Source organism: Mesorhizobium sp. BAC0120 (assembly GCF_033542235.1).
Lineage (GTDB): Bacteria > Pseudomonadota > Alphaproteobacteria > Rhizobiales > Rhizobiaceae > JAWRCU01.
Genome location: NZ_JAWRCU010000009.1, coordinates 171,094 through 227,032 on the forward strand (window position 1 = coordinate 171,094; position 55,939 = coordinate 227,032).

The window sequence follows — 55,939 nt, forward strand, 5'->3', positions numbered from 1 at the left end:
CCGGTGAAGGTGCCTTGATCGAAGACGTCCTGATAGACGTCCGAGACCGCGAACACATAAGGGTCAAGACCGCGATGGGCCGAGAATATGCGCTGGAAGAAGGACGCCTCGTCGCCGGTCGTCAGCGAAGCCGTGACGCGCGGCTGCAATATGCCATAACCGCGGAGGATCCGGCCTGCCTTCTCGTCGATGCGCGGCCGGTTGAGCGGGTGGACGAGCTTGCCGACCAGCTTGATCACCGCGTCGCGCGTCATGCGCGTGTCGGCGTCGAGCGTCATCACATGGATGACATCGTTCGGCAGCTCGGTGTCGGATGGCAGGAACGTCGTGTCGGCGTCGTTGCGGAGCAGCATGTTGAGCTCATGCAGCTTGCCGCGCTTGCGCTCCCAGCCCATCCAGCAGCCTTCGGACTCGTTGTAGAGCCGGCGCCGGTGCAGGAGGTGGAAACGGACGCCCTCGACCATCGGATGCCGTTCGTTGAGCCGCTGAACTTCGGCTCGCGCATATTCCAGCACTTCCAGGTCGTGGGCCGACTGCTCGACCGGGCTGTCCGGCCAATCGGAGAGGAGGGCGAAGTAGATGTCGCCGCCCATATTGGCCAGGAAGTGCACTTCCAGATTGCGGAGGCTTTCGTCGACGTCGTCGCGCGAGCCGATCAGAGCCGGCACCACCACCAGAGTGCGCGCGCTCGCCGGCACTCCCTCCTTGTACTCGTAGCCGATCAGCTGGGAAGGCTTGAGCGCAAGCAGCACGATCTTGCTGAACATGCTCATGCCTGCTTCGAACGCCGGAAGCGCCGACAGGATGAGGATCAACGTGATCCAACCGTCCGACAGGCCGATATTGTCGAGCGCTTTCCCTGTGAATGCCAGCAAAAGCGCTGCCAGGATGAGCACCGGCACGAAAATGCCGACCCAGTTGGTCTTGCGGTAGGCACGCCAAAGCTTTGTCAGGAAGGGGATCCGGTAGCCGATCGCCGCCTCCAGCTCGCCCAAGCGATCGCCCGCCAGGAAGAAGCCGATGTCGGCAGTATCGGAACCTTCGGCAGCCGCCTGCTTGGAAAGCGCGATGGCGCGCTCGGCAACACCGAATTCGGTAAGCTCGGAACCCTTCGCCAGTTCTTCGATCTTGGTGCGGTACCGGTCGCGCGACGAGAAATCGAGGTCCGAGAACCTGACTTCCTTGCGCAGCAGCTCGTCGACCTTGCTGATCTCCTCGAACCAGACCGTCCATTCGACATCATTGATGAGCCTCAGCCCGCGCACGATGTTGGCCATGGTCACATTGCCGGACGACAGCGTCTGGTGCTCGGCGAAGATGGTCGCCTCGGCATGGGTGCCGTGACGCTCGAGCTCGTCTTCGAGCCACATCAGCGCTCGGCCCGCACTCTGCGAGCCGTCGCGCAGGCGGTGCAGGAGCTGGGTGGCGAAGGTGGTGTCCAGCGCATGCGCGGCATAGCCGGCGAGCATGGCGGGGGTGCCTTCATTGCCGCCTTCGATCGCGAGCTTGTCGGCAAGCGTGTTGGCGAGCAGTCGCATGTCGCGCGAGCGGTTGACCCTGTCCGCGATCCGCCTGAGGTTCTCGATCAGCACGAACCGCAAAAGCGATGGCAGTGCCCAGAGCTCGCCGATTTTCAGTGGATCGACCGACTGGTAGCCTTCGACGACTGCCTCGAACATCGCCGCCGAGACCGAGCTGTCGGAATGCGCGACATAGGCCCAGGCTATCGCGAGCGCCCGCGGGATGGGCGCCTCTCCGCCGAACGATTCCGCGGGCAGCTCCTTGTAGAAGCGTCGCGGCAGATCGCGCTTGACCTGGAAGACGGTCTCTTCGATCAGATAGTAGTTGTCGAGCAGCCATTGCGCGGCCGGCGTGACCACCTCGCCCCGGGCCTGCGCCTCGTTCATCGTCCGGTAGACTTGCAGGATCTTCTTGCCGTTCTCGCGGATGCGGCGCTGGAAATCGAAGGCCGTGTAGCAAGGGACGGCGGACTTCTTGCGGGCGAGGTCCTCGCCGAGCTTCCTGAGGTTGGCTTCGTGATAGAAGGTTGAGCGGATCGGCGCAGCGTTGACAGGCAAGGGCTTGACTGCGCCCTTGAGCAAGGACGGGTCGGTCTGGATATTCATAAATCAATTTTCCGTAGGCGTCCCCCCGGCGCCGCAGCGCCAGGACAAGACTAAACCGTTTCGACGACGTTTGGTTGCGTCACAGGGGCACAGCCAAGCTGACAGGATGTTAGCGCGGCGCGACGACCAAATCGACATTCTTGGCATTATTGCGGCGATCCTCGCGTCTGGGTTGGGTTTCCTGCTCCTTCGAGAAGGGAAATCCAAGCTTGTTCCGCGTCGTAGGGCACGAAACGCCCGACATTTGCGGTGCCGGGCCGGATGGCAGTCTCCTCGAATGGCCACTCAGGCCCAAGACTGGGTGCCGCGGCGCGAAGGGGTGCCATACCTGCGTTATATAGATGATATCGCGCATTCATGTGACCGTGGATGAATTTGTCATATTTCGTCCGGCAGATGGGCGCCTCCCTGGCCGGGCCCGCTCAATTCTGGGCCGGCGTTACGGTGTTGTGCATGATGAGTGCCACGAGGGCGCCTGACGCGAAGGTCAGCGCGGCGACAGTTGCGATGGCCCAGGCGAGGCCGAAGAGGTCGGCGATGATCCCGGCGCAAAGCGCGCCGATTGCATAGCCGAGGTCGCGCCAGAAGCGGTAGACACTGAGCGCGCGCGCCCGCCAGGACGGATGAGAGGCATCGGAGACTGCCGCGATCAGGCTCGGATAGACCATGGCGGTACCCAGCCCCAGCAGCAGGCTTGCCAGGAACCACCAGCCAAAATTCGCGGTGGCGGCAGTGAGGAAGAGTGCCGCGGCCTGCACCCACATGCCGGCGACGATCAAGCCTTTGCGGCCCCAACGGTCGCTGAGCGGCCCCGTGACGATCTGAAGCACGCCCCAGGTCGCGGGATAGATCGCCTTCAGCATGCCGATGCGCTCGACGGCGAGCCCGTGGGCAGCGAAGAAGAGCGGGAATATGCCCCAGCTCATGCCGTCATTTAGGTTGTTGACGAGCCCAGCCTGCGAGGCTGCGAACAGGTTGCGGTCACGCCAGCTGGTCAGCGCGAAAACGTCCCGGAAGCCGAGCTTCGATGCCTCCCTCGGATGGCTGGCCAGTTCCAGCCGCAGGTGCTCGCGCGTGTCGCGCACCAGCAGGACCGACAAGGTGGTCCCAATGATCGCGTAGGCGACCCCGAGATAGATCGGCACCGGACGCAGGCCGTACCGGGCTGCAAGATAGCCGGTCAGGAAGGCCGTGACCCCGACCGCGACATAGCCGGCGAACTCGTTCAGGCCGACAGCGAGGCCGCGTGCTTTCGGGCCAACCAGGTCGATCTTCATGATGACGGTCATCGACCAGGCCAGCCCTTGGCTGATCCCGAGCAGCCCGTTGGCGGCGACCACCCATGCCCAGCTCGGCGCCCACACGATCATGAACGGCACCGGTAGAGCCGCAAGCCAGCCGAGCACAAGCACGCGCTTGCGGCCCCATTTGTCGGCGAGCTGGCCGGAGACGAGATTGGCGAGCGCCTTCACCACGCCGAAGCTGACGATGAAGGACACCACGAGCGTCGTCGAGGTGATGCCGAACTCCTCGGAGCCGATAAGCGGGACCACAGTGCGCTCGATGCCGACCATGCCTCCGACGAAGGCATTGATCAGCACCAGGAGCGCGAACTGGCGCCAATTTGCCTTGAGGCCGAGGGCGACGGTCGAAAGACCTGTCGAGGTCATGCGGCGGTTCCAGCATTGCCCGAGCTTGACAAGCCGGCTCAGGCTCATTCAATCATTCAATTGAGTGAGCTATTGTCGCCTGGGAGCGCAATGTCAATTCGCAATCCGAAGCAGGCTCTCTACGCGGAATTCGCTGCCGTCGCCAAGGCGCTCGGACATCCGCATCGGCTCGAGCTCATCGAGCAACTGGCGCAGGGAGCGCGCAGTGTCGAAGCCCTGTCGGCAAAGCTCGGCCTGCCGGTCGCCAACACATCGCAGCACCTGCAGAGCTTGCGGCGCGCGGGCCTCGTCGCTGCCGAGCGCGACGGTAAGTTCGTGATCTATCGGCTTGCCGGCGACACGGTGCTTGCGCTCTTCGCCGCGCTGCGGACCGTGGGCGAGAGCAATGTCGCGGAAGTCGACCGCATCCTGCGCACCTATTTCAACAAGCGCGACGACATGGAGCCGGTCACGCGCGAGGAGCTTGCGTCACTGATGCGCGACGACCTCGTTAAGGTCATAGACGTCAGGCCGGCGGACGAGTTCGCGCTCGGTCATGTGCCGGGAGCGATCAACGTCCCGCTCGCCGACCTCGATGCGCAGCTTTCAAGCTTCGAGCTCGATCGGGAGATCGTTGCCTACTGCCGAGGGCCTTGGTGCGTCCTGTCCTTTGAGGCTGTTGCTGCGCTCCGCAAGCGCGGCCTGAGGGCGAGGCGCCTCGAGGACGGCATGCCGGAATGGCGGGCAGCGGGATTGCCGGTCGAAGCCTCCGCCTAGCTGCCGTTCACCGCTCCGCCTGCAGGAACGGCTCCAGCTCGGCGCCGTCGAGCCCTGCTTCGGCGGCTATACGCCTGGCAAGCTCCACCGCCGCCGGGCGCGGCCGCCCTTCGGGCCGGTCGAGCCAGTAGGAAACGGGATTGAGCACCGTTCGCTCGTCGACCGCAACCAGCCTCCCTGCCTCCATATCGCCTTCGGTCAGCGGGGGCCTAGCAAGCGCGATGCCGAGCCCGTTCGCCGCCGCGTCGAGCACCAGATTGTAGTCTTCGAAGCGGCGATCCTGCGACCGCGGCCTGTAGTCGACGCCGTGCGCGCCGAGCCAGCTCCGCCAGCCTGACGCATCGGAATCGTGGATAAGCGGAAATTTGAGCATCCTCTCCGGTGGGCCGCTGCCGATCTTCTTCGCGAGCTCCGGCGAGGCGACTGGAAAGATCTGCTCTTCGAAAAGCCGCACCGAGATGCGGCCGGGAATGCCGCCGCGCCCACAACGCACCGAGAGATCGATGCCCTCCTCGCCGATATCGTTCTGGCGCAGGTCCACCTCGAGCACGATGCGCAGCGCAGGCTCGCCCGCTTCCAGCCTGGCGAGCCGGGGGATCAGCCACAACCCGCAGATCGAGGGGATGGTGGCGAGCCTAACCACTGCCGCGCCGCGCGGCTCGGTCCAGCGGTCGGTATTGTCGGCGATCAGCGCGATGGCTTCGGTCGCCCGCAGGAATAGCCGGTTTCCCTCGATCGTCAGCGACACGCCGCGCGCGCCCCGCTCGAACACCTTGAAACCGAGCCAGTCTTCGAGCTTGGCAATCTGCCGGCTGACGGCGCCGTGCGTCAGGTTCAGCCTTTCGGCTGCCGCTGTGAAGCTGCCCGTGCGCGCTGCGACCTCGAAGGCATGGAGCGTATCGAGCGGGGGCAGGCTTCGCGAGCTGTGATCCATACTCACAGCTGATCCTTGAAACGTTCGTTTGTCAATCAGCTCGCGCCGACGCTAGTTCGGATCATGGATAATCGAGAAGGGGCCGCCATGTCCGCAGTCGCAATCAATACCTCAGTTCCTCGGCTTGACGCCGGAACCGTTGCTGCGGTTCTGGTAACGATCATTGCCTGGGCTTCCGCCTTTCCCGGGATCCGTGTCGGCCTTACCGCCTTCGGCCCTGCGGAGCTTGGCGCAATCCGCTTCGGCGTCGCGGCAATCCCGGCGATCGTCTTCCTGCTCCACACCCGGCCGCAAATGCCGACCTGGTCGGAAGCCTGGCGCTTCGCGTATGGCGGCGTGGTCTTCGTGGCGTTCTACACGACTTTGCTCAACTTTGGCGAACTGACAGTTTCAGCAGGCGCCGCGAGCTTCATCATCAATGTCGCTCCGATCTTCACCGCTTTCATGGCGATGCTGTTCCTCGGCGAACGCTTTTCGCGCCTCGCATGGCTGGGCACGTTCGTCTCGTTTGCCGGCATCGGATTGATCGCGCTCGGCGAAGGCGAAGGGATCAAGGTCGATCAGGGCGCGCTGCTGATCCTCGGCGCCGCATTCTGTACCGCTTCGACGACCATCGTCCAGAAGCCGCTGTTTCGCCGCCACAAGCCGCTGACTGTTTCGGCGGCCAACATGGTGATCGGCGCGCTGGCGCTGTCCTGGGCCTTGCCCTCCGGCATTGCCCAGGCGTCGAGCGCCAGTTTCGAGGCGCTGGTCTCGGTGATCTATCTCGGGATCGTCCCGAGCTTTGTCGCCTACGGGAGCTGGGCAGTCGCGCTCTCCAGGCTTCCCGCTTCCCGCGCCACCAACTTCCTGTATTGCGTGCCGCCGACTGCAACGCTTATGGGTTTCCTCTGGCTTGGCGAGGTTCCCGGCGTCGCCGGTATCATTGGCGGCCTGATGGCGCTGGGCGGAGTGGTGCTCGTCAATCTCAAGCGCTGATTTAGATCAGCCGATCTCCCTAACGATTTGCCGGGCTGCGCAGGCGAGCTGCGCGGCCCTTCTTCATTTTGCCCTTTCTTCATTTGACTTGACAGGCAACCAAAAGGTTGCATATTGAAGCGCATGAGCATGGACGAAGTCTTCAAGGCGCTCGCCGACCCGACGCGCCGGCAATTGTTGGACAGGCTCTATGCCAAGAACGGTCAGACGCTGAATGCGCTCTGCGAAGAGATGGAGATGACGCGCCAGGCGGTGAGCAAACACCTGGCGATCCTCGAGGAAGCGAACCTCGTCATTACGCTGCGCAGGGGCCGCGAGAAAGAGCACTACCTCAACGCAGCGCCGATCGCCGAGATCGCCGAGCGCTGGATTGGCAAGTTCGAACGCGGGCGCATCGAGGCGCTCGCCGACCTGAAAAGAAGGCTGGAAGGAACAAGCGATGAGCAAGGCTAGCTTCGTCTACGTGAACTACATCCGCACCACACCGGAGAAATTGTGGGAAGCCCTGACCGATCCCGAGTTCAACCGGGAATACTGGATGGGTGCTACCTTGGAGACGGATTGGAAGAAGGGCTCGTCGTGGAAGCTTGTCTTCTCGGATGGCCGCGTCGCCGACGCAGGTGAAATTCTCGAGATCGAGCCGCAGAAACGCATCGTGCTCAGATGGCGCAACGAATTCATGCCGGAGTTCAAGGCCGATGGCTATACACGCTGCACACTGGAGATGGAGCGCGTCGACGAGATGATGAAGCTCACCGTCCTGCATGAGGCCGAGGCGGAAGGCCCGCACAAGCTCATCGAGGAGGGCGTCTCGCGAGGCTGGCCGCGTATTCTCTCGAGCCTGAAGACCCTGCTCGAAACCGGCGCAGCACTGCCAGGCAGGAAAACTGCTCCCGGGAGTTGAGCTCACGCCTTCTCCAGAAGGAAAATTTCTCGGCCCGTGTCGAAATCAGCCGGGTCCAAACGTCTATGAGACGTGTGCCAACGGATTGATCCTACCGCATTGAGGAGGCGGACATGAACCAATCGAACTATCGCTGGGTGATCGTTGCCGCGGGGTGCTTGCTCGGCTGCGTGGCATTCGGCTCCATGTTCTCGCTTCCGGTCTTCCTGCTGCCGATCTCGAAGGATACGGGCTGGTCGGTCGCCGGAATTTCGAGCGCCATGACCATCGCGTTCCTCGCCATGGCCTTTGCCAGCATGGCCTGGGGGACGATTGCCGACCGCATCGGCCCGCGCCCGGTGGTGCTGATCGGATCGGCTGGTCTTGCCTTGAGCTTGGCGCTGGCAAGCCGCATGACGTCGCTGCTCGAATTCCAGCTCGTCTTCGGGCTAATCGTCGGCACCGCCGCCGCGGCGATCGTCGTCCCGCTCATGGCCAGCGTGACCGGCTGGTTCGATACCCACCGCAGCCTCGCAGTCTCGATCGTCTCGGCCGGCATAGGCATGGCACCGATGACCATGTCGCCCTTCGCCGCATGGCTCGTATCGGGTCACGACTGGCGGACATCCATGTTGATTATCGCCGGTCTTGCCGCGGTGCTCATGATCCCGGTGGCGTTCCTGGTGCGTCGCCCGCCGGCGCTCGAACATCCGAACGCTGGCGCTGCGGCAAGCGGTGAACCCGAGATGACGCTCTCCCAGGCGATCCGCTCGCCCCAGTTCGTCATCCTGCTCCTCACCAACTTCTTCTGCTGCGCCACCCATTCGGGCCCGATCTTCCATACCGTGAGCTATGCCATCACCTGCGGCATCCCGATGATTGCCGCGGTCACGATCTACAGCGTCGAGGGGCTGGCCGGCATGGCTGGGCGCATTGCCTTCGGCATTCTTGGCGACAAGCTCGGAGCGAAACGCGTGCTCGTCGCGGGCCTCCTGGCTCAGGCCTTTGGCGCACTGGCTTACGTCTTCGCCGGCCAGCTCACAGCCTTCTACGCGGCCGCGGCGGTGTTCGGCTTCATCTATGCCGGCGTGATGCCGCTCTATGCGGTGCTCGCGCGCGAGAATTTTCCGCTGCGCATGATGGGCACGGTTATTGGCGGCACGGCGATGGCCGGCAGCCTCGGCATGGCGGCCGGCCCGCTCGCCGGGGGGCTGATTTACGATACGTTCGCAAGCTACACTTGGCTCTATGTCGGGTCCTGGGCAATGGGCATCGGCGCATTCCTGATCGCCATGATGTTCCGCCCCTTCCCGAAGGATCGCCCGCAGGCCGAGCCCGTCCCGGCCTGATCGCGACTGGCAATTCACACCGGCACCGGAGAGGCCGCTCGCATCCGGCGGGCGCCTCACAGCCCGGTAGCGGAGAGAAATCATGGCGATGAGGGAAATCTGGCACGAGGTAATGATCGAGGCCGCCCCGAGCGCCATTTACGAGGCGCTCACCGACGTTCGAAAGCTCGGGCAATGGTGGATCCCGGACACGCGCGGCCGGTCCGGCCAGGGAGAGATGCTGGAGTTCTGGTTCAGCGAGGATGCCTGCCAACTCATGCAGGTGAGTGCTCTCGAGCCCGACCGTCTGGTGCGTTGGCGAGCGACCGACAGCGACTTGTCCGACTGGGCCGGCACCGAGGTCGAATTCCGCATCCTCCCGAATTTCGGCCGCACCCGCGTCCATTTCCGCCACTCGGGATACAGCGATAGTACGGAAGGTTTTCCCTACTACTCGATGAGCTGGGCCGTCTTCCTGGTGAGCCTCAAGGAGCTCCTGGAGAAAGGCAAGGGGCGTCCGTTTCCGAACGATTGGATCGGACAGTAACTGCCGCCGCATTGTCAGGAGGATGCCTCGTCCGCCGTCGATGGACTTGCGAAGACCGCGGCGTCGATTGATTTTGCGCGGCAGATACTTGCGCCGAAACCGTCGGAGACTCATGCCGGAAAAAATCTCGCTCAAGCTCGCCCGCCGCATCGCCATTGCGGCGCAAGGCCTTGCCGAGCCGCGGCCCGCGGGCCCGGCCGACCGCCGCCACCTGAAGAAGGTGCTTGCCCGCAACGGGCTTCTGCAGATGGATTCCGTAAACGTGCTCGTTCGGGCGCACTACATGCCCATGTTCTCCCGGCTTGGCGCTTATCCGCTCGACCTGATCGACGGCACGGCCAAGGGCAGGAAGCGCCTGCTCTTCGAATATTGGGCGCACGAGGCCTCGCTGCTGCCGGTCGAGTCCTGGCCGCTGATGCGCTGGCGCATGGAGCGGGCCGCGCGCGGCGAGCGCATCTACAAGGGGGTCGCCAGGTTCGGCCGCGACAACGCCGATTATGTCGATCGGGTCTATCGCGAGGTCGTCGAGCGCGGCCCGCTTGCCGCCTCGGATTTCGACGGCGAGCGCGGCAACGGCGGCTGGTGGGGCTGGAGCAACGCCAAGGCGGCGCTCGAATGGCTGTTCTGGGCGGGAAGGATTACGGCCGCCGAGCGGCGGCCGAGCTTCGAGCGGGTCTACGACCTGCCGGAACGCGCGCTGCCCGCCGCAGTCGTCGGCGCGCCGGATGTGCCGGAAGCCGATGCCCATCGCGAATTGCTGCGCATCTCGGCCCGCGCGCTCGGTGTCGCGACTGCTACCGACCTTCGCGACTATTTTCGCCTTGCACCCGAGGACGTGAAGCCCCGTCTTCCCGAACTGGTCGAGAGCGGCGAACTGCTGCCTGTCGAGGTCGAGGGCTGGGCTCAGCAGGCATGGCTTCATCGCGACGCACGGCTGCCGCGTGGCGTGCACGCCGCCGCGCTGCTCTCGCCCTTCGACCCGCTGGTCTGGGAGCGCTCGCGCACGGAGCGCCTGTTCGGCTTTCGCTACCGCATCGAGATCTACACGCCCGCCCACAAGCGCGTTCATGGCTACTACGTGCTGCCGTTTCTCTATGGCGACAGGTTGGCCGCCCGCGTCGATCTCAAGGCAGATCGCAAGCAAGGCGTGCTCAAGGTCCAATCCGCATTCGCCGAACCAGGTGCTCCGCCCGAAACGGCCGAAGCGCTCATGCGGGAAATCACCGGCATGGCCGGCTGGCTGGGGCTCGAGCGCGTGGAAGTTGCCCACTCCGGTGATCTCGCGCCGGCCCTCAACGAGCTGTCGGCAGCCCCGGCATAGCCGCGCTTTTGAATGTCTACAAGAACTGTAGACATTTCTTGACATGCTGAAAAAATCCGTCATCATCGCGTGATCTGGGCTATTTGGCGGCGCCGGGTGGTACAAGATGGAGGAAACGATGCCGGAGACGACGGTATCCGCAGTTTCCCGCATCCTGCGTTTGTTGGCGCTGGACTCTTCGGTCGACGAAAGGCCGTCTCGCGAAGGCGAGGAGGACCGGTCTCAGACCGCTGCAGAGATCGAGCGGAAGCTCGCCCAGCACGACGAGGCTTTTTTCTGGACATGGCAATATCCTGGCCAGTGGTGAGCCCTGGCCGGCGCCGCGCCTGGTCGAAGTTGGCGTAGAGTGTGATTGCGTATTGGATGGTGGGATTTTTAGGGTGGGGGGAACGGAGGAAAGAGCATGACACAATTGCTGCCGCCCCTGCATGAAGGCCACGCGCCCATTTTCATGCATCTTGCTTTCCAGGATGCCCTTGAGGCTTTCGAATCCTGGAAGGCCGGTGAACAGGAGCCGCGGGTCGATTGCGACGGCAGGCCGACCGCGGTCAGTGCCGTGTTCGGCCGGATGCGCACCTGCACGGACATCATGCCAATCCGCGTGCTCGACGAGGTTCAGGCCCTCGTCGACGATCCAGCCCTTGCCGCGCTGGAGGGGACCTCGGCGACTTATGCCGAAGCGGCCCGCATTCTTCGTGCCCATTGCGTGGAGCGCCTGAAGGCAGGCTGACAAGCAAACAAAGAATAGAGCGGCGTGGGTTCCTGGCTGAACGCGCGCCTCTTCAGCTCCGCTTGACTGCATCCCTCTCTCTGGTCCCTGATCTCACCAGGAGGGATTCGCCATGCGGCCACGCGGCACGCTTGTTCTCGACATAGGAAGCACCAACACTAAGCTCATGCTGTTCGACGGTGACGGGCGGCCGCTTCGCGAGCGCCGCGCCGAGAGTCGTCATCTGGCTGGTCCGCCCTATCGGAGCCTCGACCCGGAGCCGGCGTTAGCAATCCTGGCCGAGACCTTGCCGGAATTCGACCGAACGCTGCCGGTAGATGCGATCGTGCCTTGTGCGCATGGTTCCGCCCTTGCGCTGCTTGACGGGGCCGGCGAACTAGCGCTTCCGGTCATGGACTACCTCGCTGAGCCGCCGCCCGGGATCGTCGACGCCTACCGCAGGATCGCACCGCCCTTTTCCGAGGTGTTCTGCCCGCTCAATCCGATGGCGCTCACGCTGGGCCTGCAACTCTTCTGGCAGGAGACGGCGTTTCCTGAAGCCTTTGCGCAGGTCCGCACCATCCTGCCCTGGGGGCAGTACTTCGCCTTCCGCCTGACCGGTCGCGCCGTTGCCGGCTATACCGAGCTTGGCGCCCAGACCCAGCTCGTCGACGTCACCGCGAACGGTTGCTCGTCGCTCTCGCGCGAGCGTGGCTGGGACCGGCTTCTTGCGCCGCAGGCGCCGCCCTTCGAAACGGTCGGCACGCTGAAGCCCGAGTTTCGGATCTCGCAGCTTTCCGGGCGCGCCGAAGTGAAGGCCGGCATTCACGACTCGAATGCCAACTATCTGCGCTATCTCGCCGCCGGCCTCGGCAGCTTTACCCTGCTTTCGACCGGTACCTGGATCATCATCTTCGATACCAGGTCGGATTTTCGGCATCTTGACCCCGCGCGGGACACCGCGACCAACATCGACGCATTCGGACGGCCAGTCGCTTGCAGCCGCTTCATGGGTGGGCATGAGATAGCTGCGATCGAGGCCGGAGCGCCGCAAGCTGCAGCCACGAGCGCAGATCTCGCAAATCTCGTGCGCCGCCGAACCTTCGCGCTGCCTTCTTTCACCGATTCGGGCGGCCCCATGCCCGGCACGGGCGGGAAGGGAAGGATCATCGGCCCGCAGCCTCGGACGGCCGGCGAACGCGCTGCCCTCGGCGCGCTCTACTGCGCGCTGATGACGGACCAGTCGCTCGACGCGGTCGGCTCCGAGAGCGAGATCGTCATCGATGGACCGTTTGGCGAAAATGCGCTGTTCTGCGCAGCACTTGCCGGCTTGCGTGCGCCGCAGCGCGTCTTCCGCTCGGACCTGCGCGACGGCACTGCCGCCGGCGCGGCACTGGTCGCCCACATGTCGGGCAAACACGACCTGCCGCGCCTGAAAGTTGATCTTGCGCCGGTGGACGCGTTCCCCGACGTCGATTTGCCAGCCTATAGGACGGAATGGCTGTCGCGTTCTTCCGACTTCTCGTGCTAACCGAAGCTCCCATGAACAAGAGCATCAGCAAATCCGAACTCGCGCTCCGCCAGGCTATCATCGACAAGTGCCGCTGGATGAATGGCGCGGGCCTCAATCAGGGTACTTCAGGCAACATCTCTGCGCGTTTCGGCGACCGCCTGCTGATCACGCCGAGCGCTATCCCTTACGAGGCGATAGAACCCGAGATGATCGCCGCCATGCCGATCGAGGGCGACTATGGCAGCTTCGAGGGGCCGCTCAACCCGTCGAGCGAATGGCGCTTCCATCTCGACATCATGCGCGCGCGGCCGGAGATCGGCGCGATCGTTCACACCCACTCGACCTACGCCACCATTATCGCCATCACGCGCCGCGAGATCCCGGCTTGCCACTATATGGTCGCCGCCTTCGGAGGGTCGAACATTCGCTGTGCACCCTATGCCCGCTATGGAACACCCGAACTCTCCGCTTACGCCGTCGAAGCGCTCAGGGATCGAATGGGCTGTCTGCTCGGCAGCCATGGCATGATCGCGCTCGGCGATACGCTGGATAAGGCGATGTGGCACGCGGTCGAGTTGGAGACGCTCGCCAAGCAATATTATCATTCGCTGCTGATCGGCGGCCCCGTCATCCTGAGCGACGAACAGATCGCCGAGACCGCGGCGGCCATGAAGAGCTACGGCTACGGCGCGCATCGGAAAGAGGACGCCAAGCCTCGTGGTCGGGGCGCTGGGAAGCTGTCGGGCTAGGCTTATCCAGGGCAGCGACTCGGCGCTATGTACGTTCGTCGCTTGATCGCGCCTATTTCGGCAATCTCGCGTTCTGTCGCGCACCCCTGTAGTCGAATGGGTATTTGACGCCCTGGGACGCTGCCGAAAGCAGCGTCAGAGAACAGGGGGAAAATCCAATACTGAATAAATCTGTATTCTTGTTGCGTCCATATATAAATGCCATTGATGGTTGCGTCACCAGACTGCAATGCAACCGAACAGGCCGACCGTCCAAACCCTCATGAAAGCCCGCGCGATATCGTTATTTGCAGTGGTGCTGTTTGTCCTTTTCTCCGGGGCTGCAGGCTACGCCTATGATCATGCCGACTTGCAGCGTGCCAGCGAAGAGCTTGGAATCTCGCTCCCGGATGAGGTTCTGGAAGGCCCTGGCGTCGCCAAACAGCTCGGCGCGTTGTCCCGTGAGCGCTGCGACCAGCAAGCCGCTTATTCGCTGAGCAAGGAGCTGGAAGAGGAAAGCTATCGTCGCGAGGCGGCGGAAAGCCTGGTCAGGTTTTCGGACAACTGCGGCGGCTATGCAAACGGGATAAGGCGCGCCATCAACCTTCTGCTCGACGTCTCCGACTATTCCCGCTCCATTGAGCTCGCCAACAGGCTCATCGAGATGGAGCCCAACGGCGACAACGGCTATTTCCTCCGCGCCGTCGCATATGAGGGCGACAACCAGTGTGAAAAGGCGATTGCCGACTATTCTTCGGCAATCGAGCTGTTCGGCAACAAGGACAGTATCTCCAGCGTCGGCTACGAAAGCATGTCGAGATGCTATGAGCAGCTCGGTCAATATTGCGATGCGATGGTGCCGATCAAAAGCTGGGTGGCGCTAGATCCGGGCTCTCACGAAAACGATCAGACGAGGAGCATCCTCCGGCGGTTGAGCAGCAAGGGCGGGTGCGCTGAGGAGACCACGGGAAAGAAGGAAGAGACGATCCGCCGCAAGGCCGGCAACGTGATCAAGGTCGATGCATCGATCAACGGCGTGAAGGGGACCTTCGTGATCGATACGGGCGCCACTTTCGTGACCGTCAAGAAGCGCTCTGCGGAGAAAGCCGGCTTGAAGGCTGCCGGCCAACGCATCAAGCTCAACACGGCAAACGGAACGGTCGACGGCTATCTCACCAGGGCCGATTCCGTGAAGCTGCGCTCCCTGGAAGCGGAAAGGGTGCAGCTGGTCGTTCAGGTCGATGACGACGCCAATTATGGCGATGGAACCGACGGCCTGCTCGGCATGAGTTTCCTGTCCCGCTTCGATGTGGCCATGGATTCCAAGGCTCTGCGCATCCGACCGAAAAAGTCGAAATAAGTCGCTCGACCTGCTCAATGCACGGCGGAAGCGCCGATGTGCCTGAGCTTGTCCGGATTTCGCATGACGTAGATCGCAGCGATCTGGCCGTTCTCGATCTTGAGCGCGGTGGTCTGCAGCGTATCGCCGGCCTCAACCGTCACGAAGCCCGGCAGACCGTTGATGTGACCGTAACGCACGAGCTGCGACCTGTTCTCGGCAAAGAGTCGCGCCAGCGCGGCATGCAGCTGCATCACGTTGTCGAAGCCGATGACCGGCTCTCTGGCAGCCGGCTTCTTGCCGCCGCCGTCGGAATGCACGACTACGTCGGCCGCGAGCAGCGACCGCAGCCTGTCCATGTCGCCGTGGCGCGAAGCTGCAAAGAAGGCAGCCGCGATCTCCAGCCCGCGCTCCTTGGGCATCTCAAAGCGCGGCCGCGCCGCCCGCACATGGCTGCGCGCGCGGCTGGCGAGCTGCCGGCAAGCGGCCGGCTCGCGGCCGATCGTCTCGGCGATCTCGTCGAAGCCGACGCCGAACACGTCGTGCAGCAGGAAGGCCGCGCGCTCCAGCGGCGACAGTCGCTCCAGCGCCAGCATCAGTGGCAGTGTGACGTCGTCGATCTCCTCTTCCTCGTCTTCGACGACCGGTTCTGGCAGCCACTCGCCGACATAGGTCTCGCGCCGTCGCCGTGCGGATTTCAGGAGGTCGAGGCAAAGCCGCGTCACGACGCGACGCAGGAAGCCCTCTGGCTCCCGAACCGTCTCGCGGTCGGTGGCAAGCCAGCGCAGGAATGCGTCCTGCACGACATCTTCGGCATCGGCTACCGAGCCCAGCATGCGATAGGCGATGCGGGTGAGTTTCGGACGCAGCGGATCGAACGAAGCGGCTGCGTCCAACTGCGACGTCGCTGCCATCAGGCCGCCTTGCGGGTCGGGACAGCCGAATCGCTCATGCGGAAGCCGACATTGAGCCGGTTGAAGCTGTTGATCGCGAGAACCATGAAGGTCAGGATTGCCAGCTCCTTCTCCGTGAATTCGGCCTTGGCAGCTTCGTAGACATCGTCCGGAACACCCGCCGGCGAAAGCCGGGTCAGTACCTCCGTCCAGCCGAGCGCCGCACGCTCGCGTGCACTATAGAGCGTCGAATCGCGCCACGCATCGAGGAGATAGATACGCCGTTCGGTCTCGCCCTCCTGGCGGGCGGCGTCCGTATGCATCGTGAGACAGACGGCGCAGCCATTGATCTGCGAGGCTCTGATCTTCACCAGTTCCAGCAGACTCGGCTCCACACCGGCTTTCTCGACGCTGCTTCCGAAGTCGATCAGTAGCTTCGCCAGTTCGGGCGTCGTCGTGTAGGGGTTCATTCTCTCGTCCATGATCATTCCTCTTGTCCGGGTCACTCCCGCAGACAGGACGAAATGAGCAGGCCGGATGTGACATGGGGGCGGATTTTTTTCGTCGGCGAAATGCGTCAGAGGGAGGGGAGGCGCGACCGCTTGTTCAACCGGGTTGATTGCCGACAGTTTGGACCGGCATGATTCCCGATAGTATTTAAGTTGCAGCAGGTTTGCCCGGTTCGCGGGGGGGCCCGTACGGAGCGAAGCGGGTGAACCTACCGCGGCGATCGATGATGCCGATGTCGTGCCGGCTGAAGCGCACGCTGAGGGGCGATGGCGAAGATCAAATTCCGCAACGTCGCCATGCGATTTGGCGAGGTCGAGGAGGTGAAAATCGGCTTCACGCCTGAGAATTCGCTCGACTTCGATACGGCACGCCAGAAGCGGATCGCCGGTGCGCGTGCTCGCCCGCCGGCTTGAGCGATCAGCTAGAGCTTTCCGGCTCTGCCGCCCCGAAAGAGACACTATTTGAGCAGAATATCCCACTTGGTCCGACGCGTGACACACACCGGCCATAACGCGCCTTACTTTGAAGTGGCGCTGCCTCTCGATCGGACCATCTATACCAAAACGTTGGAGCACGTCGCCAAGACCAAAGGAGAAGTTCTATGGTAACTTTGGTTGCTGATCCTCACCCCAAAGCAAAAGCGGCAGTATTCGAACAGACGAACCTGGTCTCCGATGGGCTTGTCAAGGCACCGGTGATCGACCCCAACCTCATCAATCCTTGGGGGGTCTCGTTTAAACCTACGGGACCTTTTTGGGTGTCGGATAATGGTCAAGGCGTCGCGACGATCTATGACGGGAAAGGGCACCCGCAGACGATTGCCGGACACACAGCGATCACGATTGCCGTGCCTCCAGGACAAACAACTCCGGCGAGCCCGACCGGGCAGGTGTTCAATAGCACAGGACACGGATTTGCTATCTCCAGCGGAGGCAAGACGGCATCGTCGGTCTTCATCTTTGCAACCGAAGACGGCACGATTTCGGGCTGGAACCCAGCCGTGAACAGCGGCAGCTCCGTATTGGCCGTCGACAACTCCGAGGGTGGCAAAGGGGCCGTCTACAAGGGTCTTGCGATTGCCAAGACCGAAGATGGCACCTTGCTTTTTGCTGCCAACTTCCGAAGCGGGAACGTCGACGTCTTCGACTCGAAATTCAAACATGTGCGAAGCTTCACCGATCCTGGTGTCCCGAAGGGCTATGCGCCCTTCAATGTCAGCGTCATCGATGGCCACCTGTTCGTCACCTTCGCGTTGCAGAACAGTGAAAAGCACGATGATGTCGCGGGCGCGGGACACGGCTTCGTCGACGAGTTCAACCTCAACGGAGAGTTGGTGAAGCGGGTCGCATCCCGCGGGCCGCTCGATTCTCCCTGGGGAATGGCGATCGCGCCGTCGGGTTTCGGAAAGTTCTCGCACGATCTTCTGATCGGGAATTTCGGCGATGGGACGATCAATGTCTTCAATCCGCACAACGACAAATTTCTGGGCAAGCTCAGCGGGTCCAACGGCGCGCCGATAAAGATCGGCGATCTTTGGGCGCTGGTTCCCGGGAATCATGGTCCAAACAGCGATCCGAAGAAAATCTACTTCACTGCGGGCGTGCAGAACGAAATGCATGGCCTCTTCGGGACACTGGGCGCAGTAACCGACCATCACCAGACGACAACGGCGTCGATGCCCAGCGCACATATGCTCGCCTGACATCTGGGAAGGCACTCGCCTGGGGAGTGTCGTCAGTGACGTTCTTCGTCAGACCGCGTTCGGCCGCGGTAGGCCAAGCTTCCCAGCTTGAAGATTCAGCCCTAACCGCTGAGCCGGAACTTGCGGCGGTCCCACCCGACGGCCACGTCCATTCGAAGGGCGGTGGGCTTCATCAGCGCCTTTGCGCCGTGATGGCGGCGGCACGGTTCCACGGCATGGAGCTGGATCCGCGCGACTGTGCACGTGGGGCGGACTCGTCTGCGCCCTCTGCGGCGGCTCTCTCCGCATGGCTTCAAAGTTCGGGCCTGTGGGCAAGGGCCGTGCGGTTGCGCTGGCGAGACGTGGTCCATCTCACAGAAACAGGGCCGGTGGTCCTGCTGTTCAATGACGGCGGCGCCGGCCTGATGACCGGGGTCGATCCCGAGCAAAATCTGATCCTCGTCAAGAAACCTGATTTGGCTGCGGACGAAGCGGGCATCGCAGTCGACGAACTGCGACTGGAGCAGGTCTGGTCGGGGGACACTTTGCTGGTGCGCAGCAAGCGCGCTCGATCGGCAACCGACGCGCCGTTCAACCTAGGCTGGCTGGCTTCTCTCGTTCTGCGAGAACGGCGATTGCTCCGAGACGTAGGGGTCGCCTCGCTGACATTGAGCTTCCTGACGATTTTCCCGCCTTTGCTGGTCATGACAGTGGTGGACAGGGTGCTCACGCACCATAGCTATTCGACACTTGTTCTCCTCGGCACGCTTCTCGCTGTCGCCACGGTCTTCGAGACATTCCTGAGTTACGCCCGCCGGTTGATCGTGCTGGTCTTGGGCACGCGACTTGATGCCGTCCTGAACCTGCACGTCTTCAGTCGCTTGCTACGACTGCCGCTCGACTATTTCGAGCGACATCCGGCCGGCGAGACCATGCACAAGGTCGCCCAAGTCTACAAAGTCCGGGAATTCCTCACAGGGAAGCTTCTGACCACGTTCCTGGACCTCATGACGTTGGTCGTGCTGCTGCCTTTCCTGTTCTTCCTTAATCCGTTCCTCGCTGGACTGGTGCTGGCCTGCACCGCCTTGATCATGCTCGTCATCCTTGCCTTTCTGCGTCCATTGCGCCGCGGATTTGCCGATGTGATTTTCGCCGAGACAGAAAAGGCTTCGGCGCTCGGCGAGACGATCTTCGGCATCAAGACGATAAAATCCCTGGCGCTGGAGCCGCAACGGAACGCTCTGTGGGACGAGCGGGTCGCCGATGTCGGGATCTCTCGTCTTGCTTTCGGCAAGCTGGCAAATTGGCCCCAGACGATCATCACCCCGATCGAGCGGTTCATGTCGATCTGGCTTGTGCTGGTAGGCGCCTACATGGCACTCCAGGACAACTCGGGCTACGCCGTCGGCGCCCTGTTTGCCTTCGTGATGCTCAGCATGCGCGTCGCGCAACCGCTCGTGGCACTGGCACGTCTCATTGAGGACTACGAAGGCGTTTCCCTCGCGATTGTCGAGGCCGCCTCGGTGTTGAACCGCCCGCCGGAGGCGGAGGCGATTTCCGGAGGGTTGCGGCCGCGCTTCGCTGGCGCTGTCCTTTTCGACGATGTGAGCTTCACCTACGGCGGCACCAAACTGCCCGCCCTCGACCATGTTTCGTTCCAGGTGCAAGCCGGCACGATGCTGGGCATCGTCGGGCGCAGCGGGTCCGGAAAATCGACGCTGACCCGGCTGCTGCAGGGGATCAACCGAGATTACAGCGGGTCCCTGAAGATCGACGGAAACGATGTGCGTCAAATCAATCTGCGCCATCTCCGTCAGAGTTTTGGCGTGGTCCTGCAGGAGAATTTCCTGTTTCGGGGATCGGTTCGTGACAACATCGTCGCCGGCCGCTCCGGGTTGCTCCTGGGTGATGTCGTCAACGCCGCGCGCCTCGCCGGTGCCGAGGAATTCATCGAGCGAATGCCGAGTGGTTACGAGACCATGATCGAGGAAGGTTCGCCCAATCTCTCGGGCGGCCAACGGCAGCGACTGGCGATCGCGCGCGCCTTGATAACCGATCCGCGCATTCTGATCCTCGACGAAGCCACCAATGCGCTCGATCCAGAGAGCGAGGCGCTGCTCAACGCCAACCTGCTTCGCATCGCCAGTGGCCGGACGATGGTCATCGTCTCACACCGGCTGTCATCACTGGTCGATTGCGATCTGATCCTTGTGTTGGACAAGGGCAAAGCCATCGATATCGCTCCTCATGACATCCTGCTCGACCGCTGCGCCATCTATCGCCAGCTCTGGTCCCAGCAGAGCCGTCATCAGGATTACCAGGGACAACACCTTGTCGCTCCTGCGTTTGTCAAAAGCCGATAACTCCGCGAGCCATCGCGACGATGCTGCCGCCAGGGTGCTCCTGGAATTTCAATCGCCATCCCAAGCGATGGTCGCTGCTCCAGTCCCGCGGGCAGCGCGCGGATCTATCTGGGGCATATCGGGCATGCTCGCCATATCCCTGGTGGCGATGGGGTTGATCCCGATCGACAAGGTGGTGACGGCTCGTGGAAGAGTGATCTCGCGGATACCCGCACTGGTCGTGCAGCCCCTTGAAACCTCGATCGTGCGCGCGATCGCGGTCAGCGAAGGCCAGCAGGTGCACGCAGGCGACACGCTCGCCGAACTCGATCCAACCTTCACGGAGGCGGATGTCGGCGGTTTGGCGTCGCAAGTTTCCCTGTTGGGGGCCGAAGTTGCGCGTCTCCAGGCGGAGACCGAAGGTCATTTGTTCACTTATGCCGGATCCGACCCGAATTTCGCGCTACAGGCATCGATTGCGGCCGAGCGGTCTTCTGAGTGGAAGCTCAAACATGACATGTACCAGCAGCGCATCGATGGCCTGAACGCCGTCATCGCGCGCAGTGCCGCAGATGTGAAGACTTTCCAGGCTCGCCAGAGAGTGGCCGAAAAGATCCTCTCCATCCGCAAGGAGCTGGAGCGGCGAGAGGTCGGCAGCACGCTCGATTCGCTGGCTGCGATCGACAATGATTTGGGAATGACGAGCGCTTCTTCCAACGCGGCACAGACCGAAGAGAGCGCGCAGCACGATCTCGGAGCAGTCACGGCGGAGCGAGATGCCTATGATCAGGACTGGCGCGCGAAGGTTTCGCAAGAGCTGTCGGAGCAGAGGGAGAAACTGATCGAGGCCAAGAAACAGTTGAGCAAGGCGCAGCGCCGCCAGCAACTGGTCGTGCTGCATGCCGACCGCGATGCAACCGTTCTGACGGTCGCAAAGGTTTCCGTGGGGTCGGTGCTGCTGCCGGGCGAGCATTTCATCACGTTGGTCCCTGCCGGCTCACCTCTCGAGGTGGAGGTGAACATAGTGGGCCACGACAGTGGTTTCGTGCATGAGGGTGCTCCGGCAGCGGTCAAGTTCGATGCTTTTCCAGCGTCGCAATATGGATTGGCCTATGGGTCAGTCCGCACCGTCAGTGCCGACAGCTTTACGGGTTCGGACGATGATAAGTCCGGCTTCGGCACCGCTCCGGTGAACCTCGGCAGTTCAGAGCCGTTCTATCGCTCGCGCATCACGCTCGACGAGGTGAAGCTGCACGATGTGCCTCCCGGCTTTCACATCGTGCCCGGTATGCCCGCCACTGCGGACATCAAGGTCGGCCGGCGCACCGTGCTCGCCTATCTGCTCGGTCGGATACTGCCGGTGGCATCGGAAGGGATGCGCGAGCCATGATCCATCATGGAAACACTGCTCCGGCTCTGGACGGCGGGATGGCGAGGCGATCGCGGCTGACTGATCATGTCGTCAGTGTGCTGTGGCCATCGATGGCGCTTCGCCGCGCGACGAGGCTGGTCGCGCAGGGGCAGGCGAACAGGGCGTTCGTGCTCCTCGCTCGTGCGGCCCGCGCCGGCAACGCTGAGGCTGAATACCGGGTCGGGCGATGCTACCTGGACGGCTCTGGCGTCCCGGCCAGCCGCATCGACGGCGTCCGTTGGATCGAACGTGCGGCCACGCGGGGACATGTCGATGCCGAATGGAGTCTTGCGGCGCTCCACATCGACGGTGTCGCGCCTACCTGCAGGAAGCGGGCCTCTCCCGGATCTGATCTCTTCTCATCTGATGCGGCTCCCGAACCTGATTTCGAGGCGGCACAGAAATGGGCGCGCCGTGCGGCAGAACATGGATCCGCCGATGGACAGGCATTGCTGGGGTACATTCTCACGTCAGGCCCCGAATCCATGCGCGATCTCGATCAGGCACGACAATGGTACAAGCGTTCCGCTGAAGCCGGCTGTCCGCAGGGCGCCTTCGGCTACGGATTGTCGCTCGCCCAATCGATCGCAAGTGAGGGCGACGAGGCTCGGATGACCGAGCATATCCGCCTCGCCGCGCAAGCCGGTCTGTCCCCGGCAATTTATTTGCTTGGCATGCTTACGGAGCGCGGGATAGGGACGGAGCCGGACCAGACGGCGGCCGTGCAGCTTTACAGGCGCGCAGCCATGATGGGCAATCGCTCCGCCCAGACGAGTTGGGGACGCGCGCTGATGTCGGGGGCGGGGGTCGGACAGAACCGGACGGAAGGCGAGTCGTGGCTTCGCAGGGCCGCACTGGCCGGCGATTCCGACGCGGCCGCATTGGTGGGCGATATTTACGCCGAAACCGGTGCACTTCCTCCAAACTATGCCGAGGCGGCAATCTGGTATCGCCGGGCAGCAGAGTCCGGTCATGTCGTCGCGGCTCGAACCCTGGGTATGTTCCATCTGTTCGGCACCGGAATGGGATGTGATCCGAAGGAGGCGTCAAACTGGCTACGCGCCGCTGCCGAGGGTGGTGATCAGTCGGCGCAGGTGGTTCTTGCCAACCTGCTCCTCAACGGTGTCGGGGAGAGCCAGCCTGAAGACCTTGCCAAGGCGCGCGAGTGGCTTCAGCGGGCGGCCGCATTGGGGAACCTTGTGGCCGCATTCCATTTGGGACTTTGCCTGTTGGAAGGCACCGGCGTTGAGCGCGACGAGCGAGCGGCAATTCAATGGCTCTGCCGTGCGGCGGAGGAGCTCGTGGCCGCGCAGTATTGGTATGGCCGAGCGCTTGCGGAGGGGCGTGGAATCGATGCCGACCCCGAGGCAGGTCGTGCCTGGATTGCGCGTGCCGCCGCCGCCGGGATGGCGGATGCGGAAGCCGCACTGGCGGAGATGATGGTGAACGGCCGTGGCGGACCGAAGGATCACAGCGCCGCGCTGGAGCTGTTCGAAAAGGCTGCCGGAAAAGGCCATGCCGGAGCCATGTTTGCGCTCGGCATGATGAGAGATGGCGGATTTGACGTGCCTGACGACCACGCCTCGGCGCTGCAATGGTTCGAGGCTGCCGCCGAGCGTGGGCACGAGGGCGCCCGGCAAATGGTCAGCCGTTCTTCGCCCTAGTTCGTCTTGCGTGGAGGTCACTCCGCCGCAATGCTCGCCACCTGCCTCAAGTTGAGCGCGGTTTGCGCCTCGCCGACCACCTGAGCCAGTCGCTTCAAAAGCGCCTCCGAGGCCGGTTTGCCATCGAGCAAATCGCGCTCCGCGGCATAGATCGCCGTGGGCAGCGCGAAGGCCTCGAAGAAGCCAAACAGCGGCCGGAGCTGGTGCTCTACCATCAGCGCGTGGCGGTCGCCGCCGCCGGTGGCGGTGAGCACCACCGGCTTGCCGCGTAGGGCGGCGGGGTCGAGGAGGTCGAAGAAATGCTTGAATAGGCCTGTATAGCTGCCCTTGTAGGTAGGCGAGCCGACCACGAGAAGGTCGGCCTCGACAACACTGTCGAGGATCGCCCGCGCCTGCCGGTCGAGATCGCCGGCCCGCCGCGCCGTGGGGAAGGAGGGGCCCAGCGCCTCGATGTCATAACAATTCGCCGCAAGCCCGTTGCGGCGCATGATTTCATTGGCGACATGATCGACGAAGGCGAAGGTTTTCGACGGGCGGGTGATGTTGCCGGAAAGGCCGACCACCATTGAACGAGGCACAGGGTACTCCCTTGCGGTAATGCCGCTCACGCCGCCGAGGCGACGCGCGGGCGCTGGCCGCGGCCGAACTCCACGTCCCAGCTGCGCTCGGCGTGCGCGGCCTCGCCCTGCAAGCCAAGCTTCGGGAACAGCAGTTCGGCGACATTGAAGATCTCTTCCAGATGCGGGTAGGCAGAGCCGATGATCGTTTCGATGCCGATCTCCTGATATTCGCGGATACGAGCCGCCACGCTGTCCGGATCACCGACCAGCGCGGTGCCGGCGCCGCCCCGCACCAGGCCGAGCCCGGCCCACAGGTTCGGCCCGACCACCAGCCTGTCGCGCCGGCCCTGGTGGAGTGCGGCCATCCGCTTCTGGCCGATTGATTCCGAGACGTTCAGGAAACCGTCCTGCGCCTCGGCGATCACTTCGTCACTGACCCGGCTGATCAGCCTGTCGGCGGCGGCCCAGGCCTCCTTTTCGGTCTCGCGCACGATCAGGTGGATACGCAACCCGAAGCGGATCGTGCGGCCTTGCGCGGCCGCGGCGACCCGAACGCGGTCGAGCTTTTCGGCAAGCTGCTCTACCGGCTCGCCCCAGCTCAGATAGACGTCGACATGCTTGGCTGCGATGGCAATGCCGGTATCGGAGGAACCGCCGAACCACAGCGGCGGATAGGGCTTCTGCACGGGCGGGAATGAGATGTCGGTGCCATGCGCCGAGAGATATTTGCCCTCGAAATCCGCTGGCTCGCCGGAAAGGATGCGCCGCCAGATGGTCAGGAACTCGTCAGTCTGCGCATAGCGCTCGTCGTGGCCGAGCTTGATGCCGTCGCCTGCGAGGTCGGCCGGATCCGCGCCGGTGACGACATTGAGCAGCACACGGCCTCCGGAGATGCGGTCGAGCGTCGCGGAATGGCGGGCAAACAGCGCCGGCGTGCCGCTACCCGGCCTCAAGGCCACCAGGAAGCTGAGCTTCTCGGTAAGCGGGATCAGCGAGGCCGCGACGATCCAGGCGTCCTCGCAGCGCGTGCCAGTGGGCAGAAGGACGCCCTTGAAGCCCAGCCTGTCCGCCGCCTGCGCGATCTCCCTCATATAGCCGAAGGTCGCTGGCCGGTGACGTTCGTCGGTGCCGAGATAGGGGCCGTCCCCATGGGTCGGCAGATACCAGTAAAGGTCGAGCGGGTGCTTGCCGGACATGGAATTATCCTTTCATCCGAGGTTTGGGCGCGAAAAGCTCAGAGCTTGCCCTTCCAGGGCACCAGGCGGCGTTCCAGCAGGCGCATGCCGGCCGAAAACGAAAAGGCGAGGGCGGCAATGACGATCAGGCCGACGAAGACGACGTCCGTCGCGAGGAACTGCGCGGCCGACATGATCATGTAGCCGAGTCCGGACCGGGCAGCGATGAGCTCGGCCGCCACCAGAGTGGAGAGCCCGGCGCCGATGGCGATCCTCAGCCCGGTCAGGATTTCCGGCAGGGCCGAGGGCAGGATGATCGAGAAGAAGAGTTGCAGCCGGCTGGCGCCGAGCGACAGCGCAGCATTGATGCGCTCGACCGGGACGGAGCGCACGCCGGCCTGCGCCGAGAAACAGATCGGCGCGAAGGTCGACAGCGACAGAAGCAGGATCTTCGAGGTCTCGCCAATGCCGAGCCAGATGATCAGCAGCGGCAGATAGGCAAGCGGCGGCAGGCCCCAGTAGAGGTCGATCGGCACGCGGAAGACGCTGTTCACCCAGCGGTTCAGCCCCATGAGCAGTCCGAGCGGCACCCCGATGAGCAGCCCGGCGGCGAGCGCCGCAGCGATGCGGCCGAGGCTGGCGAGCGTATGGGTGGCAAGGGTGCCTTCGGCATAGCCGTCTTTCGCGACCACGGTGAACTGGTCGAGCACCTGTGAAGGCGAAGGCAGGAACAGCGGCGTCGCCCAGCCGAGCCGGGTGGCCGCGAACCAGACCCCAATGAGCGCGACAAGCGTCGCGGCGCCGAGCAAGGCGGGGCCGCCTGCCGGGACGCCTGCCGGGCGGTGGGCGGGCCTGCGGATCGCCGGGGCGAGGAAATCTCTCGTAGTGGTGGCGAGGGTCATTGTAGCACTCCGTTGCTTCTCGTTTCGGGCTGGTGGATGAGCGCCCGGATTTCCTCGCGAAGCTCGATGAAGCGGGGATCGGAAAGGATCGGCCCGATCGCGCCGCTCTCGGCGAAGTCGTGGACGAAGTCGGCCTGCAGGCGGGCGATGATGCGCCCGGGCCGTGGCGACATGACCACCACCGTAGTGCCGAGCGTGAGCGCCTCCTCGATCGAGTGGGTGATGAACAGCACCTGCTTGCCGGTCTTGGCCCATACCGAGGCCAGCAATTGCTGCATCGTTTCGCGGGTGAGGCTGTCGAGCGCGCCGAACGGCTCGTCCATGAGCAGCACCTTCGGGTCGGTGGCAAGCGCGCGGGCGATGCCGACACGCTGACGCATGCCGCCGGAGAGCTCGTAAGGCGGCTTGTCGCCGAACTCGGCGAGTCCGACGAGCGCAAGCAATTCGCGCGCCCGTTCACGCCGCTCGCGCCTGCCGATGCCGCGATATTTCAGGCCGAGCGCTACATTGTCGACGACGCTCGCCCAGGGGAGCAGCGTGTCCTTCTGGAAGACGACGCCGCGGTCTCCGCCGGGGCGGTCGATCACGCCGCCGTCGAGCGTGATCGAGCCGTCGGTCAGCGGCAGAAAGCCGGCGATGGCGTTGAGCAGGGTGGACTTGCCGCACCCCGAGGCGCCGACCGCAACGACTATGGATTTCGGCGCGATGTCGAGCGAGACGCGGTCGAGCGCGTGCACGCTGCTGCCGTCCGAGCCGGGAAAGACCACGCTGGCATCGCGGATTCGAAGCATGGTGGCGGTTCTCCGAAGCGGCGCGGGGAGATCGGCGCCCGCGCCCTCGATTGGCGGTTGGAGCAGTCCGTTCTGGCCCAGTCAGTTGGAGGCTTTCGCCGCCTCGACATATTGCGGATCGGCGAAACCCGCATAGCTTTCCTGGATCGCGCTGATCTTGTGCTGGTCCTTCAGGAAGGCGGCGGTATCGCTGAGGATTTTGGCCACGCCGCCATTCGCGCCGCCACCCAGCCACTTGTCGGAAATCTGCTCGTCGAGCGGCGGCACCACAGTCGATTTCAGCCGCTCGGCATTCTCGGCCGGCGTGCCGCCCTGAAGCTAGGCAATCAGCTTTGCGTTCTCGGAGTCCGGCCCCCAGGCCGCCTTGTCGGTGGCGAAGGAGCTCGAATAGCCATCGACTTCACGGATGTACTGGCTGAGGAAATCGGGATGCTCCTTGGCGAACTCGCCGGTGGCGACCAGCGCGCTGAAGGTCGGCGCGCCGCGGTCGGCGACATCGCCGGCGGTGAGCAGCACCTTGCCGTCCTTCTTCAGTTCCGAGAGAGCCGGATCCCAGACGAAGGCGCCGTCGATATCGCCGCGCTTCCAGGCAGCGACGATCTCCGGCTGGGAGATGGCGATGACCTGGCTTTCCTTCTCGCTGATGCCCTCCTGCTTGAGAACGGCGAGGAGCTGGTAGTGGTCGGTGGAAACCGGCGCCGCGGCAAGCTTCTTGCCACGCAGATCGGCCGGCGAACCGATGTCGGGTCGCACCACAAGAGCCTCCCCATCACGTGAGAACGACGAGATATAGAAGGCCTTGACGTCCAGCCCCTGGCTGACGGCGGCGGCGAAGGGGCTGGATCCCACATCGCCGATCTGCACGTCGCCGGAAGCGATTGCCGCGAAGATCTCGGCACCGGAATTGAAGCGGCGGAACTCGATGTCCCACCCGGTCTTCTTGGCGATGTCGCCATTGGCGATGCCGACGAGATAGGGCACCGCGCCGGTTTGATAGGCAATGACGACCTTCTTGTCTTCCGCAGCCAGGGCCAGCGAGACGGAGCCCATCAGCGAGAGACCGGCGAGGGCTGCTGTGAACAGTTTGCGCATGCGTTTACCCCTTCTTTGGTCGAGGCTCGAGTGCCCCAAAAGGCCAGCGCACATCGCTGACAGGTAAACTCTACAAGTGTTATAGACTTAAACGAGAAAGGCTTTTGCCAATTTCGCGGCACGGGCGCGATAATTCGTCTAGCTGAACCACGGCCGGGTGAAGCATGGTTCTCGTTCGCGGTGGATTAGGTGTGTTGAGGGGCATCAACGGCAATCCCGGTAGGAGCCGGTTGGAAAGCGCGTTTGATTTCGGCATATGGGATGACTTTGAGGTCCTGGTGCCGCCGTATGTCGGCAGGGATCTGTAGGCTTTTCGATGCAAGTGCGATTGTGGTGCCTGAAATGAATGCTTTGAGCAGGGCCGGATTTGCTGCGATGCTGACCGCAGCCGTTGTGGCGGGTTCGTCGAGTGCGCACGCTGACAGCATCGTGGTGGTTCCTCCCGGCAACCGTTCGGCGACGCAGCCGCCGATCCCCAATGCCTCGGCACAGAGGACGCACGCCTTCAACACCACCTATGAGGCCAAATACGGACAGATCGTCGCGCTGCTGCGGAAGGAAAAGCCGCTGATGACGTCGATCAGGAAGACTGCGGCCGACTATGAGATCGATCCGATCCATATCGTCGGCGCGCTTGTCGGAGAACACACCTACAACGTCAGCGCGGTCGGCACTGCGCAGACCTACTATGTCAAGGCTCTGGCCTATGCCAATGCTGACCTTGCCTTCCGCTACAAGGGCATGTCCCTCCAGCCATTTCTGGAGCGGCCGGAGTTCGCTCCCTGCTCAGCCCAGAGGGGCAGCGCGGCGCAGTGGAGCTGTCGCGACCAGGTCTGGCAGGACTTCTTTCGCGGCAAGACCGTGGATGGCGTAAGCTACGAGCCGGTCACCTTCCAGCGCGCCTTCTTTCAGCCCTTCTATGCCGGCCAGACCTTTGGCTTCGGCCAGATCAGCCCGTTGACGGCGCTTCAGGTCACCGATCTGGTCCATGAGGTCAGCGGCTTGCCGAAGCTGAGCCCGGATAAGCCGCAGGCGATCTATCGCGACATCATGGATCCCGAACGCTCGGTGATCTACATTGCCGCGGTCGTGCGCGATGCCATCGATGCTTATGCCGCGCAGGGCTACGACATCTCTGGCAACCCCGGCATCACTGCCACCCTCTACAATGTTGGCCAACCGCGGCGACGCGCGGCCGAGTTGCGGGCAGCTGCGAAAAGCGGCACCCGCAGGCTGCCGGCCGAGAACTATTATGGCTGGCTGGTCAACGAGAAGCTGCCGGAATTGCAAGGCCTGCTCGACGGGGCAACGCAGTAGGCGTTTGCCGGCTGGCCATCTGGAACTAAGCAAGGCCAAACGCGCTTGCATCTGTTCGTTGACTTCGTCCACGGCGGTAGCCGCATCACGGCAAACCTACTTATGCTCCGCGGTTTGAGGCTTTTCGAGTTCGTCGAGAAACGAGGAGGAATGTCCAAAACGCAATGGCAGCACCCACAGCATATTTGAACCACGCGTAGCCCATCGAGGCGGCCCCAAGCCAGGTATCGAAGGCCGCGACAAGGACAGTCATCAACACCAGCCCCATTCCAAACGCTTCGGCGGCGGACAGATCTCCCAGAAGCCACGCCACCCGTTCGTCTGAGACGCGTCGACTGAGGGTCCTCAGCAATTGGCCAGCAACTGCGCCTGCAATCGCCATGACAACGGCTGTGACGGCAATGCCGCCGACAAAGCTTAGGATCTCCAGAAACATCTTGCGTCCCCCCTGTTCGACCAACGCTAATGGTCGAATTAGACTTCATCTCCCGCTTGGCATTCAGGCTATCCTCGCACGCCGCCGCCTCCGGTCAGATTCCGGTTGTACCTTCTAACGTTTATCTCCCTTTGCAAATCGTCAAACTCCTTCTCGGTGCAAAGGGCGTTATACATTTTGGTCATCGTCTGCTTGAGGGTCGTTCTCTGTTTCGGGCAATGAGCGGCAGAGATCTGCTCAAGGTTGTTGTGGGCCTGTGTTGCGAGGGTGCAGCGCTTTATCTGGTCCTCCGGAGATTTCGAAAGGGAAGCGATCTGTCGCTCGATCTTCTTCGCCGAGCGCAACTCCTGCTCGACATTGGCGCACGCTTCCTTCTCGATGCCTGTTTCGCCGCCCTTCGTCTTTCTTTGCACTGCCTTCTGGTTTTCGCCGCCGACGCGTGAGGCTTGAAAGGTGCAGGTCTCCCCAGACGTGGACTGGGTGTACCTGCCGGACATGCTCGCCCCGCTGATCGACCCTGAGAACGATGCCTGGTTTCCGAACAAGTTCGATGTGGTGAAGGAAATTGAAGAGCCGCGTACCTGACCGGACTTGACCCTCCCGTTTGTAACGTTGCCCGAGACGCCCCCTTGATCATCGACCGAAAGGGACAGAGAACCCGACCCCCACGAACAATTGATTGTCCCTGACCAAGAAGTATCTGCTGCTGAAGGAAGTGTCCCCAGAAACAGTATCGAAACTGCAGCAGCAAAGCCGCCGATGTCGAGCTTATGCATTGTTCTGCTCCGCTGCCCAGATAATGGGGGTCGATACGCTCCAAGTACGAAGACTGCCACTCCCAAATGGGAGTGCTTGAGGCAACTATCGCCGCCACAGCAGATTCGTCAAAGTAACGCGAAAGGCCTGAAATCGCCCTGTGAGGCGCCTGAAGAGTTGCCCATTGAAGGCACTGCACTTCGGAAGTGCTTTTCATTGACCCCAATCTGATAAGCTTTATATGTTCCGTTGGGGAAATCAGGGGGAACCGACCTTGCCGCGTGCAGCAGCTGGGTGGGTAGGGGATGATACGGAGATCACTGGACAACTACGGTGAAGACCATGTGGCAGCCATCAGTTCCGAGGTCTCTGCCAGGATCGACGCTGCGACCTTCGGGACCGGGTCATGGGACGAGGTGCCGGCGGCGCTGAGCAGCGCTTTCCCCGGCTCGTGGGGTGGCGTCTACAACATGAACTTCCCGGAAAATCGGCTGAATTTCATGTCGCTCCAGAACATGGAGCCGGCCTTCGTCAAATCGTTTGCCGACCACTTCGCGTATGTCAATCCGTGGGCTGCCTATTGGGCCTCGCTCAAGACCACTACCATTGCCGCTTCAGAGGACGTCTACCCGGCGCGGAGCATCGCCAAATCAGAATTTTACAACGATTGGCTGCTGCCGCAGAACACTGAGGCTGCCGCGGGCATGAAGCTCGTCGGCGAGCGCGGCGAGGCGGTACACGTCCTATTGCATTTCCCGCTCTCCCAATCCGGTGTCTACGACAAGGCCGGATTAGAAATTCTGCATCGGATCCGCGGCAACTTTGAGCGATCCGTCAACCTGGCCCGCCTGCTGCGCACGGACGTCGAGACAGTCGTTGCCGACGCGGCGCTGGTGGAACGTAGCCGGTATGCGGCCTTGGTCGTCTCGGGCGATCGGCTGCTGCGCGAATCAAACCTGATGGCGGAGCAACTCTTTTCCTCGGGGCAAGGCGTGGCCGTCCGCAATGGTCGCTGCTACCTCGTGGACAAGGACGCTGATGCACGCTTCGGAGCTACGCTCGAAAAGCTTGCGGCGGGAACCCCGACACGCGCCTCGCGCATTGCCTTCCGCACTGCGGCGGGAGCCTGGCAGGTGTCGGTCGCGGCGATTCCGCTTCCCCGACCATCGCCGGCAAGCATCCTGTCTTTGCTGCCTCCACGCCGGATGGTCCTGGTTCTGGTCGTGGATCTCGGACTTCAACGCGCGGAAGCGGCCGACCTCGCATCGCTCTCAACGCTATTCGGACTCACGCCATCGGAGATAGCCTTCTGCAAAAGGCTGCTTCTCGGGGAATCCGTGACCGATGCCGCCGAGCATCTCGGCATTACCGAGGGGACCGCCCGGACCAGGCTGAAAGCCATCCTTCAGAAGACCTCCACATCGCGGCAGGGGCAGCTCATGCTGCTCCTGTCGAAAGCGACCTGACGGCGGGGCAGGGATCACCGGCATTATATTGGCGAGCGTCGCGGCCCCTGATGCGGTTTCTCGCATGCGCCACGCCCGCGTCCGGTTTCGGCATCACCGACCTCCCATTTGGGAGTGGCGGTCGCTCGCGGATTTGCCGCATCCTCAATCTCCACGGAAAGGGAAACGACAGCGCATCCCGTGGGCTAGGGGCTAAAAACCAAGATGATGAAGCTATGCTTGATATTGTCGGTGCTGCTGCTTGCCGGCTGCGCTTCGGACGACGTGGCCGATTTCGCCAATGCGGGCGTTGAGCTCGCCGCCACCGGCCTGGAAATCGCAGGCGCTGCGGCGGGCGCGTCGGGTGGCGGTAGTGGCGGCGGCTATTCGTCTCCCACTCGCACTCTTCCGAATTCCGGGGGATACAGCCAGCGCGGAGCGTTCGAGGACTGCCAGCGCATGTACGAGGCTGCCGGTCGCTTCGACCTGGCTCGTGAATGCGCCAACCGGGCCAACAACATGGGATCGCTGAACTGATGATCCCCATCGGCAGCAGGTGCAGCCTTTCTGTGCTGCGCCCCCTTGCGGTCATTCCGGCACTGGGGCTCCTGGCCATGTTGCCTGATACCGGACTGACGCAGCAGAGCGATTGGATATACGACATCTTCGTGAAGGAATGCCGGGAGGCGGGCGGCCGTCCTGCCAGTTCGTTGGAAGAGTATCGGCGAGGAGAACAGTTTCGTTGCGATCGGGGCAGTTCCGGGCAATCGAATGCAGTTCCGGAAGCGGTCTGCTCAACGGAAGCGAAGGAGGCGGTGGACTGGGTCTTTCGCGACCAGGGTGCGAGAGGCACTTACGCACGGCTCTTCAACGAAGGAGGGACGCCCTTCGATTCCGTTCTCGGCGCGCAGGGCCACAACCCTTCGGCCCAGAATGCGCTGCTGGGCTGCAGGCCATGGGTCGAGAGCTATCTTGCAAGCCTCGGCGCCAGTCGTGACGGGCCGGCACTGGGTGACCGGAAGCTCAGCGCGAGAGACTGCGAATGCATCTCGGTGATTCCGGTCGGCGCCAATGAGCAGGGGAGGGCGACCTATCGCGTATCGAACTCATGCGACGGGATGAAGGTCGCCGTCAGGTTTGTGGGTGATATCCTGAACTCGACCGCGCGGGATGCCTTTTCGTCGTGGGGGAGTGCCGGGCTGCTGGCTGCTGGGCTGAGCAGCGAAATAACGGCGCCCGAGTTGAAGTATACGTCCATCGCCGCAGTCAATCTCAAGAACGCGTCGTCGTCCTACACCTGCAACTTCTGACTTCTCGATTTGTGCCTAAGTCGCCTGTCGAAGGCTCGCGTGGAACCATGTCACTACTGCATCAATCGAGTTGTTTGCTCTTCGGGCAAAGATATCGATAATATTGGTGTCGATCCCGGTAACAGTCTTGTAGCGAGTCGAATTTGTCACCTTTTTCGTCCGTGCCTATCGCGTCGATGATCACGGGCGGATATTTGCTTTGGAAGGGAGCGGAAGACCGGCTCATGCTGGCGTAGATGTCGACCACCTGCTTGCGGCAGCGCTTGTCCTCGTCGAAAACGCCGACGGCCACCATATAATGTCCCGCCGTGCATTCGGGGTTTAGCGCGATCTCGTAGTTGCCCGAGGAGGATTGGGAGGGCTCCCTGACGCAATCGAGCGATGATCCGACGGTATCCGACGAGCACCATGCGGTCGCCTCTCCGCCATGCTCGTAGGCCGCGTCCTTCACCCATTGGGTCCAGCCGGGCATGTGGCTTTCGCATTCCCAGTCGGCCTTGTCGGCCAGATTTTGCTCAATCGTGTCGTAGAAACCTATGTGGTCCGGCTTTGCGATGGATATGCCCTCCTGTGCGCAGAAGGATCTCCTCTCCCATGCGTTGGCAAGGTCCGACATCTCCTTCTCGTCGCCGAGCATGAGATCCGTTGCGGCATCGCTGAAGGCCTCCTGGGCAGCTTCGTAGTCTCCAGCATTCCAATGTTCTTCGCCTTCGGCGAAGAGTTGCCGTCCGTTTGCTGCTGATTTCTCGGTGAATTCGGCGACGGGATCGCGCTTGGGCTCGGGAGGTGAAAGGCAAAATCCGATCGGGTTCGCGTCGCACGCCATGTTCGCCGCCGCCGACATGCATGTGTCGTACGCTTCCTGCTTCGATTGGCCGGTTCCGTAGCCGACCCGCCCCGAGCCGTCCTGCGATTTTCCCGTAGTAACGAAGCCGCAGTAGCCCGAGCCCCAGGTCAGGACCACCTGGCAGTTTGTGCTGTTGCTGTTGCACTGCGCCAGAGCCGCATCGCCGGCACTCGATCTGGAGGATCCCGATCCGGTGCTCGCCCAGACGTTAGCGCTGTTCAGGTTGCGCCACATGCCGACTGCGACGGCGCCGTATTCGTCCTTGGAAAATGCGCAAGTCGGCGCAGCCAGTAGCGAAGCAAAGGCAAGGCTGACCGTCAGGTTGGCGTTCCCGTGGGGCCCGCGCCTGTAAGACATGATCCAGCGAAGGTTCATCTCATCCTCGGCCTGTCCAGGACAGTGATCGTCAGGCCGAAACTGGCACCCCGCTGTCGTCTCTCGCCACTCCCATTTGGGAGTGATCGCCATTCGCCGATTTTCAGCTTCCTATCCGGCCCCGTCAGGCAATTGACCCGGGACGAATACCACCCATAGATTGCGGCAACGTGCAACCAGGCAAGGGATCATGGATCTGCTTCGGCGTTTTCTGTCGCGAACGGACCCTGCCGTCAATGTGGCCATTGAGGATGCCCCGGGATCATCGCTGCACGCCATAAAACGCAAACGCGCCGCGACCAGGTGTGAGCTGATGGCGCACATCTACCGCTATGCCGATAGCCGTTTCATCGTGACTTCCGTCATGTGGGTGCCCGGGTCGGTGGTCCTGGAGACCGGAAAGCCATCGGTTTTGTCCCTCGACGTGACCGATGCTGACCTTGGCTACACGGTTTGCGAGCACCTGCTTGCTCACGAGGCCCGCCAACCTCCCAACCTGCGGGACCGCAAATCCACGGACTGGGCGGCCTATCGCGCATCGGGGGCAAGGTCCGTGACCGGGTTCGAGAGCAAAAGCTGGCGGGTAACGGTCGAGACGATCAACCTCGTGCTGAACATCGAGGCCTGTCCGGTCCGCACGCTTCACACATCGGTCAGCGTCAAGGCCGTGGTCCAGCCATTACACGAGCAGTTGGGCGCTGCCATTCGAAGAACCCTCTCAGCAGCGGAAGTCCTCCAACAGGCTGGTCAAGTCTGATATCGTGGCCTTGCCGGCCTGTCCCCACTACCTCCTGGCGACGGCGTTCGTCCGGGTGCCAGGAGTTCAAGACGCGCATCCGGGAATCGGCGGCTTTGTTGAGCGAGTGCAAATGTGTGGACGCGGACGACAATTCCCCCCACTCATTGCCGAGCGAGCCTGCACCTATCAGGAAGCCAAGATCAAACCCGTTCCAAGAGGACATGCGACGATGTCCGAAAACGAGGAGCCCGCCGCGTGAGGGACCTATATGCGACGGGCTCCGCGCATGAGATGCCACCGATTGAGATGGCCTCCATCTTCAGCGCAAGCTCGGTTCCGATCCTCCTTGTCGCTAACCCGACGTCGTAGACAAGAACTCGATCGGGACCGGAGCTCACTTGCAAACGAGGTGGATTGGCCTGCGTTCCACCGATGGGACTTCGGTCACTGGCTCGGGTGGTCTTTCGTCGCTCGCCCTTTCGGACCCTTGTCCGAACCAGCTTGACCAATGACCCAGGCGGCCGACCACGAGATCGACGGCTTCATGACTGCCCCACGCCCAGCGTGGCGAGAAGCTCGTCCAGTTGCTCGAACGTCTCGCCCATCGCCTCCGCCGCCCCGGTGCCGGCAGCATCGAGAGCTTCCTTCGAGGGATAAAGCTCGTGCATGACCAGCAGCGTCTTGCCACCTTTTTCCTCGAAGGTCACCGTGGTGACGGGGCCATCGTGACCGCCTTCCTCATTCGTCCAGACGAGGCGCGAGTGCGGTATCACTTCGATGTACCTGCCGAAGAACTCGTCAGAGTTTGAGGCATCGTGGCCGAACACCAAACGGTACCTGCCCCCGACACGGACATCCATCTCGCAGGAACGCAGGAACATGCCCATCGACTTCGGCACCCACCACTGCTTGAACAGCTCGGGCTTGGTCCACGCTTCGAACACGATGCGCGCCGGGCCGTTGAAGGTTCGCGTGACGACGAGCTCACGGTCGGACTTCCGTTCCACAGTCGTGCGGTTCTTCATCGGTGTGGCCTCACCCTCTCTTCTTGCGTCCATCTACCTTCTCCTTCCGTTTCAATTCCTCGATAACCTTGTCCAACTCGTCGAAGCGTAGGTCCCAGAGCTGGCGATAGCTCTCGATCCACGCTGCCTCTTCCTCCAATCGGCGCGGGCCGAGCTTGCAGGTCCGCACGCGCCCGACCTTCTCCGTGGTGACGAGCCCCGCCTGCTCCAAGACGCCGACGTGCTTCTTCATGCCTGTGAGCGTCATGTGGAACTTCTCGGCAAGCTCCGTGATCGAAGCGTCTGCACGTCCGAGCTGCTCCAGAACGCCGCGCCGGGTGGCGTCCGAGAGCGCGGCGAACGAGGCATCCAAGTGAGTGCGGAGATACTGAACCATATGGTTCAGTATCTAGCAGGCGGATTGGCAGCATGCAAGGGAGGCGTGCGCTATGTTTCCGCCGCCTTGCTCCCAGATCGACCTCATTTCGATGCAGCTCGATCGACTCGGGATTCCCAGGCCGTTGGTCCGAGCAGACTGAGCGTCTGCTCGGTGGCTTTTGTTCAGACGCGTTTCCAAGCTTGGCGGACGGGAGGCCTCCGCCCAAGCCTAGGCGGATGGCACTCCGGGATGCGGGCCGACAATCCCGCAGGACTGCTCCTGCTCGCCCCCGCTCAGGCCGGATTCTCGAGGTTGAACTGCCCGCTCTGCTCGTCATATCCGAACAGCTCGGCGTAGCGGCCCCATGAGATGACGGCCCGCAGCGTGGCGTCCGCATTCTCTTCGGACATATGGTCCTCGAGCTCTTCGGAAAAGCGCGTGAACGGCGCGCGGTGGCTCGGGCGTTCGTCAAGGACGCGTCTGACGAGGGCGGCGAGGGGCACATAGGCGACGAGATGTTCGGCGAAGAGGTGTTTGCGTGCATCCACATCGGACTCGACGAAACGACGGCCGCTTTCGGACAGTTGGACGTCACCTTCCGCCATCTCGGCGAAGCGCAGCAGTTGCAGCGTCTCGAAGTTGCGGAACAGCTCGTCGCCCTCCATCTGCAGCGTCGCTGCAAGAACAGGAAGATCCGCCTTACCGTTGAAGGGCGGCGCGGCAAGCGCTTCCATGAGGCCGGAGAGGATATTCGTCGAAATCTCGGACAGGACCATGTTGATACCAGTTCCCGGGAAACCGTCACCGGCCCGCTTATCTATCCTTTCAGCCGCGGAACGCTGCGTCATGCGCGCATAAATGTCGTCGACGAGCTGCCTGAAAGCCGGATCGAGCCGGTTGCGCGGGTGGACAAGATCGACCTTGATCTGGGCTGCAATTCGCCCGGGATTTGACGACAGGATCAAGATGCGATCGCACATGAGGACCGCCTCCTCGATATTGTGCGTCACCATGAGGATCGACTTGATCGGAAGCCGGCCCTCGATCCACAGGTCGATCAGGTCCGTGCGCAAGGTTTCCGCCGTCAGCACGTCGAGTGCCGAAAACGGTTCGTCCATCAGCATCAGACGAGGATGGACGACGAGGGCACGAGCGAAGCCGACCCGCTGCCGCATGCCGCCCGAAAGCTCTTTCGGATAGGCACTCTCGAACCCGTCAAGGCCGATAAGATCGATCGCATTGAGCGCCCGCCGGCGGCGTTCGTCGGCAGCAACCCCCAGTGCCTCCAAACCGATTTCGACATTTTCCAGCACCGTCAGCCATGGGAACAGTGCAAAGCTCTGAAACACCATGGCGACGCCTTCGACGGGCCCGGAAACAGGGCGGCCACGCCAGCGTACATCGCCGCTCGTCGGTCGCGAGAGGCCGGAGATGACGCGCAGCAGCGTGGACTTGCCCGATCCGGAGCGGCCGAGCAGCCCGACGATCTCGCCTTCCCGCATCGACAAGGAAACATCGTCGAGCACGACGAGATCGGTGCTGTCACCCAGATTGTAGACCTGGCGGACGCCGGAAATCTCCACGAGAGACTGGCTTTCCGCTGAAGCGCGAACTCTCTGCATTTCGAGCGTGGCCATGGCGCAATCCTTTCAATCGAGACGCAGACGGCGACCGGCGAACGCATAGAGCGGACGCCAGAGCAGCCGGTTGAACAGGATGACGAATATCGACATCACGGCGATGCCAAGCACGATGCGGGGATAGTCTCCGGCCTCGGTCGCACCGGCTATGTAGGCGCCGAGACCGTGCGCTTTCAGCGTCGTGTCGCCCCAGCTTGCGACCTCGGCCACGATCGAGGCGTTCCAGGAGCCGCCGCTCGCCGTGATGGCTCCCGTGACGTAATAGGGGAAAATCCCCGGCAGAATGACCTTTCTCCACCAGTTCCAGCCACGGATGCGGAAGGTCGCGGCCGCCTCCTTGAGGTCGTTCGGAAAAGCGCTCGCTCCTGCAATGACATTGAAGAGAATGTACCATTGCGTGCCGAGCACCATGAGCGGTGATAGCCAGATATCGGGATTGAGGCCGAGTCGAACGATCGCGACCACAGCGAACGGAAAGATGATGTTGGCCGGGAAGGCGGCGAGAAACTGTGCGAGCGGCTGGACGCGCTCGGCCACACGCGGCCTGAGGCCAATCCACACGCCGACAGGCAGCCAGATCAATGTCGCAAGCGCGATCAGCACGACCACGCGCAGCATGGTGAGCACGCCCAGTCCGACGACGGTCCCGATCTCCTCCCAGGCGAGCTCCGTGGCGACGAAACGCCCGATCGACCACAGAGCCCAGGCTGCGGCGGCGAGCACGACCGCAACCCAGATGCGGTCCGCCGAGGTGCCCGTCCAGAAATGGGGTGCAGGAAAGGACAATGCGGCCGGGGTCCGAAAACGCTGCCGAGGCACGCGGGCGAGCAGTGCGCCGAGGGGCCGCAGCAGTGCCTGGAACACGCGCGTTCTGCGGATGGCCACCAGCAGCCAGGAATGCGGCGCGGTTCCGGACGCCGACTGCTCGACCCGGAACTTGTCGCTCCAGGCCACTAGGGGGCGGAACAGAAGCTGGTCATAGACCAGGATGACGAGCAGCATGGTCAGCACCGCCCAGCCGACGGCGACGAGATTCTGGTGCTGGATCGCCAAAGCCACATACGATCCGACACCCGGCAACGTGATCGTGGTGTCGCCGACCGATATCGCTTCCGACGCGACGACGAAGAACCAGCCGCCCGACATCGACATCATGGTGTTCCAGACGAGCCCGGGCATCGAGAACGGCACCTCGAGTCGCCAGAAGCGCTGCCAGGCCGTCAGGCGGAAGGCGCGTACAGCCTCGTCGAGATCATGGGGCACCGTCTTCAGCGATTGGTAGAAGCTAAAGGTCATGTTCCAAGCCTGGCTCGTGAAGATTGCAAAGATCGACGCGAGTTCGACGCCGAGCACCCGGCCCGGGAACAAAGCCATGAAGCCCAGCACGGTGAACGAGAGAAAACCCAGCACGGGCACCGACTGAAGTATGTCGAGCAGCGGGATTAGCACCATCTCGGCTCGCCGGCTCTTTGCCGCGAGCGCGCCGTAGGCGAAGGTGAAGATCAGCGACCCTACGATCGCCGCCAGCATGCGCATGGTGGTGCGGAGCGCATATTCCGGCAACCTGGCCGGATCGAGGGAAACCGGCGAAGCCTGCAGGGTGCCGAGCGAAGCGAGCGTGCCGTGCGCGCCATGGACGAGGAGAATGAACCCCCCGAAAAGCAGGCCAAAGGCCAGCGCGTCCCACAGATTGGGCAGCGGGCCATACCGTCTTTCGGCCAGAGCTGGATAATGTATGGCCATGATCTGCGTTCACCTCCTTCGGTCGCAACCGACCGAACCGGTGGGTGAACGCGAAAGGCTAGGCCAGAACGGCGCTCACGTGACAGGTTCTGCCGGAGAAGGTCCAGTGGTTTTCAGCTTTCCCGGCAAACGGTGCGTCGGTTGCCGGGACGCTACTAGGATAGCCGTCCATTGTTCTCTCTGCTTGATCTATGCGCATGCCAAAGGCATACGCGACGGCTGCCGTAAGCCTGGCCGCCGTGTCTGTCAATTCAAGTCGCCGCGAGCTTTCGGTTTGAGTGCCGAAGTATATCCGCCGTATACGACTATGGCCGAGAATTCACCTGTGTTCGGTAGGGGAGCGATCTCTTCTGGCCGGAGCCCGTCTTTCGTGCAATGTACCGCGACCATCGCGACCGTAAATGGCAACCATGGCCGGCGTGGTCATGGGCGAATTGACCTTGGCGGCGCGTCTTGGTGCCCGGCTGCGTGAAGCTACAAGCCCAGGAACTTGAAGGGCTGTGCTTCCTGGAAGTCTTTCGTCGCGTCGCCGGAAAAGGTGTGGTTCTGGTTCGGGCCAAGGTCCAGTTTTTTCACCTTGCCTGTGTCGGCAGAGAAGTCGATGGCCTTCAGGTCGACCCAGAACGTGTTGGGCGTCAGCGCGGATTCGAAGAAATACAGCTTGCGTTTGTGGTCGGCCACAATGCGCCACCGCGTCGATGAGATATTGGGCTCTTCGGGTGTGTTGAGGCCATAGGGCACGGAGACGTTTCGGATGACGCTGAAGACGCTCGCCAGTGCCATGTCCGGGTTTTCATATTTTGGGATCGCATTCACATAGAACGAGGCGCGCGCGAACCTGTCGGATGCCCGGTTGGTACCTGGCAGGAACACCGTGCCGCCGATCTGTTTCCAGTATTTGTTGAGTGCGAGCTGTTCCTCGAATATGGGCGAATTGGTCATGACCTGGTACTTGCGGTCGTGGTGGATGACCTGTTTGCCTTTGACATACTCCACGATAGCGCTGTCGCCCGTCGCGTCGGACATTGACAGATGCAAGGTCGCCAGCCGGTTCTCTCCTGGAACATTATCGGTGACGATGGTGAAAGGCTCCTGCTGGAGCGCCCGTACCGCCTCGTCGACGGTAGCGAAATTGTCGAGCACGTATTGCGCCCAGGCAGCAATCGTCAGGCCCGGTTTCGTCTGATCGAACTGCGGATATTCCGATTCCACCAGCCAGAGCAGATTGACGTTCAATCCCGCCTCGTTGAGGCCATCCGTGGTCGAGATATCGTAGCCCGATGCGATGACGCTGCCGTATTGGGACCTCCAATGGATCGAGTTTGGCCCGGCCTCGCCGCTTCGTTTCATGCCGCGCGGGAAAATCCAGAGATTGGTCGCAACATCGGTCTTCCAGTCCATCGACCGTGCCGTGATCACGTCCTCATTTGAGCCGAGATAAACCAATCGGGTGCAGGCGTCCGCGCATTGCGCGGCGAGGAGCAAGGCCGCTGAGGTCCAGGCAATCAGACGATGGGCTGACGATCTTCTCCAAAACGCCATGACGGGCCCTTTCCCGGCGATCTAGTGTCCGGATTCTGAGATTAGCGCGAGTTGGATATAGGGCTCTGAGCGAATTTCAGAATCGTAACGACACTACTGACTTCACGACACGAGAAGAGCATTGATAATCCGGCGACCGGACCTTGCTGAACGACGTTCCAGCGGAATGTGTTTCCCGTGAAGTCGTCAGTCTCGTAGTCGTTGAATAGCGCACGGTAGCCGGCGCGCAGTATGGTCGGCTGGTTGAACAGATAGGTGCTGTAGCCGCGATAGGCCTGCACATTGTAGCTGAAGTTCGAACCGACACCGAAGCCGCCGATATCGCGCTCGGCCGCGAGATTCCAACGCTCTGAAACATTGCCGGCGTATGCCCGCCCGTCGGCTTGAGCGGACACTGCCGGCAATGTGCTCGAAACCGCTTGCAGTCAGCTCAAAAGTGAATACCATTCTGTTTTGATCGCGGCCCGCAAGAACGGTCGGATCGAATTGGGGAACATTGGGAGATTCAGCATGACCACGCGGGTTCTGCTGGCGGCCGGTTGCATGGTCGCCGCTACGTCTTTTTTCACGCATGCAGCCGAGGCACAGGACAAGCCGGTCTTCGGCCTGGTGATGTCGTTCAGCGGCTGGTTCCAGCCGATCGATGCCGACACCATCGCCGGCGCCAAGCTGGCGGTCGATGACATCAACGCAGCCGGTGGTGTCCTCGGCCAGCCCATCGAGGTCGTCGAGTTCGACAACAAGTCGGAGCCGCCGCTCGGCGCCGACGGCGCCATCGACGTGATCGGCAAAGGCGCCAAGGCTATCCTCTTCCCATCCGATTTCGACTTCGGGGCGCCCGGCGCCTTCGTTGCCCAGCAGAACAACGTGGTCGCCTTCTCCGCCGCCTCCGATCCGAAGTTCGGCGTGCAAGGCGTCGGACCGCTGGCCTATTCGGTCTCCAATGCCGGGCAGGCACAAGGCGCGCTGATGGCTGAATGGGCTTATAACAATAAGGGTTGGAAGAAGGCCTATGTTCTGCTCGACAACACAATTTCCTACACCAAGTCGTTGTGCGGCAGCTTTGCCGAGCGCTGGAAGGAGGTCGCCGGCGCCGACGGGCTGCTCGGGCAGGACACCTTCCTGAACGGCGATCCGTCGATCGCCGCGCAGATAACCCGTATCACCAGCTTGCCTGAGAAGCCGGACCTCGTGTTCCTGTGCTCCTATGCGCCTGGCGGCCCGAGCGCCATTCGGCAGATGCGCGCCGCTGGCATCGACGCCGCGGTGCTCACCGGCGAGTCCATGGACGGCGATTACTGGATCGGCAGCGTGCCGAACCTCAGCAATTTCTACGTCGTCAACTATGGCTCGAAGTATGGCGACGACCCGAACCCGGATGTGAACGCCTTCTTCGATCGCTTCGAGAAGAAGTATGGCAAGAAGGCCGACGTCTCCTACGGGCTGCGCGGCTATTCTGCAGTCCAGGCCTGGGCGAAAGCTGCCAACAAGGCGGGTTCTCTCGACGGCGACAAGGTCGCGGCCGTGCTCGACACGTTCGACAAGGAGCCGCTGGTGATCGGGCCAACCACCTGGACCAAGGACCTTCACATCCAGACGACACGGCCGATGGCGATCATCGGCGTCAAGGATGGCAAGTTCGCAGCCGAAGGGCGCTTCTCGGTCGAGAACTACCCGAAATTCTGACAATATATCCTGCGACCTGACACGTGGGAGAACGTGACTTGCAGCTTGCGGCCGAGCGCGTGACGGTTCGCTTTGGCGGGCTCGTGGCGACCGACGACGTGTCGATCGCCCTTGCTCCGGGCGAGGTGCTCGGCCTCATTGGGCCGAACGGCGCCGGCAAGACCACGCTCGTCAACATCCTGTCCGGCTTTCAGCGTGCGCATGCCGGCAGTGTGCGGGTCGCCGGTCGCGACATGACGCGGGCGCGTGCGAGCGCCTTCGCGAAGGCCGGTGTCGTACGCAGCTTCCAGGCGGTGCGCCTGTTCAGGAACCTCAGCGTGGCCGAGAACGTCGAAGTCGGTCTCGTCGGCCGGGGCCTCAGCCGCGGCGAGGCCAGGCGACAGGCGCACGTCTTGCTTGCCGACTTCGAGCTCTGCCATCGTGCCGACCAGCGCGCCGATGCGCTGAGCTACGGCGAGGAGCGCCGCGTCGGCCTTGCGCGGGCGCTGGCGCTCGAGCCGCGCTTCCTCCTGCTCGATGAACCAGCCGCCGGGCTCGCTGCGGCGGAAGCGGAGGAGCTGAGGCGGTCGATCCTGTCCATCCGCGACCGCCATGGCTGCGGGGTTCTGGTGATCGAGCACAACATGGCTTTGATCATGAGCCTGTGCGACCGCATCCACGTTCTGAACGGCGGCCGCACCATCGCTTCGGGCAAGCCCGAGGCGGTCCGCGCGGACCCGGCGGTACGCACCGCATATCTCGGCAGTGCGGCCGCATGACGCTCCAACCATCCCTTACACTCCGCTCGCCTGAAACCGCTCCACTCGGTCAAGGCTATCCGCTTGTCGCGGTGCGCAGCCTCGTCATTCGCTACGGATCGATCACGGCTCTTCATGGCGTTGACCTCGAGGTCAACGCCGGCGAGGCGGTCGCCATTGTCGGTCCCAACGGGGCAGGCAAGACTTCGCTGCTCTCGGCAATCGCGGGCATCGTGCGTCCGGCCGACGGCTCGATCGCAATCGGCGGTGAGCCGCTCGCCGGTATCGCGCTGCCGGATGTGGTTCGCCGCGGCGTGGCGCTTGTGCCGGAGGGCCGCAACATCTTCGGCAGCCTGACCGTGCTGGAGAACCTCCGGCTTGGCGCGACGGTGCGCAGCGACGGCGCGGTGGGCTCCGATATCGAGGAAGTGTTTGCCAGCTTTCCGATCCTGGGCCAGCGCCGCAACCAGCCCGCCGGCCAGTTGTCCGGCGGCGAGCAGCAGATGCTGGCCATCGCGCGCGCCATGCTGTCGCGGCCGCGGCTGCTGATGCTGGACGAGCCCTCGCTCGGACTTGCGCCGGCCATCGTCGACCGGGTCTACGAACTGCTCCAGTCCATCCGCGCCCGCGGCGTAGCCATGCTCGTGGTGGAGCAGAACGCCGCGCGCGCCTTCGCCCTGGCCGACCGCGCCTGCGTGATGAGCCATGGCGCCTTCACGCTCACCGGCACGCCGGACGAGATTGCGCGACATGAGCGCTTCGACGCCGCATATTTCGGTGTCGCCATGTCGGCTGAGCGGAGTCCGACCTGATGGAAACGGCAGTCCAGACCTTGGTCGACGTGGTGAGCGTGGGCGGGCTCTACGCGCTCACCGCGCTTGGCATCGGCCTGATCTTCGGCGTGATGCGGCTCATCAATTTCGCCCATTCGCAGCTCATCATGGCGGCCGGCTATGCCATTCTTCTGTTTTTCACCCAATCGGCGGCGCTCGCCATCCTCGCCGCGCTGGTCGCGGCCGTGCTCCTGGCGCTCCTCACCGAGCGCGCCGCCTTCCTGCCGCTGCGTGGCGCCGATCCGGCCACGCTGTTGATCGCGTCCTTCGCCGCAAGCTTCTTCATCGAAAAGCTGATGGTGATGTTCGTCGGTTCCCGGCCCAAGGGCGTCGACTTTCTGCCTTTCCTTGCCGGACAGGTGGAGATCGCCGGCGTTCGGCTGCAGCTTCTCCAGATTGTCACGATCGTCGTAAGCCTCATCCTGCTCTCCGCCACGACCTCGTTCCTGAAAACGACACGGCTTGGCCTGGAAATGCGCGCAGCGGCGGAGAATTTCCGTATGGCCGAGGTGCTCGGCATCCGTGCCAATCGGGTGATCGCCGCGGCTTTCGCCATCAGCGGCGTGCTCGCGGCGGCAGTCGCGTGCCTCTTCGTCGCTCAGACCGGTCTCGTGCAGCCGCGCATGGGCCTTCAGCTTGTTATCATCGCCTTCGTCGGCACGGTGATCGGCGGGCTGGGCAGCCTGCCGGGTGCGGCGTTCGGCGGCTTCCTGGTCGGCGCCGCGACGATCCTGCTGCAGGCATTGCTGCCCGAGGAACTGCGCGTCTTTCGGGAGGCGTTCCTGTTCGTGGCTGTGGCCGTGGTGCTGCTGTTCCGGCCGCAGGGCCTCATTCCGGCCCGTGGCATGAAGGAGCGCATCTGATGGCCGCGATCCCGTCGTCGACGCCGGTCCCCGAGGCTCGGCCAGCTGCCCGCGGATGGGCTGGGCGGCTCGCGCCGCTTGTCATCCTCGTCGTTGTTCTGCTCGTGCTCGCCGGTGTGGCCGAGCTCGCGCCGACGGTCGTGCAACGCCGCCTCACGCAAGGCCTGATCAACCTCGTCGCCGTGGTCGGGCTCTATATCTTCGTCGGCAATTCGGGCGTGCTCTCTTTCGGCAATGTCGCTTTCATGGCCATCGGCGCCTATGTCTCTGCGCTGCTCACGATGCCGGCTGCGGCCAAGGGCGTGTTCCTGCCGGACCTTCCCGCCTTTCTCGGTCAGGCCGAATGGCCGGCCACGGCGGGCGCGCTCGCGGGAGGGGCCGCGGCCGCCCTCGTCGGAGCGGTTGCCGGCTTTCCGTTGATGCGACTGTCGGGCATCTCGGCCAGCATCGCCACATTCGCGATCCTTGTCGTCGCCTATGTCGTGCTCGGCAACTGGACGTCGATGACAGGCGGCCAGAACTCGCTGATGGGCCTGCCGATCTATGTCGGGCTGTGGACCGCAGCGGCATGGGCGATCGTGGCCGTCGTCATCGCCTTCCTCCACCAGGAATCGCGCTCGGGGCTGTTGCTTCGCGCCTCGCGCGAGGACGAGGCCGCGGCGGCGGCCTGCGGCGTGCACATGGTCCGGCATCGCCTCATCGCCTTCATCATCAGCGCCTTCATCTCCGGCATCTCAGGTGTGCTGCTCGGTCATTTCCTCGGCACGGTGCGGGTCGAGACCTTCTATCTCGATCTCACTTTCCTGATTCTGGCCATGCTGGTCATCGGCGGCATGCGCAGCCTGACAGGTGCCGTCACGGGCGCGATCGTCATTACCCTGCTGACCGAGTTGCTGCGCCAGGCCGAAGTCGGCGTGACCGTCGGAACCACGAAGCTCGCCGCGCCGGGAGGGTTGGGTGACGCCGTGCTGGCGCTGTTGATGCTGCTGATCATCCTGTTCCGGCCGAAGGGCATTGCCGGCGGCCGCGAAATCGGCTGGCCGAGCCCCCGCCGCCCAGTCTCTCCGCAAAAACTCTCGCCCCAAACAGCAACGAGAATTGAGGAAACCCAGCCATGACCGACGCTCCTCCGCCCCCCATCGTCGATCCGAGCGCGCTCACCGAAGTCGCCAAGGACGTCTACGTCATCGGCGACCGCAGGATTCCGCTCGTGCCGAATATCGGCATCGTGCTCGGCGCCAATGCCGCGCTCGTGGTCGATACCGGCATGGGGCCAGCCAACGGACAGGCAGTGCTGGATACTACCCGCAGGCTTGCCGGTGGTCGACGTCTGATCTTGACGCTCACGCATTTCCACCCCGAGCACGGCTTCGGCGCCCAAGCTTTCAAGGGGCAGGCACAGATCATCTACAACGCCGGCCAGCGCGACGAGCTTTCCGCCAAGGGCCAGCCATATCTCGACATGTTCCGCACTTTCGGTCCCGGCGTCGCCGCAGCGCTCGAAAGCACGGAGCTCGTCATGCCCGACGAGGTGTATGAAGGCCCGACGAAGACAATCGATCTCGGGGGCCGGAGCGTGGAGCTCTCGACCTATGGTGCGGCCCACACGCGCGGCGATCAGGTGGTACGCGTTCCCGACACCGGCGTGGTCTTCGTCGGCGACCTTGCGGAGGAGCGCATCTTCCCGATCTTTCCCTGGTTTCCCCCCAACGATGCGGATATCGATGCTGCCAACTGGGCGAAGGTGCTGGGAAAGCTGGAAGCCGACCGGCCTCACGTCGTCGTTCCCGGCCACGGCTCGGTCGGTGGCGGGGGAATCCTCGCGGCAGTGCGTGGCTATATCGAGGATCTCGGGCCGCGTGTCGCCGATCGGCTGCGGGCCGGCGAAAGCGTTGACGACATCGTCAAGACGCTCGCCGCCGAGGTGCGCGCCGAGCACCCCGACTGGGATTCGCCCGAATGGATCGACTTCGCGATCCGCTATTTCGCTGACAAATCCTAGAACTGGCGGTGGGCCAAGATGTCCAAGGCTCTCATCGCCCTGCATTTCCAGAACGACATCTGCCATCCCGACGGCAAGATTCCCTTTGCCGTCGACCGGTCGTCAGGCGAGCCGGCGCGCTTCTTCGACGTCTGCCGCGGCGCGATCGCCGGAGCCCGGCAGGCGGGCTGGCTCATCGTCCATGTCCACATCGCCTTCCAGCCGGACTACGCGGACCTGCTGCGCAACTGTCGCCTGTTCGGCGCCGTCGAAGTGCTCGGCGCGCTGAAGCGCGGCTCATGGGGCGCCGATGCGTTGGAAGGCTTCGAGCCTGAGCTTGGCGACCTCAAGCTGGTTCACAACTGCAACAACGCCTTCCACGGCACCGGCCTAGACGCGATCTTGAGGGAGAGAGGCGTGACAGAGCTCGCCGTAATGGGGCTCGCCACCCAATATTCCGTCGAGCACACGGTCCGCCATGCCGCCGACCTCGGCTATCGCGTCACCATGATCCGCGACTGCTGCGGCTCGGCCAATGCAGCGGCAGCGGAGGCTTCTTTCGCCGCAATGGCGATGCTGGCCGAGATCAGGGAGCTCGAGGAGGTTGAGTTCTGAGCGGTAGGAGCGTTGTGCTTTAAGATTGACGCAGCCCCTCACGCTTGCCCAGTCAAACCGGGAGAGTGGCGTCAATAGCTGGTACCGCCGATGATAGAAATTGACCGTTGGCAATCCTCCTCGGTCCAAATGGCGTTGCGACTGCCAACCAAAAAACAGAAAGCTCTATCCGATCACCGGCGTCAGGTTCGCTGCTGGCGTGTCGATGATCAGGTCAGTCATCGCCTCGATTGCAGGCGCCACCTTGTCGCCTCGCACGCCGAGATAGGCGCCGGTGACGAAGCCGTTGAACGACATGAAGAGGATGTGGGCCAGGCTGGCGTAGTGATGGTTGCTGCGCAGCGGCTTCGGCTCCGCCGCCTTGAGCATCCTGGCGACATGCTGCTCGCACCACTCGAGCAGTTCGCCCCTGTAATGGTCGGCCGGGGTCGCCATGGACACCGCCTGCATCAGGTTATTGGCGAAGAAATTCTGCTCGTTCGGGATGTCGCACCAGATCGTCTCGACGATATGGCGGACCTTGGCGCGCTGCCCGTCAAGCGACGTCAGCTCGCCTTCCAGCTGCTCGAGCCGGCTGCGCAGCCAGGGGCTGTACACCTGGTAGAAGAGGTCGAGCTTGGATTCGAAATAGGTGTAGATCGCCGATGCGGCCACGCCCGCTCGCTGGCCGATCTCGTTGGCCGAAGTGCCGGCGTATCCCTTTTCGACGAAAAGCTGCGCCGCAGCGTCGAGGATCGCCTCGCGCACTTCAGCCTTCTTGACCTGCACCATCCCTTGCCTTCGAAAGCAGCCTGACGCTCACGCGTAGCCAACTCGCAGGACAGGTTCAACCCGGAAGTTGGACCCGTGAACTGCATCCGTAGAGCATTGCAGGCAGCGCCATGTTCCTCATAGGCGGACGCTTGCTCTGAAACCGCTGCGAGTATCGCAACACCAGAAGAGCCATGGCGCAATTGGCAGCCGGATCAAAGCGGATCGATGAAACCTTCTGATTTTTAAGCCGTTGTCGGCTGATGCCCGAGGTAGAATCCAAACCGAGATCGATTGATCACCCTGAAGCGGGCGGTGCCGAGAAATTGCGCCAGAAGAAAGAATCGACTGTTGACGCCGTATCCGAGGTCGTCGGGGAGGCCGCCCCACCTCCGGACGAGGTCGAAATTGATCCAGAGCTAAGTCCTGAGCAGGCCGAACAGGCGCGCAAGCGGTACCTGCTGACGCGTTTCTGGATCAGCGCGCGCGGTTACTGGAGCCGGCGCGGCGATCGGCTCGCCTGGCCGTGCACGATCGGGCTATTGATCCTGATCGGCATCAATGTCGGATTCCAGTACGGGATCAACGTCTGGAACCGCGCAATTTTCGACGCCATCGAGCAGCGCAATGCCCAGACCGTATACTTCCTGAGCGCGGTTTTTCTGCCACTCGTGGCCGGAAGCGTCACGCTCGTCGTTGCGCAGGTCTTCCTGCGCATGATGATCCAGCGCCGCTGGCGTTCCTGGCTCACCACTGCAGCTATCGCGCGTTGGCTCGCAAACGGCCGCTATTACCAGCTGAACCTCGTAGCGGGCGACCATCAGAACCCCGAAGCCCGTCTTTCCGAGGATCTGCGGATTGCCACGGAGTCGCCGATCGATTTCGTTGCCGGTGTCATTTCCGCATTTCTGTCGGCCTCGACCTTCATCGTGGTGCTGTGGACGATCGGCGGCGCCCTGAGCTTCACAGTCGCGGGCTCTACGATCACCATTCCCGGCTTTCTAGTCATCACCGCTGTGCTCTATGCTGCGATCACATCCACTTCGATGGCCATCATTGGCCGTCATTTCGTCCAGCTCTCCGAGCAGAAAAATCAGGCGGAAGCCGAATTCCGCTATACGCTGACGCGCGTGCGCGAAAACGGTGAAAGCATCGCCTTGCTGGGCGGCGAGGAGGAGGAGCGTAGCGGCATCGACAAGACCTTCGGCGGCGTGCTCAGGCAGTGGGCCCTCCTTGCGGGCCAGCACATGCGCACGACGCTGGTGTCGCAAGGATCGAGCCTGTTTGCGCCTGTTATCCCCGTTCTGCTTTGCGCTCCAAAGTTTCTCGAAGGCAGCATGACGCTCGGACAGGTCATGCAGGCTGCGTCCGCCTTCGCCATAGTGCAGGGCGCTTTCGGATGGCTGGTCGACAACTACCCGCGTCTCGCCGATTGGAACGCATCCGCACGGCGCGTCGCCTCACTGATGATGTCGCTCGACGGCCTCGAGCGCGCCGAACACAGCGACGCGCTCGGACGCATCAAGCGCGGCGAGACCGAAGGCGATGCGATGCTCAGCCTGGACAATCTCTCGGTGACGCTCGACGACGGCACCGCCGTGGTGAAGGAAACCGAGGTCGTGATCGAACCAGGCGAGCGGGTGCTGGTGGCCGGCGAATCCGGTTCAGGCAAGAGCACGCTGGTGCGGGCCGTGGCGGGTCTATGGCCGTGGGGTCACGGCAGTGTCAATTTCCACCCTGACAGGCGGCTGTTCATGTTGCCGCAACGTCCTTATGTCCCGACTGGGACGCTTCGCCGTGCAGCCGCATATCCCGGCGCTGCCGACAACTGGGCCCTCGATGAGATCAATGCCGCCCTCGACAAGGTAGGCCTCGGCCACCTGAAGGACAGGGTCGAGGAGGAAGCGGCATGGGACCAGACCTTGTCCGGCGGCGAGAAGCAGCGGCTCGCCTTCGCGCGTCTCCTCCTGCACCGCCCCGACATCATCGTCCTGGATGAAGCGACGTCGGCACTCGATGAGAAGAGCCAGGACAAAATAATGGAAACGGTGATCCATGAATTGCCGAAAGTCACGATCGTAAGCGTCGCCCACCGAGCCGAGCTGGAGGGCTTCCATAGCCGCAAGATCACACTGGAGAGGCACGAGGGCGGCGCAAAGCTTGTCAGCGATATTGAACTCATCCCGCGCAAGGGCAAAGGGAACCTGCTTAGCCGCTTTCTGGAGCATCGGCGCTCCCTGCCGCAGGGCAGGAAGACCTTGAATGGAGAGGCGCTGTCCCGGACCAAAAACTGAAGTTCGCCCACGTCAGCCCTTCCTAGGCAAATTTTCGCAAGCATACTCTTCGTGAGGGAAGAGGTCGCGTCGCACAGACTGCCAGATCTGGACAGCTGCCATCTGGGCTGATTGGATCGTGCGCCGTGCACGCCAAGTATGGCGAACAACGAGCACGACTGGCAAAGCAGATATGGCCGGAGGAGCACCCATGCCCCACGGTATCTCGCCGACCGGACGACCGATCGTTGATGCTCATATGCATCTCTACGACAGCCATGCCGTTCGGTACGCCGTCTTCGAGCATCGGGATCCGACCTTTGAGGCGCTGGTCGGGGACTATGGCGCGCTGCCGCGCAGCTACAGTCTCGACGACTATCTGCGGGCCACGCGGTCTCGCAACGTTTCCGGTCTCGTCTGGCACGAATTTATCGCCGAAGACAGCCTGGAAGAGATCGCGTGGGCGCAACTTCTTGCCGCTTCCGCGCCCTTGCCGATCGCGCTTGTGGGACTGGTGGACTTCGCCGATCCAGGCTTGCCGCGCCGGCTCGAGGCCTATCGCGAAATACCAGGCCTCTCCGCGGTGCGCCAGCATCTGGGCTGGGATGAGAATGCTCCACTTCGCAGGATGGCTGCGCGCCCGGACTTCATGAGCGACCCGGCCTGGCTCGAGGGGCTTGGCACGCTCGAGGGGCTCGATTTGCGCTGTGGGCTCGAGGTGTTCGCGCCGCAATTGCCCGACCTGCTTGGCGTGGTCCGCGCTCATCCCGACATCGGCTTCACCATAGCCGTGATGGGCTGGCCCACTGATCGAAGCGCCGATGGGTTCTCCCGCTGGCGCTCGGACATGCTGGCGCTCGGCCGCTGCGATAACACCTGTGGAAGCATCTCCGCTGTCGAGTGTGTCTTCGGTCTTGGCTGGAGCGAGGTGGAGGTCGGGCCCTGGATCATGTCGGTTATAGAAGCCTTCGGTCCGGAGCGCTGCATGTTCGGCAGCCACCTTCCGATCGATGGATTGTCCTATGGATTCGACCGGCTCTACGACGCCTATGAGCGAATTGTCTCTGGCTTCTCGGAGGACGAGAAGGACGCGATGTTCCGAGGAACCGCGGCGGCGTGGTTCAGGATCTCGTAACAAGGCCTGACAGTGAAGTGGATGTAGTTGGACAGGCGCAAACAATCTGGCGCGCGCGTCAAGGACGCAGAGGACATCGCAATGGCCCGAATGACGAACAAGATCGCGTTGGTTGTGGGTGGTGCGAAGGGCATCGGCCTTGCCATCTCGGAGCGGCTGGCAGCCGAGGGTGCGGCGGTGTTTCTCACCGGGCGACACGCCGAAGAAGTCGAGAGGGCAGCCGAGAAGATCGGCCGCGGGGCGCGTGGCATCGTTGCAGATGCCAGCGTGCCGCGGGACGTGTCGGAGGCAATCGCGACGGTCCGGGACGAGCATGGTCGTATCGATGCGCTGGTTGTAAACGCGGGGATTTCAGAGCCGGCGTTCCTGATCGACGAAACACCGGAGCATTTCGAACGTCATTTCCTGGTCAATGTTCGCAGCTCCCTCCTCGCCTTGCAGGCGGCGATTGGCATCATGAGGGACGGCAGCTCCGTTGCGCTCGTCGGCTCGGCCGCGGATACAGCGGGCGTGCCTTCCTACGGCACCTATTCTGCAACCAAGGCGGCCTTGCGCTCCTATGCGCGCACTTGGACCGCGGAACTCGCGCCCCGCGGTATTCGCGTGAACGTCGTGAGCCCGGGGCCGACCGACACTGCGATGTTGGCAACAACGCCAGATGAAGTCCGCGCCGCGCTGGTCGCGCGCATCCCGCTCGGACGGATCGGGCGTCCCGAGGAAGTCGCTGCCGCAGCGCTGTTTCTCCTTAGCGACGAGGCGAGCTTCATCGCCGGTGCCGAGCTGTGCGTCGACGGTGGCATGCGGCAGGTCTGACGCTTCAACTTGCGGACTGGCTATTTGCCAGGTTTCGCCTTGGGGGCGTTTTTGAGTTGCTGCCCGCTGGCGAGGACTGTAAACATCATATCATTTTGCCCCTATAGGATAATTGTTGCGCTCCCCGCGACGGTCGTCGCGGCTCATGCAAAACGATGAAAGGATCAGCCGCATGGAAGCTGCCGACAGGGAAAACGGGGGCGGCAGCGTCCACGACTCCGTAGTCAAGTTGCTGGGGAGCCGCATCCTCGATGGAACATATGCCCCCGGCGACACGCTACCGCGTGAGGATGAGCTGGGCGCGATGCTCGGGGTCAGCCGCACCTCGGTGAGGGAGGCGGTCAAGGTGCTGTCCGCAAAAGGTCTCGTGGAGGCCAAGAGGCGGGTCGGCGTACGCGTCCTTCAGCGCGATGAGTGGCGCATGCTGGACCCGATCGTCCTGAACTGGCACCCCGCGATCCAGAAAGACCGGGAACTGATAGCTGGACTCATCGAAGCCCGCCGGATTTTCGAGCCGGCGGCTGCCGAGCTCGCCGCACGACGGGCCACGGCCGCGGATCTAGCCAGGATCGAAGAAGCCTATATCGCGATGGAAGCAGCTATTCCCGATGATCCGGACGGCGTCTGCCAGGCCGATCTCGCCTTCCACAGCAATGTGATCGCCGCCAGCCATAACGTGGTGCTACGTGGACTGATCGGGATGCTCGAGGCGGCGCTGAAAGCCTCTTTCCTGGTGACGAATCCGCTGATGGAAGCGCAATCGCGAGCGCTTTTTGCGCACAAGGAAGTGGCTGAGGCGATCCGTATGCGCGACACCGCAAGAGCAAGGGAGGCGATGAACCGGCTGCTCGACATCGCGGCGCACGATCTGCGGCTGTCATGACGTCGCTTGCCCTTGGGCCGCGCCAGTCTTGACCGCCTGAATTGTCGTATGATAGCGAGAATTCATACGATCTATCGGAGCGGAGGAGCAAGGACTTGAAGATCGTCGGCATCACGACGCGTGTCGTGAACGCAGACATGCGCAACTGGGTGTTCGTGCGCGTCGAAACTGATCGGCCGGGCCTTTACGGCTGGGGGGAGGCGACGCTCGAATGGAAGACCCAGGCTGTCGTCGGGGCCATCAATGACCTCGCGCCGCTGCTGATCGGCCGCGACCCGCGCGACATCGAGCAGGCCGTGCGCACCCTCAAGAAGCACTCCTTCTGGCGACTTGGCGTCATCGGCATGTCTGCCATTTCCGGCATCGAGCTTGCGCTCTGGGACATCCTTGGAAAGTGGCTGGACCAGCCGGTCTGGCGGCTTCTCGGCGGAAAAGTGCGCGACCGCGTCAAGATCTATACCCATCTGGGCCTCGGTGACATGCGCGCCGTTTACGAGTCGATGGAGACGGAGCCGCTTGTCCAGCGGGCGGCGGAGGTCGTGCAGCAGGGCTATCGCGCCCTCAAAGCCGTGTTCATTCCCTATACGCATTATTCAGCCCCTCTGCCCGAGGTCGACAAGGTAGCGAAGCTGATGGAGGCGCTGCGCGCCACGGTGGGACCGGAGATCGAAATCATGGTCGATTTCCATGGCCGGCCCGCTTCCGCCGCCGCCGCGCTCGCTTACATCGACGCGCTCGCGCCGGGGCGGCCCATGTTCGTGGAAGAGCCCGTGCCACCGGGCGAGACCGGTGCGCTTATGCAGGTGGCCGCCAAATCGCGCGTGCCGCTTGCGACCGGCGAACGCCTGGTGGACCGGCCGGAATTCGATGACCTTTTCCGCGCCCGCGCGATCGATATCGTGCAGCCCGACATCTGCCATGTCGGCGGACTTTCGGAAGCAAAGAAGATCGCCGCCATGGCCGAGGCAGTCTCGGTGGGCGTCGCGCCGCACAATCCGCTTGGGCCGATCGCGGGGGCAGCGGCGCTGCATTTCGCTGTATCCACACCCAACCACGTCATCCAGGAAGAGATGGTGGGCGCGGTGCCCTGGTATTTTGAAGTGGTAAAGGGGCCGATCCGCATGGTGGATGGTTGCTGGCAGGTGCCAGACGCGCCGGGCCTCGGCGTCGAGGTAGACGAGGCGGCCTGCGCGCGTCACCCTTACAAGCCGGAAGTCCTGCATACCGTCAACGCCGTGCTTTCAGACGGCACGATCGTGGATTGGTGAAGCGATGGGCGGAGGTCGCCAGTCCAAGGTTGCCCTCCCTGCTGGAGCCGTCAAGGAACGACAGCGGGCGAGGGCCGCTCAATGAGGGTGAGTGCCGTGACATTCGCTGCGTTGCGCAGCTTCGGTTCCGTCTGGATCGCCGTCCTCGGGCTCTATCTGATCGCCGGCCTCATCTCGCCGGCCATGTTCAGCCTGGCGCAGGTCGTCAACATCCTTCAGGTTGCATCATTCCTCGGCGTCATCGCGGCGGGCCAGACGATCGTGATCCTGACCGGCGGCATCGACCTCTCGCAGGCTGGGCTTGTGACGCTCACCAACATCCTGGCCACAGGCTTGATCGCGAGCCTGCCGGATAACGTCCCTTTCGCTCTTGCCGTTACGATCCTGGTGTCGCTTGCGATCGGCTTTCTGAATGGGCTTCTCGTTGCGTGGGTGGGCATCACGCCGCTGATTGCCACGCTCGGCAGCAATGCGATCCTGTTCGGCGCTGCCCTGGTCTACACGGGCGGCGCGCCGTCGGGCGGAACGCCGCCATCCTTTCAGTATTGGGGGAACGGCATGCTGCTGGGCCTGCCCATCCCCGTACTTTTCTGGGCACTCGTCACCATTCTTCTCCTGGTTCTCACGCGCCGGACCGTTTGGGGGCGCCAGCTCTATGCAACCGGGGCCAATCCCCGCGCGGCGGCCATGATGGGCGTGCCCGTCAGCCCCGTGGT

General features: G+C 63.0%; 54 protein-coding genes and 1 pseudogene (2 of these 55 running past the window's edge). 35 read left to right on the forward strand and 20 right to left on the reverse strand.

Going from position 1 to position 55,939, the window contains the following annotated elements; all coding sequences use genetic code 11:
- Together SAZ10_RS20580 and SAZ10_RS20585 are read right to left on the reverse strand one after the other, a co-directional pair.
- Positions 1 to 2,126 carry the 5' portion of a GH36-type glycosyl hydrolase domain-containing protein gene (locus SAZ10_RS20580; protein WP_318611231.1) on the reverse strand. The gene continues 6,394 nt to the left of window position 1, outside the view, so only the first 2,126 of its 8,520 coding nucleotides appear in the window; the start codon lies at positions 2,124 to 2,126; the stop codon falls past the left edge of the window.
- Between the two features lie 422 nt (positions 2,127 to 2,548).
- On the reverse strand, positions 2,549 to 3,796 hold the full coding sequence (locus SAZ10_RS20585; protein ID WP_318611232.1) for an MFS transporter: 1,248 nt from the start codon (positions 3,794 to 3,796) through the stop codon (positions 2,549 to 2,551).
- Between the two features lie 90 nt (positions 3,797 to 3,886).
- Between SAZ10_RS20585 and SAZ10_RS20590 the strand changes: the two genes are divergently transcribed.
- Positions 3,887 to 4,552 (forward strand): metalloregulator ArsR/SmtB family transcription factor, encoded by a 666-nt coding sequence (locus tag SAZ10_RS20590; RefSeq protein ID WP_318611233.1) that lies wholly within the window; start codon positions 3,887 to 3,889, stop codon positions 4,550 to 4,552.
- A gap of 7 nt (positions 4,553 to 4,559) precedes the next feature.
- On the opposite strand, the gene SAZ10_RS20595 is transcribed toward SAZ10_RS20590, so the two are convergent.
- A complete protein-coding gene (locus SAZ10_RS20595) occupies positions 4,560 to 5,486 on the reverse strand; it encodes a LysR substrate-binding domain-containing protein (RefSeq protein ID WP_318611234.1) in 927 nt (308 codons plus the stop codon).
- Between the two features lie 87 nt (positions 5,487 to 5,573).
- On the opposite strand from SAZ10_RS20595, the gene SAZ10_RS20600 reads away from it, so the two are divergent.
- From SAZ10_RS20600 to SAZ10_RS20650, 11 genes are all read left to right on the forward strand, one after another.
- Positions 5,574 to 6,464 (forward strand): DMT family transporter, encoded by an 891-nt coding sequence (locus SAZ10_RS20600; protein WP_318611235.1) that lies wholly within the window; start codon positions 5,574 to 5,576, stop codon positions 6,462 to 6,464.
- Between the two features lie 129 nt (positions 6,465 to 6,593).
- Positions 6,594 to 6,917, forward strand: a complete 324-nt coding sequence (locus tag SAZ10_RS20605; RefSeq protein ID WP_318611236.1) for a metalloregulator ArsR/SmtB family transcription factor — start codon at positions 6,594 to 6,596, stop codon at positions 6,915 to 6,917.
- On the forward strand, positions 6,904 to 7,368 hold the full coding sequence (locus SAZ10_RS20610; RefSeq protein ID WP_318611237.1) for an SRPBCC family protein: 465 nt from the start codon (positions 6,904 to 6,906) through the stop codon (positions 7,366 to 7,368). The genes SAZ10_RS20605 and SAZ10_RS20610 overlap by 14 nt, the downstream gene beginning before the upstream one ends.
- A 113-nt stretch (positions 7,369 to 7,481) precedes the next feature.
- Entirely contained in the window at positions 7,482 to 8,696 is a 1,215-nt protein-coding gene (locus SAZ10_RS20615) for an MFS transporter (RefSeq protein WP_318611238.1), read from the forward strand.
- Between the two features lie 82 nt (positions 8,697 to 8,778).
- Positions 8,779 to 9,222 carry an SRPBCC domain-containing protein gene (locus SAZ10_RS20620; RefSeq protein WP_318611239.1) on the forward strand — a complete coding sequence of 148 codons (444 nt, stop codon included), beginning with the start codon at positions 8,779 to 8,781 and terminating at the stop codon, positions 9,220 to 9,222.
- Positions 9,223 to 9,334: 112 nt separating this feature from the next.
- Positions 9,335 to 10,543, forward strand: coding sequence for a winged helix-turn-helix domain-containing protein (locus SAZ10_RS20625; protein WP_318611240.1), 1,209 nt, complete (start codon positions 9,335 to 9,337; stop codon positions 10,541 to 10,543).
- Positions 10,544 to 10,661: 118 nt separating this feature from the next.
- On the forward strand, positions 10,662 to 10,850 hold the full coding sequence (locus SAZ10_RS20630) for a hypothetical protein (RefSeq protein WP_318611241.1): 189 nt from the start codon (positions 10,662 to 10,664) through the stop codon (positions 10,848 to 10,850).
- Between the two features lie 96 nt (positions 10,851 to 10,946).
- Positions 10,947 to 11,273 (forward strand): hypothetical protein, encoded by a 327-nt coding sequence (locus SAZ10_RS20635; protein WP_318611242.1) that lies wholly within the window; start codon positions 10,947 to 10,949, stop codon positions 11,271 to 11,273.
- A 112-nt stretch (positions 11,274 to 11,385) separates the two neighbouring features.
- Positions 11,386 to 12,783, forward strand: a complete 1,398-nt coding sequence (locus tag SAZ10_RS20640; RefSeq protein WP_318611243.1) for a carbohydrate kinase — start codon at positions 11,386 to 11,388, stop codon at positions 12,781 to 12,783.
- A gap of 11 nt (positions 12,784 to 12,794) precedes the next feature.
- Positions 12,795 to 13,514: a class II aldolase/adducin family protein gene (locus tag SAZ10_RS20645; RefSeq protein WP_412535256.1), complete on the forward strand. Its 720-nt coding sequence runs from the start codon at positions 12,795 to 12,797 to the stop codon at positions 13,512 to 13,514.
- 262 nt (positions 13,515 to 13,776) lie between these two features.
- Positions 13,777 to 14,853 carry a TIGR02281 family clan AA aspartic protease gene (locus tag SAZ10_RS20650; protein WP_318611244.1) on the forward strand — a complete coding sequence of 359 codons (1,077 nt, stop codon included), beginning with the start codon at positions 13,777 to 13,779 and terminating at the stop codon, positions 14,851 to 14,853.
- Between the two features lie 14 nt (positions 14,854 to 14,867).
- On the opposite strand, the gene SAZ10_RS20655 is transcribed toward SAZ10_RS20650, so the two are convergent.
- Positions 14,868 to 15,746: a sigma-70 family RNA polymerase sigma factor gene (locus SAZ10_RS20655; protein WP_318611245.1), complete on the reverse strand. Its 879-nt coding sequence runs from the start codon at positions 15,744 to 15,746 to the stop codon at positions 14,868 to 14,870.
- On the reverse strand, positions 15,746 to 16,207 hold the full coding sequence (locus SAZ10_RS20660; protein WP_318611246.1) for a carboxymuconolactone decarboxylase family protein: 462 nt from the start codon (positions 16,205 to 16,207) through the stop codon (positions 15,746 to 15,748). Before SAZ10_RS20660 ends, SAZ10_RS20655 begins: the two co-directional genes overlap by 1 nt.
- Before the next feature lie 294 nt (positions 16,208 to 16,501).
- On the opposite strand from SAZ10_RS20660, the gene SAZ10_RS20665 reads away from it, so the two are divergent.
- The 5 genes from SAZ10_RS20665 to SAZ10_RS20685 all read left to right on the forward strand — a co-directional run bounded on the left by SAZ10_RS20665 (position 16,502) and on the right by SAZ10_RS20685 (position 23,333).
- Positions 16,502 to 16,648 carry a hypothetical protein gene (locus tag SAZ10_RS20665; protein ID WP_318611247.1) on the forward strand — a complete coding sequence of 49 codons (147 nt, stop codon included), beginning with the start codon at positions 16,502 to 16,504 and terminating at the stop codon, positions 16,646 to 16,648.
- Positions 16,649 to 16,836: 188 nt separating this feature from the next.
- The gene (locus tag SAZ10_RS20670) at positions 16,837 to 17,937 is read left to right on the forward strand and encodes a TIGR03118 family protein (RefSeq protein WP_318611248.1); all 1,101 of its coding nucleotides are present in this window, start codon (positions 16,837 to 16,839) and stop codon (positions 17,935 to 17,937) included.
- Between the two features lie 341 nt (positions 17,938 to 18,278).
- The gene (locus tag SAZ10_RS20675; protein WP_318611249.1) at positions 18,279 to 20,279 is read left to right on the forward strand and encodes a peptidase domain-containing ABC transporter; all 2,001 of its coding nucleotides are present in this window, start codon (positions 18,279 to 18,281) and stop codon (positions 20,277 to 20,279) included.
- Between the two features lie 67 nt (positions 20,280 to 20,346).
- Positions 20,347 to 21,648 (forward strand): HlyD family type I secretion periplasmic adaptor subunit, encoded by a 1,302-nt coding sequence (locus SAZ10_RS20680; protein ID WP_318611250.1) that lies wholly within the window; start codon positions 20,347 to 20,349, stop codon positions 21,646 to 21,648.
- On the forward strand, positions 21,645 to 23,333 hold the full coding sequence (locus SAZ10_RS20685; protein ID WP_318611251.1) for a hypothetical protein: 1,689 nt from the start codon (positions 21,645 to 21,647) through the stop codon (positions 23,331 to 23,333). The genes SAZ10_RS20680 and SAZ10_RS20685 overlap by 4 nt, the downstream gene beginning before the upstream one ends.
- A 17-nt stretch (positions 23,334 to 23,350) precedes the next feature.
- Here the strand turns inward: SAZ10_RS20685 and msuE are convergent, their stop codons facing one another.
- The 5 genes and pseudogenes from msuE to SAZ10_RS20710 form a co-directional block, all read right to left on the reverse strand.
- Positions 23,351 to 23,911 (reverse strand): FMN reductase, encoded by a 561-nt coding sequence (gene msuE / locus SAZ10_RS20690; RefSeq protein WP_318611252.1) that lies wholly within the window; start codon positions 23,909 to 23,911, stop codon positions 23,351 to 23,353.
- 26 nt (positions 23,912 to 23,937) lie between these two features.
- The gene (ssuD, locus tag SAZ10_RS20695; RefSeq protein ID WP_318611253.1) at positions 23,938 to 25,089 is read right to left on the reverse strand and encodes an FMNH2-dependent alkanesulfonate monooxygenase; all 1,152 of its coding nucleotides are present in this window, start codon (positions 25,087 to 25,089) and stop codon (positions 23,938 to 23,940) included.
- Between the two features lie 38 nt (positions 25,090 to 25,127).
- Positions 25,128 to 25,970: an ABC transporter permease subunit gene (locus SAZ10_RS20700; protein ID WP_318611254.1), complete on the reverse strand. Its 843-nt coding sequence runs from the start codon at positions 25,968 to 25,970 to the stop codon at positions 25,128 to 25,130.
- Positions 25,967 to 26,761 carry an ABC transporter ATP-binding protein gene (locus SAZ10_RS20705; RefSeq protein WP_318611255.1) on the reverse strand — a complete coding sequence of 265 codons (795 nt, stop codon included), beginning with the start codon at positions 26,759 to 26,761 and terminating at the stop codon, positions 25,967 to 25,969. Before SAZ10_RS20705 ends, SAZ10_RS20700 begins: the two co-directional genes overlap by 4 nt.
- An 81-nt stretch (positions 26,762 to 26,842) precedes the next feature.
- Positions 26,843 to 27,853, reverse strand: a pseudogene (locus SAZ10_RS20710) (ABC transporter substrate-binding protein).
- A 375-nt stretch (positions 27,854 to 28,228) separates the two neighbouring features.
- Between SAZ10_RS20710 and SAZ10_RS20715 the strand changes: the two are divergent.
- A complete protein-coding gene (locus tag SAZ10_RS20715; protein WP_412535257.1) occupies positions 28,229 to 29,170 on the forward strand; it encodes a DUF1402 family protein in 942 nt (313 codons plus the stop codon).
- A 100-nt stretch (positions 29,171 to 29,270) separates the two neighbouring features.
- Here the strand turns inward: SAZ10_RS20715 and SAZ10_RS20720 are convergent, their stop codons facing one another.
- Both SAZ10_RS20720 and SAZ10_RS20725 read right to left on the reverse strand, forming a co-directional pair.
- On the reverse strand, positions 29,271 to 29,606 hold the full coding sequence (locus SAZ10_RS20720; RefSeq protein WP_318611257.1) for a hypothetical protein: 336 nt from the start codon (positions 29,604 to 29,606) through the stop codon (positions 29,271 to 29,273).
- A 68-nt stretch (positions 29,607 to 29,674) separates the two neighbouring features.
- Complete coding sequence (locus SAZ10_RS20725) at positions 29,675 to 30,382, reverse strand: hypothetical protein (protein WP_318611258.1); 708 nt, start codon at positions 30,380 to 30,382, stop codon at positions 29,675 to 29,677.
- A 285-nt stretch (positions 30,383 to 30,667) separates the two neighbouring features.
- Between SAZ10_RS20725 and SAZ10_RS20730 the strand changes: the two genes are divergently transcribed.
- The 3 genes from SAZ10_RS20730 to SAZ10_RS20740 all read left to right on the forward strand — a co-directional run bounded on the left by SAZ10_RS20730 (position 30,668) and on the right by SAZ10_RS20740 (position 33,117).
- Positions 30,668 to 31,828 (forward strand): hypothetical protein, encoded by a 1,161-nt coding sequence (locus SAZ10_RS20730; protein WP_318611259.1) that lies wholly within the window; start codon positions 30,668 to 30,670, stop codon positions 31,826 to 31,828.
- Positions 31,829 to 32,032: 204 nt separating this feature from the next.
- A complete protein-coding gene (locus tag SAZ10_RS20735) occupies positions 32,033 to 32,344 on the forward strand; it encodes a hypothetical protein (protein ID WP_318611260.1) in 312 nt (103 codons plus the stop codon).
- Between the two features lie 278 nt (positions 32,345 to 32,622).
- Positions 32,623 to 33,117: a hypothetical protein gene (locus SAZ10_RS20740; RefSeq protein WP_318611261.1), complete on the forward strand. Its 495-nt coding sequence runs from the start codon at positions 32,623 to 32,625 to the stop codon at positions 33,115 to 33,117.
- Positions 33,118 to 33,178: 61 nt separating this feature from the next.
- Here the strand turns inward: SAZ10_RS20740 and SAZ10_RS20745 are convergent, their stop codons facing one another.
- A complete protein-coding gene (locus tag SAZ10_RS20745) occupies positions 33,179 to 34,339 on the reverse strand; it encodes a DUF4189 domain-containing protein (RefSeq protein ID WP_318611262.1) in 1,161 nt (386 codons plus the stop codon).
- A 190-nt stretch (positions 34,340 to 34,529) separates the two neighbouring features.
- Between SAZ10_RS20745 and SAZ10_RS20750 the strand changes: the two genes are divergently transcribed.
- Positions 34,530 to 35,096 (forward strand): hypothetical protein, encoded by a 567-nt coding sequence (locus SAZ10_RS20750; RefSeq protein WP_318611263.1) that lies wholly within the window; start codon positions 34,530 to 34,532, stop codon positions 35,094 to 35,096.
- Positions 35,097 to 35,620: 524 nt separating this feature from the next.
- On the opposite strand, the gene SAZ10_RS20755 is transcribed toward SAZ10_RS20750, so the two are convergent.
- From SAZ10_RS20755 to SAZ10_RS20780, 6 genes are all read right to left on the reverse strand, one after another.
- Complete coding sequence (locus SAZ10_RS20755) at positions 35,621 to 36,136, reverse strand: SRPBCC family protein (RefSeq protein WP_318611264.1); 516 nt, start codon at positions 36,134 to 36,136, stop codon at positions 35,621 to 35,623.
- On the reverse strand, positions 36,114 to 36,479 hold the full coding sequence (locus SAZ10_RS20760; protein WP_318611265.1) for a metalloregulator ArsR/SmtB family transcription factor: 366 nt from the start codon (positions 36,477 to 36,479) through the stop codon (positions 36,114 to 36,116). Before SAZ10_RS20760 ends, SAZ10_RS20755 begins: the two co-directional genes overlap by 23 nt.
- Positions 36,480 to 36,754: 275 nt before the next feature.
- Positions 36,755 to 38,098, reverse strand: coding sequence for a nitrate/sulfonate/bicarbonate ABC transporter ATP-binding protein (locus SAZ10_RS20765; protein ID WP_318611266.1), 1,344 nt, complete (start codon positions 38,096 to 38,098; stop codon positions 36,755 to 36,757).
- Between the two features lie 12 nt (positions 38,099 to 38,110).
- Positions 38,111 to 39,844 (reverse strand): ABC transporter permease subunit, encoded by a 1,734-nt coding sequence (locus SAZ10_RS20770; protein WP_318611267.1) that lies wholly within the window; start codon positions 39,842 to 39,844, stop codon positions 38,111 to 38,113.
- Positions 39,845 to 40,318: 474 nt separating this feature from the next.
- Positions 40,319 to 41,386 carry a linear amide C-N hydrolase gene (locus SAZ10_RS20775; RefSeq protein WP_318611268.1) on the reverse strand — a complete coding sequence of 356 codons (1,068 nt, stop codon included), beginning with the start codon at positions 41,384 to 41,386 and terminating at the stop codon, positions 40,319 to 40,321.
- A gap of 41 nt (positions 41,387 to 41,427) precedes the next feature.
- Complete coding sequence (locus SAZ10_RS20780) at positions 41,428 to 41,781, reverse strand: hypothetical protein (protein WP_318611269.1); 354 nt, start codon at positions 41,779 to 41,781, stop codon at positions 41,428 to 41,430.
- A gap of 115 nt (positions 41,782 to 41,896) precedes the next feature.
- Between SAZ10_RS20780 and SAZ10_RS20785 the strand changes: the two genes are divergently transcribed.
- From SAZ10_RS20785 to SAZ10_RS20815, 7 genes are read left to right on the forward strand one after another with little or no spacing between them, the layout of a single operon-like run.
- On the forward strand, positions 41,897 to 43,072 hold the full coding sequence (locus SAZ10_RS20785) for an ABC transporter substrate-binding protein (protein ID WP_318611270.1): 1,176 nt from the start codon (positions 41,897 to 41,899) through the stop codon (positions 43,070 to 43,072).
- Between the two features lie 38 nt (positions 43,073 to 43,110).
- On the forward strand, positions 43,111 to 43,830 hold the full coding sequence (locus tag SAZ10_RS20790) for an ABC transporter ATP-binding protein (protein ID WP_318611271.1): 720 nt from the start codon (positions 43,111 to 43,113) through the stop codon (positions 43,828 to 43,830).
- Positions 43,827 to 44,621 (forward strand): ABC transporter ATP-binding protein, encoded by a 795-nt coding sequence (locus SAZ10_RS20795; RefSeq protein WP_318611272.1) that lies wholly within the window; start codon positions 43,827 to 43,829, stop codon positions 44,619 to 44,621. Before SAZ10_RS20790 ends, SAZ10_RS20795 begins: the two co-directional genes overlap by 4 nt.
- Entirely contained in the window at positions 44,621 to 45,505 is an 885-nt protein-coding gene (locus SAZ10_RS20800; protein ID WP_318611273.1) for a branched-chain amino acid ABC transporter permease, read from the forward strand. Before SAZ10_RS20795 ends, SAZ10_RS20800 begins: the two co-directional genes overlap by 1 nt.
- Complete coding sequence (locus SAZ10_RS20805; RefSeq protein WP_318611274.1) at positions 45,505 to 46,623, forward strand: branched-chain amino acid ABC transporter permease; 1,119 nt, start codon at positions 45,505 to 45,507, stop codon at positions 46,621 to 46,623. The genes SAZ10_RS20800 and SAZ10_RS20805 overlap by 1 nt, the downstream gene beginning before the upstream one ends.
- A complete protein-coding gene (locus SAZ10_RS20810; protein WP_318611275.1) occupies positions 46,620 to 47,507 on the forward strand; it encodes an MBL fold metallo-hydrolase in 888 nt (295 codons plus the stop codon). The genes SAZ10_RS20805 and SAZ10_RS20810 overlap by 4 nt, the downstream gene beginning before the upstream one ends.
- Positions 47,508 to 47,525: 18 nt before the next feature.
- The gene (locus SAZ10_RS20815) at positions 47,526 to 48,101 is read left to right on the forward strand and encodes an isochorismatase family cysteine hydrolase (RefSeq protein ID WP_318611276.1); all 576 of its coding nucleotides are present in this window, start codon (positions 47,526 to 47,528) and stop codon (positions 48,099 to 48,101) included.
- A gap of 165 nt (positions 48,102 to 48,266) precedes the next feature.
- Here SAZ10_RS20815 and SAZ10_RS20820 read toward each other — a convergent pair whose 3' ends face one another.
- Entirely contained in the window at positions 48,267 to 48,872 is a 606-nt protein-coding gene (locus tag SAZ10_RS20820) for a TetR/AcrR family transcriptional regulator (RefSeq protein WP_318611277.1), read from the reverse strand.
- Positions 48,873 to 49,114: 242 nt separating this feature from the next.
- Here SAZ10_RS20820 and SAZ10_RS20825 point away from each other — a divergent pair, with 242 nt between their 5' ends.
- From SAZ10_RS20825 to SAZ10_RS20850, 6 genes are all read left to right on the forward strand, one after another.
- Complete coding sequence (locus tag SAZ10_RS20825; RefSeq protein WP_318611278.1) at positions 49,115 to 51,145, forward strand: ABC transporter ATP-binding protein/permease; 2,031 nt, start codon at positions 49,115 to 49,117, stop codon at positions 51,143 to 51,145.
- Positions 51,146 to 51,335: 190 nt separating this feature from the next.
- Positions 51,336 to 52,259: an amidohydrolase family protein gene (locus SAZ10_RS20830; protein WP_318611279.1), complete on the forward strand. Its 924-nt coding sequence runs from the start codon at positions 51,336 to 51,338 to the stop codon at positions 52,257 to 52,259.
- 81 nt (positions 52,260 to 52,340) lie between these two features.
- A complete protein-coding gene (locus SAZ10_RS20835) occupies positions 52,341 to 53,072 on the forward strand; it encodes an SDR family NAD(P)-dependent oxidoreductase (protein ID WP_318611280.1) in 732 nt (243 codons plus the stop codon).
- Between the two features lie 172 nt (positions 53,073 to 53,244).
- The gene (locus SAZ10_RS20840; protein ID WP_318611281.1) at positions 53,245 to 53,955 is read left to right on the forward strand and encodes a FadR/GntR family transcriptional regulator; all 711 of its coding nucleotides are present in this window, start codon (positions 53,245 to 53,247) and stop codon (positions 53,953 to 53,955) included.
- A 95-nt stretch (positions 53,956 to 54,050) separates the two neighbouring features.
- A complete protein-coding gene (gene dgoD / locus SAZ10_RS20845) occupies positions 54,051 to 55,223 on the forward strand; it encodes a galactonate dehydratase (RefSeq protein ID WP_318611282.1) in 1,173 nt (390 codons plus the stop codon).
- Between the two features lie 81 nt (positions 55,224 to 55,304).
- Positions 55,305 to 55,939, forward strand: partial view of an ABC transporter permease gene (locus SAZ10_RS20850; protein ID WP_318611283.1) — the 5' portion only. The gene runs 331 nt beyond the window's last position; 635 of the gene's 966 nt are visible here — the first part of the coding sequence; it begins with the start codon at positions 55,305 to 55,307; its stop codon lies beyond the right edge, outside the window.

Coding starts and splice junctions, on each gene's coding strand:
- SAZ10_RS20650 (WP_318611244.1), top strand. CDS start 13,777: ATGAAAGCCCGCGCGATATCGTTATTTGCAGTGGTGCTGTTTGTCCTT.
- SAZ10_RS20630 (WP_318611241.1), top strand. CDS start 10,662: ATGCCGGAGACGACGGTATCCGCAGTTTCCCGCATCCTGCGTTTGTTG.
- SAZ10_RS20815 (WP_318611276.1), top strand. CDS start 47,526: ATGTCCAAGGCTCTCATCGCCCTGCATTTCCAGAACGACATCTGCCAT.
- SAZ10_RS20830 (WP_318611279.1), top strand. CDS start 51,336: ATGCCCCACGGTATCTCGCCGACCGGACGACCGATCGTTGATGCTCAT.
- SAZ10_RS20795 (WP_318611272.1), top strand. CDS start 43,827: ATGACGCTCCAACCATCCCTTACACTCCGCTCGCCTGAAACCGCTCCA.
- SAZ10_RS20735 (WP_318611260.1), top strand. CDS start 32,033: ATGATGAAGCTATGCTTGATATTGTCGGTGCTGCTGCTTGCCGGCTGC.
- SAZ10_RS20800 (WP_318611273.1), top strand. CDS start 44,621: ATGGAAACGGCAGTCCAGACCTTGGTCGACGTGGTGAGCGTGGGCGGG.
- SAZ10_RS20835 (WP_318611280.1), top strand. CDS start 52,341: ATGGCCCGAATGACGAACAAGATCGCGTTGGTTGTGGGTGGTGCGAAG.
- SAZ10_RS20760 (WP_318611265.1), bottom strand. CDS start 36,479: ATGGTTCAGTATCTCCGCACTCACTTGGATGCCTCGTTCGCCGCGCTC.
- SAZ10_RS20595 (WP_318611234.1), bottom strand. CDS start 5,486: ATGGATCACAGCTCGCGAAGCCTGCCCCCGCTCGATACGCTCCATGCC.
- SAZ10_RS20680 (WP_318611250.1), top strand. CDS start 20,347: ATGGTCGCTGCTCCAGTCCCGCGGGCAGCGCGCGGATCTATCTGGGGC.
- SAZ10_RS20700 (WP_318611254.1), bottom strand. CDS start 25,970: ATGACCCTCGCCACCACTACGAGAGATTTCCTCGCCCCGGCGATCCGC.
- SAZ10_RS20625 (WP_318611240.1), top strand. CDS start 9,335: ATGCCGGAAAAAATCTCGCTCAAGCTCGCCCGCCGCATCGCCATTGCG.
- SAZ10_RS20670 (WP_318611248.1), top strand. CDS start 16,837: ATGGTAACTTTGGTTGCTGATCCTCACCCCAAAGCAAAAGCGGCAGTA.
- SAZ10_RS20750 (WP_318611263.1), top strand. CDS start 34,530: ATGGATCTGCTTCGGCGTTTTCTGTCGCGAACGGACCCTGCCGTCAAT.
- SAZ10_RS20620 (WP_318611239.1), top strand. CDS start 8,779: ATGGCGATGAGGGAAATCTGGCACGAGGTAATGATCGAGGCCGCCCCG.
- SAZ10_RS20585 (WP_318611232.1), bottom strand. CDS start 3,796: ATGACCTCGACAGGTCTTTCGACCGTCGCCCTCGGCCTCAAGGCAAAT.
- SAZ10_RS20805 (WP_318611274.1), top strand. CDS start 45,505: ATGGCCGCGATCCCGTCGTCGACGCCGGTCCCCGAGGCTCGGCCAGCT.
- SAZ10_RS20605 (WP_318611236.1), top strand. CDS start 6,594: ATGGACGAAGTCTTCAAGGCGCTCGCCGACCCGACGCGCCGGCAATTG.
- SAZ10_RS20745 (WP_318611262.1), bottom strand. CDS start 34,339: ATGAACCTTCGCTGGATCATGTCTTACAGGCGCGGGCCCCACGGGAAC.
- SAZ10_RS20615 (WP_318611238.1), top strand. CDS start 7,482: ATGAACCAATCGAACTATCGCTGGGTGATCGTTGCCGCGGGGTGCTTG.
- SAZ10_RS20640 (WP_318611243.1), top strand. CDS start 11,386: ATGCGGCCACGCGGCACGCTTGTTCTCGACATAGGAAGCACCAACACT.
- SAZ10_RS20660 (WP_318611246.1), bottom strand. CDS start 16,207: ATGGACGAGAGAATGAACCCCTACACGACGACGCCCGAACTGGCGAAG.
- SAZ10_RS20590 (WP_318611233.1), top strand. CDS start 3,887: ATGTCAATTCGCAATCCGAAGCAGGCTCTCTACGCGGAATTCGCTGCC.
- SAZ10_RS20665 (WP_318611247.1), top strand. CDS start 16,502: ATGGCGAAGATCAAATTCCGCAACGTCGCCATGCGATTTGGCGAGGTC.
- SAZ10_RS20730 (WP_318611259.1), top strand. CDS start 30,668: ATGATACGGAGATCACTGGACAACTACGGTGAAGACCATGTGGCAGCC.
- SAZ10_RS20725 (WP_318611258.1), bottom strand. CDS start 30,382: ATGCATAAGCTCGACATCGGCGGCTTTGCTGCTGCAGTTTCGATACTG.
- SAZ10_RS20775 (WP_318611268.1), bottom strand. CDS start 41,386: ATGGCGTTTTGGAGAAGATCGTCAGCCCATCGTCTGATTGCCTGGACC.
- SAZ10_RS20635 (WP_318611242.1), top strand. CDS start 10,947: ATGACACAATTGCTGCCGCCCCTGCATGAAGGCCACGCGCCCATTTTC.
- SAZ10_RS20820 (WP_318611277.1), bottom strand. CDS start 48,872: ATGGTGCAGGTCAAGAAGGCTGAAGTGCGCGAGGCGATCCTCGACGCT.
- SAZ10_RS20810 (WP_318611275.1), top strand. CDS start 46,620: ATGACCGACGCTCCTCCGCCCCCCATCGTCGATCCGAGCGCGCTCACC.
- SAZ10_RS20720 (WP_318611257.1), bottom strand. CDS start 29,606: ATGTTTCTGGAGATCCTAAGCTTTGTCGGCGGCATTGCCGTCACAGCC.
- SAZ10_RS20685 (WP_318611251.1), top strand. CDS start 21,645: ATGATCCATCATGGAAACACTGCTCCGGCTCTGGACGGCGGGATGGCG.
- ssuD (WP_318611253.1), bottom strand. CDS start 25,089: ATGTCCGGCAAGCACCCGCTCGACCTTTACTGGTATCTGCCGACCCAT.
- SAZ10_RS20705 (WP_318611255.1), bottom strand. CDS start 26,761: ATGCTTCGAATCCGCGATGCCAGCGTGGTCTTTCCCGGCTCGGACGGC.
- SAZ10_RS20600 (WP_318611235.1), top strand. CDS start 5,574: ATGTCCGCAGTCGCAATCAATACCTCAGTTCCTCGGCTTGACGCCGGA.
- SAZ10_RS20785 (WP_318611270.1), top strand. CDS start 41,897: ATGACCACGCGGGTTCTGCTGGCGGCCGGTTGCATGGTCGCCGCTACG.
- SAZ10_RS20645 (WP_412535256.1), top strand. CDS start 12,795: ATGAACAAGAGCATCAGCAAATCCGAACTCGCGCTCCGCCAGGCTATC.
- SAZ10_RS20770 (WP_318611267.1), bottom strand. CDS start 39,844: ATGGCCATACATTATCCAGCTCTGGCCGAAAGACGGTATGGCCCGCTG.
- SAZ10_RS20765 (WP_318611266.1), bottom strand. CDS start 38,098: ATGGCCACGCTCGAAATGCAGAGAGTTCGCGCTTCAGCGGAAAGCCAG.
- SAZ10_RS20825 (WP_318611278.1), top strand. CDS start 49,115: ATGCCCGAGGTAGAATCCAAACCGAGATCGATTGATCACCCTGAAGCG.
- SAZ10_RS20655 (WP_318611245.1), bottom strand. CDS start 15,746: ATGGCAGCGACGTCGCAGTTGGACGCAGCCGCTTCGTTCGATCCGCTG.
- SAZ10_RS20715 (WP_412535257.1), top strand. CDS start 28,229: ATGCTGACCGCAGCCGTTGTGGCGGGTTCGTCGAGTGCGCACGCTGAC.
- SAZ10_RS20840 (WP_318611281.1), top strand. CDS start 53,245: ATGGAAGCTGCCGACAGGGAAAACGGGGGCGGCAGCGTCCACGACTCC.
- SAZ10_RS20755 (WP_318611264.1), bottom strand. CDS start 36,136: ATGGACGCAAGAAGAGAGGGTGAGGCCACACCGATGAAGAACCGCACG.
- SAZ10_RS20610 (WP_318611237.1), top strand. CDS start 6,904: ATGAGCAAGGCTAGCTTCGTCTACGTGAACTACATCCGCACCACACCG.